The sequence below is a fragment of the Sphingopyxis sp. genome (assembly GCF_035944815.1).
Taxonomy (GTDB): domain Bacteria; phylum Pseudomonadota; class Alphaproteobacteria; order Sphingomonadales; family Sphingomonadaceae; genus Sphingopyxis.
The window spans coordinates 501305-556590 of the sequence record NZ_DASZAU010000002.1 but is presented as its reverse complement, the minus strand read 5'-3'; the positions used below and the strand labels follow the sequence as shown (position 1 = coordinate 556590).

At 66.5% G+C, this 55286-nt stretch carries 55 protein-coding genes, 1 tRNA gene and 1 riboswitch (2 of these 57 running past the window's edge); of the genes, 24 read left to right on the top strand and 32 right to left on the bottom strand.

Annotation, left to right across the window (positions count from 1 at the left end; genetic code table 11):
- Positions 1-469, top strand: partial view of a nicotinamide riboside transporter PnuC gene (gene pnuC / locus VGU00_RS03690; RefSeq protein WP_327465598.1) — the 3' portion only. It extends 101 nt beyond the left edge of the window; the window shows 469 of its 570 coding nt (coding positions 102-570); the start codon falls outside the window, past its left edge; the stop codon is at positions 467-469.
- Complete coding sequence (locus VGU00_RS03685) at positions 466-984, top strand: ATP-binding protein (protein ID WP_327465596.1); 519 nt, start codon at positions 466-468, stop codon at positions 982-984. The genes pnuC and VGU00_RS03685 overlap by 4 nt, the downstream gene beginning before the upstream one ends.
- Positions 985-1030: 46 nt before the next feature.
- On the opposite strand, the gene VGU00_RS03680 is transcribed toward VGU00_RS03685, so the two are convergent.
- Both VGU00_RS03680 and VGU00_RS03675 read right to left on the bottom strand, forming a co-directional pair.
- On the bottom strand, positions 1031-1324 hold the full coding sequence (locus VGU00_RS03680; protein ID WP_327465594.1) for a hypothetical protein: 294 nt from the start codon (positions 1322-1324) through the stop codon (positions 1031-1033).
- An 85-nt stretch (positions 1325-1409) separates the two neighbouring features.
- Positions 1410-2942, bottom strand: coding sequence for a class I adenylate-forming enzyme family protein (locus tag VGU00_RS03675; protein WP_327465592.1), 1533 nt, complete (start codon positions 2940-2942; stop codon positions 1410-1412).
- Positions 2943-3184: 242 nt separating this feature from the next.
- Between VGU00_RS03675 and VGU00_RS03670 the strand changes: the two genes are divergently transcribed.
- The 4 genes from VGU00_RS03670 (at position 3185) to VGU00_RS03655 (ending at position 6848) form a co-directional block, all read left to right on the top strand.
- The gene (locus VGU00_RS03670) at positions 3185-3742 is read left to right on the top strand and encodes a winged helix-turn-helix domain-containing protein (protein ID WP_327465590.1); all 558 of its coding nucleotides are present in this window, start codon (positions 3185-3187) and stop codon (positions 3740-3742) included.
- 143 nt (positions 3743-3885) lie between these two features.
- Entirely contained in the window at positions 3886-5418 is a 1533-nt protein-coding gene (locus VGU00_RS03665; RefSeq protein ID WP_327465588.1) for an acyl-CoA synthetase, read from the top strand.
- A 4-nt stretch (positions 5419-5422) separates the two neighbouring features.
- A complete protein-coding gene (locus tag VGU00_RS03660; protein ID WP_327465586.1) occupies positions 5423-6031 on the top strand; it encodes a 2-hydroxychromene-2-carboxylate isomerase in 609 nt (202 codons plus the stop codon).
- A 13-nt stretch (positions 6032-6044) separates the two neighbouring features.
- Positions 6045-6848, top strand: coding sequence for a crotonase/enoyl-CoA hydratase family protein (locus tag VGU00_RS03655; protein WP_327465584.1), 804 nt, complete (start codon positions 6045-6047; stop codon positions 6846-6848).
- Here the strand turns inward: VGU00_RS03655 and VGU00_RS03650 are convergent.
- From VGU00_RS03650 to VGU00_RS03625, 6 genes are read right to left on the bottom strand one after another with little or no spacing between them, the layout of a single operon-like run.
- Positions 6845-7534 (bottom strand): ATP12 family chaperone protein, encoded by a 690-nt coding sequence (locus tag VGU00_RS03650; protein ID WP_327465582.1) that lies wholly within the window; start codon positions 7532-7534, stop codon positions 6845-6847. The two genes, VGU00_RS03655 and VGU00_RS03650, sit on opposite strands and share 4 nt — an antisense overlap.
- Positions 7531-7767, bottom strand: coding sequence for a hypothetical protein (locus VGU00_RS03645; protein ID WP_327465580.1), 237 nt, complete (start codon positions 7765-7767; stop codon positions 7531-7533). The genes VGU00_RS03650 and VGU00_RS03645 overlap by 4 nt, the downstream gene beginning before the upstream one ends.
- Positions 7764-8384 carry an FMN-binding negative transcriptional regulator gene (locus tag VGU00_RS03640; protein ID WP_327465578.1) on the bottom strand — a complete coding sequence of 207 codons (621 nt, stop codon included), beginning with the start codon at positions 8382-8384 and terminating at the stop codon, positions 7764-7766. The genes VGU00_RS03645 and VGU00_RS03640 overlap by 4 nt, the downstream gene beginning before the upstream one ends.
- Positions 8384-9586: an RluA family pseudouridine synthase gene (locus VGU00_RS03635; RefSeq protein ID WP_327465576.1), complete on the bottom strand. Its 1203-nt coding sequence runs from the start codon at positions 9584-9586 to the stop codon at positions 8384-8386. Before VGU00_RS03635 ends, VGU00_RS03640 begins: the two co-directional genes overlap by 1 nt.
- Positions 9583-9960 carry a fluoride efflux transporter CrcB gene (gene crcB / locus VGU00_RS03630; protein WP_327465574.1) on the bottom strand — a complete coding sequence of 126 codons (378 nt, stop codon included), beginning with the start codon at positions 9958-9960 and terminating at the stop codon, positions 9583-9585. Before crcB ends, VGU00_RS03635 begins: the two co-directional genes overlap by 4 nt.
- Before the next feature lie 47 nt (positions 9961-10007).
- Positions 10008-10586: a thermonuclease family protein gene (locus tag VGU00_RS03625; protein ID WP_327465572.1), complete on the bottom strand. Its 579-nt coding sequence runs from the start codon at positions 10584-10586 to the stop codon at positions 10008-10010.
- Between the two features lie 234 nt (positions 10587-10820).
- Between VGU00_RS03625 and VGU00_RS03620 the strand changes: the two genes are divergently transcribed.
- Entirely contained in the window at positions 10821-11864 is a 1044-nt protein-coding gene (locus tag VGU00_RS03620; protein ID WP_327465570.1) for a MarR family winged helix-turn-helix transcriptional regulator, read from the top strand.
- 54 nt (positions 11865-11918) lie between these two features.
- Positions 11919-11994: transfer RNA gene (locus VGU00_RS03615), tRNA-Val, on the top strand.
- Here the strand turns inward: VGU00_RS03615 and VGU00_RS03610 are convergent.
- Positions 11995-12708, bottom strand: a complete 714-nt coding sequence (locus VGU00_RS03610) for a helix-turn-helix domain-containing protein (RefSeq protein ID WP_327465568.1) — start codon at positions 12706-12708, stop codon at positions 11995-11997.
- A gap of 149 nt (positions 12709-12857) precedes the next feature.
- Between VGU00_RS03610 and VGU00_RS03605 the strand changes: the two genes are divergently transcribed.
- Together VGU00_RS03605 and VGU00_RS03600 are read left to right on the top strand one after the other, a co-directional pair.
- Entirely contained in the window at positions 12858-13994 is a 1137-nt protein-coding gene (locus tag VGU00_RS03605; RefSeq protein WP_327465565.1) for an acyl-CoA dehydrogenase family protein, read from the top strand.
- Between the two features lie 173 nt (positions 13995-14167).
- Positions 14168-15625 (top strand): amidohydrolase family protein, encoded by a 1458-nt coding sequence (locus VGU00_RS03600; protein WP_327465563.1) that lies wholly within the window; start codon positions 14168-14170, stop codon positions 15623-15625.
- Here the strand turns inward: VGU00_RS03600 and VGU00_RS03595 are convergent.
- The 6 genes from VGU00_RS03595 to VGU00_RS03570 form a co-directional block, all read right to left on the bottom strand.
- Positions 15622-15897 carry a CBU_0592 family membrane protein gene (locus VGU00_RS03595; RefSeq protein ID WP_327465561.1) on the bottom strand — a complete coding sequence of 92 codons (276 nt, stop codon included), beginning with the start codon at positions 15895-15897 and terminating at the stop codon, positions 15622-15624. The two genes, VGU00_RS03600 and VGU00_RS03595, sit on opposite strands and share 4 nt — an antisense overlap.
- Before the next feature lie 37 nt (positions 15898-15934).
- Positions 15935-16252 carry a hypothetical protein gene (locus VGU00_RS03590; RefSeq protein ID WP_327465559.1) on the bottom strand — a complete coding sequence of 106 codons (318 nt, stop codon included), beginning with the start codon at positions 16250-16252 and terminating at the stop codon, positions 15935-15937.
- Between the two features lie 14 nt (positions 16253-16266).
- Entirely contained in the window at positions 16267-18939 is a 2673-nt protein-coding gene (gene acnA / locus VGU00_RS03585; protein ID WP_327465558.1) for an aconitate hydratase AcnA, read from the bottom strand.
- Between the two features lie 179 nt (positions 18940-19118).
- On the bottom strand, positions 19119-19496 hold the full coding sequence (locus VGU00_RS03580) for an acyl-CoA thioesterase (protein WP_327465556.1): 378 nt from the start codon (positions 19494-19496) through the stop codon (positions 19119-19121).
- A 4-nt stretch (positions 19497-19500) separates the two neighbouring features.
- Positions 19501-21819: a 5-methyltetrahydropteroyltriglutamate--homocysteine S-methyltransferase gene (metE, locus tag VGU00_RS03575; protein ID WP_327465554.1), complete on the bottom strand. Its 2319-nt coding sequence runs from the start codon at positions 21817-21819 to the stop codon at positions 19501-19503.
- Positions 21820-21934: 115 nt separating this feature from the next.
- Positions 21935-22138: riboswitch (cobalamin riboswitch) on the bottom strand.
- Between the two features lie 61 nt (positions 22139-22199).
- Positions 22200-22358: a Flp family type IVb pilin gene (locus tag VGU00_RS03570; protein ID WP_327465552.1), complete on the bottom strand. Its 159-nt coding sequence runs from the start codon at positions 22356-22358 to the stop codon at positions 22200-22202.
- 189 nt (positions 22359-22547) lie between these two features.
- Here VGU00_RS03570 and VGU00_RS03565 point away from each other — a divergent pair, with 189 nt between their 5' ends.
- Together VGU00_RS03565 and VGU00_RS03560 are read left to right on the top strand one after the other, a co-directional pair.
- A complete protein-coding gene (locus VGU00_RS03565) occupies positions 22548-23108 on the top strand; it encodes a 2OG-Fe(II) oxygenase (protein ID WP_327465550.1) in 561 nt (186 codons plus the stop codon).
- A 91-nt stretch (positions 23109-23199) separates the two neighbouring features.
- Entirely contained in the window at positions 23200-23670 is a 471-nt protein-coding gene (locus VGU00_RS03560; protein WP_327465548.1) for a RidA family protein, read from the top strand.
- Positions 23671-23682: 12 nt separating this feature from the next.
- Here VGU00_RS03560 and VGU00_RS03555 read toward each other — a convergent pair whose 3' ends face one another.
- From VGU00_RS03555 to VGU00_RS03515, 9 genes are all read right to left on the bottom strand, one after another.
- The gene (locus VGU00_RS03555) at positions 23683-24171 is read right to left on the bottom strand and encodes a hypothetical protein (protein ID WP_327465546.1); all 489 of its coding nucleotides are present in this window, start codon (positions 24169-24171) and stop codon (positions 23683-23685) included.
- A gap of 83 nt (positions 24172-24254) precedes the next feature.
- Positions 24255-25436 carry a GGDEF domain-containing protein gene (locus tag VGU00_RS03550; protein ID WP_327465544.1) on the bottom strand — a complete coding sequence of 394 codons (1182 nt, stop codon included), beginning with the start codon at positions 25434-25436 and terminating at the stop codon, positions 24255-24257.
- Positions 25437-25537: 101 nt separating this feature from the next.
- Complete coding sequence (locus VGU00_RS03545) at positions 25538-26554, bottom strand: LacI family DNA-binding transcriptional regulator (RefSeq protein WP_327465542.1); 1017 nt, start codon at positions 26552-26554, stop codon at positions 25538-25540.
- Positions 26555-26629: 75 nt separating this feature from the next.
- A complete protein-coding gene (locus VGU00_RS03540; protein ID WP_327465540.1) occupies positions 26630-27619 on the bottom strand; it encodes a DUF2891 domain-containing protein in 990 nt (329 codons plus the stop codon).
- A gap of 7 nt (positions 27620-27626) precedes the next feature.
- Positions 27627-28565: a DUF979 domain-containing protein gene (locus tag VGU00_RS03535; protein WP_327465538.1), complete on the bottom strand. Its 939-nt coding sequence runs from the start codon at positions 28563-28565 to the stop codon at positions 27627-27629.
- Positions 28562-29233 (bottom strand): DUF969 domain-containing protein, encoded by a 672-nt coding sequence (locus VGU00_RS03530; RefSeq protein WP_327465536.1) that lies wholly within the window; start codon positions 29231-29233, stop codon positions 28562-28564. The genes VGU00_RS03535 and VGU00_RS03530 overlap by 4 nt, the downstream gene beginning before the upstream one ends.
- Before the next feature lie 57 nt (positions 29234-29290).
- Positions 29291-32881 carry a hydantoinase B/oxoprolinase family protein gene (locus VGU00_RS03525; RefSeq protein WP_327465534.1) on the bottom strand — a complete coding sequence of 1197 codons (3591 nt, stop codon included), beginning with the start codon at positions 32879-32881 and terminating at the stop codon, positions 29291-29293.
- Entirely contained in the window at positions 32862-34487 is a 1626-nt protein-coding gene (locus VGU00_RS03520) for a CHASE domain-containing protein (RefSeq protein WP_327465532.1), read from the bottom strand. The genes VGU00_RS03525 and VGU00_RS03520 overlap by 20 nt, the downstream gene beginning before the upstream one ends.
- Positions 34488-34648: 161 nt before the next feature.
- Positions 34649-35317 (bottom strand): helix-turn-helix domain-containing protein, encoded by a 669-nt coding sequence (locus VGU00_RS03515; protein WP_327465530.1) that lies wholly within the window; start codon positions 35315-35317, stop codon positions 34649-34651.
- Between the two features lie 143 nt (positions 35318-35460).
- Here VGU00_RS03515 and VGU00_RS03510 point away from each other — a divergent pair, with 143 nt between their 5' ends.
- The 3 genes from VGU00_RS03510 (at position 35461) to VGU00_RS03500 (ending at position 39004) form a co-directional block, all read left to right on the top strand.
- Positions 35461-36108, top strand: a complete 648-nt coding sequence (locus VGU00_RS03510) for a glutathione S-transferase family protein (protein WP_327465528.1) — start codon at positions 35461-35463, stop codon at positions 36106-36108.
- Complete coding sequence (locus VGU00_RS03505; protein WP_327465526.1) at positions 36108-36689, top strand: SRPBCC domain-containing protein; 582 nt, start codon at positions 36108-36110, stop codon at positions 36687-36689. The genes VGU00_RS03510 and VGU00_RS03505 overlap by 1 nt, the downstream gene beginning before the upstream one ends.
- A gap of 473 nt (positions 36690-37162) precedes the next feature.
- The gene (locus VGU00_RS03500; protein WP_327465524.1) at positions 37163-39004 is read left to right on the top strand and encodes a gamma-glutamyltransferase family protein; all 1842 of its coding nucleotides are present in this window, start codon (positions 37163-37165) and stop codon (positions 39002-39004) included.
- On the opposite strand, the gene VGU00_RS03495 is transcribed toward VGU00_RS03500, so the two are convergent.
- The 3 genes from VGU00_RS03495 to VGU00_RS03485 form a co-directional block, all read right to left on the bottom strand.
- Positions 38998-40584: an ABC-F family ATP-binding cassette domain-containing protein gene (locus VGU00_RS03495; RefSeq protein WP_327465522.1), complete on the bottom strand. Its 1587-nt coding sequence runs from the start codon at positions 40582-40584 to the stop codon at positions 38998-39000. The genes VGU00_RS03500 and VGU00_RS03495 overlap by 7 nt on opposite strands.
- Positions 40585-40704: 120 nt before the next feature.
- Positions 40705-41676, bottom strand: coding sequence for a magnesium and cobalt transport protein CorA (locus tag VGU00_RS03490; protein WP_327465520.1), 972 nt, complete (start codon positions 41674-41676; stop codon positions 40705-40707).
- Positions 41677-41753: 77 nt separating this feature from the next.
- Positions 41754-42263, bottom strand: a complete 510-nt coding sequence (locus VGU00_RS03485; RefSeq protein ID WP_327465517.1) for a hypothetical protein — start codon at positions 42261-42263, stop codon at positions 41754-41756.
- A gap of 68 nt (positions 42264-42331) precedes the next feature.
- Between VGU00_RS03485 and VGU00_RS03480 the strand changes: the two genes are divergently transcribed.
- The 8 genes from VGU00_RS03480 (at position 42332) to VGU00_RS03445 (ending at position 50217) form a co-directional block, all read left to right on the top strand.
- Positions 42332-42790, top strand: coding sequence for a hypothetical protein (locus VGU00_RS03480; RefSeq protein ID WP_327465515.1), 459 nt, complete (start codon positions 42332-42334; stop codon positions 42788-42790).
- A 151-nt stretch (positions 42791-42941) separates the two neighbouring features.
- On the top strand, positions 42942-43319 hold the full coding sequence (locus VGU00_RS03475) for a BlaI/MecI/CopY family transcriptional regulator (protein WP_327465513.1): 378 nt from the start codon (positions 42942-42944) through the stop codon (positions 43317-43319).
- Complete coding sequence (locus VGU00_RS03470) at positions 43319-45031, top strand: M56 family metallopeptidase (protein WP_327465511.1); 1713 nt, start codon at positions 43319-43321, stop codon at positions 45029-45031. The genes VGU00_RS03475 and VGU00_RS03470 overlap by 1 nt, the downstream gene beginning before the upstream one ends.
- A 112-nt stretch (positions 45032-45143) precedes the next feature.
- The gene (locus VGU00_RS03465) at positions 45144-45914 is read left to right on the top strand and encodes a hypothetical protein (protein WP_327465509.1); all 771 of its coding nucleotides are present in this window, start codon (positions 45144-45146) and stop codon (positions 45912-45914) included.
- Positions 45914-48019 carry a TonB-dependent receptor plug domain-containing protein gene (locus tag VGU00_RS03460; RefSeq protein WP_327465507.1) on the top strand — a complete coding sequence of 702 codons (2106 nt, stop codon included), beginning with the start codon at positions 45914-45916 and terminating at the stop codon, positions 48017-48019. The genes VGU00_RS03465 and VGU00_RS03460 overlap by 1 nt, the downstream gene beginning before the upstream one ends.
- Positions 48020-48036: 17 nt before the next feature.
- Positions 48037-48426 carry a reverse transcriptase-like protein gene (locus tag VGU00_RS03455; RefSeq protein WP_327465506.1) on the top strand — a complete coding sequence of 130 codons (390 nt, stop codon included), beginning with the start codon at positions 48037-48039 and terminating at the stop codon, positions 48424-48426.
- 83 nt (positions 48427-48509) lie between these two features.
- Complete coding sequence (locus VGU00_RS03450; protein ID WP_414713492.1) at positions 48510-48971, top strand: hypothetical protein; 462 nt, start codon at positions 48510-48512, stop codon at positions 48969-48971.
- Between the two features lie 205 nt (positions 48972-49176).
- Positions 49177-50217 carry a rod shape-determining protein gene (locus VGU00_RS03445; protein ID WP_327465504.1) on the top strand — a complete coding sequence of 347 codons (1041 nt, stop codon included), beginning with the start codon at positions 49177-49179 and terminating at the stop codon, positions 50215-50217.
- A gap of 9 nt (positions 50218-50226) precedes the next feature.
- Here VGU00_RS03445 and VGU00_RS03440 read toward each other — a convergent pair whose 3' ends face one another.
- The 3 genes from VGU00_RS03440 to VGU00_RS03430 are packed head-to-tail and all read right to left on the bottom strand — an operon-like array spanning position 50227 to position 52495.
- Positions 50227-51252, bottom strand: a complete 1026-nt coding sequence (locus tag VGU00_RS03440) for an adenosine deaminase (RefSeq protein ID WP_327465503.1) — start codon at positions 51250-51252, stop codon at positions 50227-50229.
- On the bottom strand, positions 51245-51820 hold the full coding sequence (locus tag VGU00_RS03435; protein WP_327465502.1) for a phosphoribosyltransferase: 576 nt from the start codon (positions 51818-51820) through the stop codon (positions 51245-51247). The genes VGU00_RS03440 and VGU00_RS03435 overlap by 8 nt, the downstream gene beginning before the upstream one ends.
- 9 nt (positions 51821-51829) lie before the next feature.
- Complete coding sequence (locus tag VGU00_RS03430; RefSeq protein WP_327465501.1) at positions 51830-52495, bottom strand: TetR/AcrR family transcriptional regulator; 666 nt, start codon at positions 52493-52495, stop codon at positions 51830-51832.
- A gap of 80 nt (positions 52496-52575) precedes the next feature.
- On the opposite strand from VGU00_RS03430, the gene VGU00_RS03425 reads away from it, so the two are divergent.
- Positions 52576-53316 carry an SDR family oxidoreductase gene (locus VGU00_RS03425; protein WP_327465499.1) on the top strand — a complete coding sequence of 247 codons (741 nt, stop codon included), beginning with the start codon at positions 52576-52578 and terminating at the stop codon, positions 53314-53316.
- A 38-nt stretch (positions 53317-53354) separates the two neighbouring features.
- On the opposite strand, the gene VGU00_RS03420 is transcribed toward VGU00_RS03425, so the two are convergent.
- Entirely contained in the window at positions 53355-55043 is a 1689-nt protein-coding gene (locus tag VGU00_RS03420) for a M20/M25/M40 family metallo-hydrolase (RefSeq protein WP_327465497.1), read from the bottom strand.
- Positions 55044-55060: 17 nt separating this feature from the next.
- Positions 55061-55286: the final stretch of a hypothetical protein gene (locus VGU00_RS03415; RefSeq protein WP_327465495.1), read on the bottom strand. Its footprint extends 260 nt past the window's final position; the window shows 226 of its 486 coding nt (coding positions 261-486); its start codon lies off the right edge, out of view; the stop codon is at positions 55061-55063.

The window sequence follows — 55286 nt, the reverse complement described above, 5'->3', positions numbered from 1 at the left end:
GACGCTCTACGCCTTCGTCTTCTTGGAGGCGAAGCTGTACAGCGACATGCTGCTCCAGGGCTTTTTCTTCGTGCTCAACCTTTATGGCTGGGCGGCGTGGATGCGCGCGCGCGACGACAGCGGCGTGCCCGTCGGCTGGATGACCTCGCGCGCGCGCCGGATCTGGGCGCTCGCCACGATCGCCGCGTGGGGCGGATGGAGCTTTGCGATGGATCGCTATACCGACGCGGTCGCGCCGTGGGTCGATGGCGCGATCGCGATGCTCAGCATCACCGCGCAATGGCTGCTCGCACGGCGCCGCGTCGAAAGCTGGTGGCTGTGGATTGCGGTCGATCTGATCGCGGTGCCGCTGTTTGCGTGGCGCGGGCTCTACGCAACCAGCGCGGTCTATGTCGTACTGCTCGGCCTGTCGATCGACGGCCTGCTCCAGTGGCGCCGCGCGGCGGCGACGGGCAGGGTGGCGACATGACCCGCCATATCTGCCTCCACGGCGCCGAAAGCACCGGCAAATCGACGCTCGCCCCCCGCCTCGCACTCCAGCTCGGCGGGCTCGTCGTTCCCGAATATGGCCGCACCTATGCCGAGGCGAACGGGACCGATCTCGACGAGGTCGACCTGCTCGCCATCTTCGACGGGCATCGCGCCGCGACGCACGAGGCGCTCGCGCAGCGACCCGACTGGCTGATTTCGGACACCGATCCGCTGATGACACAGGCGTGGGCGATCATGCTGCTTGGCCGCCGTTTGCCCGAAATCGACGCGTGGGACGATGTCGCCGACCTTTACCTCGTCCCCGCGATGGACCTGCCGTGGGAGGAGGATGGCACGCGCCTGTTCGGCAGCGAGCTGGCGCGGATACAGTTCATGGAAGTCGCGATCGCCGAACTCGACCGGCGACGGCTGAAATGGGCATGGGTCGAGGGCGAAGGCGATGCGCGCCTCCGGAGCGCGCTGGCCGCCATCGCGGCGGCGGAGCTGCTCTAGCTCATCGCGGAATGTCGGTTTTGGGGTGGGGAGCTGCCAAAAGAATTTAGTCGCGCGGCAGTTTCTCAGCAATGCGTCTAAACTCTTCAGCGGAGAAGCCAGTCAACGTCGGCATCTCCCAGTCAAAAAACTTCTTATCGGAAACAGCGTGCAGGATCAGACTTCTCACACCTAGCAGTTCGATCTGAGACAGGCCGGTATTAGGCACGATTTCTAGCACCTTGCTCGCAATGCGATCGGCGAGGGGTTCTACGCTCGGACACGTGACAACAATTTCACCCTCGCCTTCTAAGCGAGATAGCTCCATTGCTATCGATAGGCTAAGTTTCTCGTCGTCCATGTCCGCTCCGCTACCTACGCTGGCTTTTCGATCGTCTGACCGAATTAACGAACGTCCGCAATCGGTCGAAACCGGCCAGCCGAAGCTACCCCGCATGCGCATCGCGCAATTCGCGTTTCAGCACCTTGCCGATCGGGCTGCGCGGCAACTCGTCGACAACCCTAATCGCGCTCAGCCGCTGCGTCTTGCCGACCTTCGTGTTGCAATCGGCGCGCACGCTTTCCGCATCGGTGCCGGGTTTCAGCACCACGAACGCCACCGGCGTCTCGCCCCATTCCTCGCTCGGCATCCCGACGACCGCGGCTTCGACGACGCGCTCGTCGGCGATGAGGATGGCTTCGAGGTCGCTCGGGAAGATGTTGAAGCCGCCCGAGATGATCATGTCCTTCGCGCGGTCCATCAGCGTCAGGAATCCGTCCTCGTCGATCCGGCCGATGTCGCCGTGCTTGTAGAAGAGATTTCCTTCGGCATCGTACCAGTGCATCGCCTTCGTCGCGTCGGGGCGGTTGTTGTACCCCGTCATCATCGCGGGGCTGCGGCCGACGACCTCGCCGACCGACCCCTGCGGCAGCTCGTTGCCGTCCTCGTCGATCACCTTTGCGATATGTCCCGGCGCGGGCCGGCCGACGGTGTGGAGCTTGTCGGGGAATTGATGCGCCTCGAGGATGAACGCCGCGCCGCCCTCGGTCATGCCGTAAATCTCGACGAGCCCGCCGGGCCAGCGTTGCAGCACGTCGGCCTTCAGCGCCGCGGGGAAGGGCGCCGAGGTGCAATATTTGACGATGAAGCTGGAGAGGTCGAAGTCTCCGAAATCGTCGAGCGCCATGATCCGGCGATATTGCACCGGCACGAGCATCGTATTGGTCGCGCGTTCGCGTGCCGCGAGTTCGAGGAAGCCGCGCGCGTCGAATTTCTTCATCAGCACGACCTGCCCGCCCGATCCGACCGTCGGCATGAAGCTGGCCATCGTCGTGTTCGAATAGAGCGGCGTCGACAGGATCGTCACCGCATTGGGGCCATAGGCGGGGGCCCCGCGCAGGATATGCTGCCAGCGCATCGCATGGCTGTGGATGATGCCCTTGGGCGTGCCGGTGGTGCCCGACGAATAGATGATGTTGAACCCGTCCCCGGGCAGGATCTCGACCGGCACCGGCGTGGCGCCCGCGAGCGACAGCCAGGCGTCGAGCGGGGTGCCCGCGTCGCTGCCGTCCATCGCGATCAGGTCGCTCGCGGTGATGACATGGCCTTCGAGGCTCGTCTTTGCCGCGCTGTCGAGAAACAGGTGGCGCGCGCCGGTGTCGGCAATCATCGCCGCCATCTGTTCGCCCGTCGCGCTGTTGGTCACGAGTCCCGCGACCCCGCCGGCGCGCAGCGTGCCGAGGATCACCGCCATCTGCTCGACGCTGTTGAGCCCGGCGATCGCGGTGCGGTCGCCCTTCGCAAATCCGTCCTGCTGCAGCCGCGCGGCGATTCGGTCGGTCAATTGATCCAGTTCGGACCAGCTCAGCCGCCGCGCGGGGTCGGCAGCCGCTACGGCATCGGGACGTTCCGCAGCATGGGCACGGACAAGGTCGGGCAGGGTGGCGAAGTCGCCGTCAAGCATTTCGATACTGGTCATGCCCATGGACTAGCACAGCCGAAAGGCGGTGCAATGCCGGTGGGGCGGCGGGGCGACAAGATGTTGCGTCGACGACGGGGGCAGGGGATGGCATCATCGGATATCGCGGGAGCCAGCGACAGGAAGTTGCTTGTTGCGCTCCACCATCCCCGACCGGAACGGGCCGGCGCACTCCGGGTCGCGATCGAGGCGGCAGGCCTTGCGGTGCGATTGCTGCCGCAGCATGTGGACGGACTTCGCACATGGGTGGACGATTGTTTCGATATCCTGCTGATCAATCCATTTCTGGGCTGGCAGGAGCCGTTCGAATTCGTCCGGCTGGCGCGGTCGATCGCGGGGCGGCGGCCGCTGCTCATCCTGTCCGACCGCGACAGCCTCGACGAGCGCATGGTGGCGCTCGATGCCGGTGCCGACGATGCGGTCGGCTGGACCGGCAACCTGCCCGAGGTGCTCGCACGGATTGCCAGCCTGCTGCGCCGGAGCCGCATCGCCGCCGGACAGCTCGGCGAGGGCGAATTGCGCATCGATCTGATCGACCGGCGCGTCGAGCGCGCGGGCCGGATCATCCGCCTGCCGCTTCGGGATTCGACCTGCTCGCCAATCTTGCGCGCGTGCCCGACCGGCCGCTGTCGCGCGACGCGCTGCTCCGTGCCGTGTGGCGGCTCGATTTCGATCCCGGCACCAACCGGGTCGAGGTGCATATGTCGCGGCTGCGCGCCAAGGTCGATCGAGACTTCGACTGGCCGATGCTGCTGACGGTGAAGGGCATGGGCTATACGCTGCGGTCGCGCCCGGATTAGGGGCGCATCGCCCGAACTTGCGCTGCAATTTGCCGCTTCTTGATCGGAATCCTGTCACGGGTCCCAGCTTGCTTGACCAAAAGTTTCAGGTTGCTACTCATCTTCGACATAAAGAAACCAACGATTCCCGGAGACGATGCCCGATGCACCCCTCAGTCCATGCCCGTGCCAATCCCGATAAAGCCGCGATCATCGTCGCCGAAACGGGGGAGGCGATCAGCTATGGCGAACTCGACGCCGCCTCGAACCGCGCGGCGCAGCTCTTTCGCTCGCATGGCCTCGGGCATGAGGATGTCGTCGCCTTCATGCTCGACAACACACCGCATTATTATGGGCTGACCTGGGGCGCGCAGCGTGCGGGCCTGCGTTATGTCTGCATTTCGTCGCGGCTGACGCAGGACGAAACCGACTATATTCTCGAAAATTCGGGCGCGCAGATCCTCGTCGTGTCGGCAAGCCTCGCGGACGCCGCGCAGCAGCTCACGACCGGGATCAAGCGTTTCGCGATGGGCGGCACGATCCCCGGCTATGCAAGCTGGGAGGATGCGGTTGCCGCGATGCCCGCGACCCCCGTCGCCGACGAGCGCGGCGGCGTCGACATGCTCTATTCGTCGGGCACCACCGGCCGGCCGAAGGGCGTGCGCGTGCCGCTGCCCGAGGATCCCGCGATCGACGCGACCAACAGCCTCGTCATGCTGGCCTCGGCGGTGTTCCAGATCAATTCGGACAGCGTCTATCTGTCGCCCGCGCCGCTCTATCACGCCGCGCCGCTGCGCTGGTCGATGACGATCCACCGCCTCGGCGGAACGGTCGTGCTGATGAAGAAATTCGATCCCGAGGCGGCGCTCGCGCATATCGAGACATATCGCGTCAATGCCAGCCAGTGGGTGCCGACGCATTTCGTCCGGATGCTGAAGCTGCCCGACGACGTGCGTAGCCGCTACGATGTCTCGTCGCTGAAGGTCGCGATCCATGCGGCGGCGCCATGCCCCGTGCCGGTCAAGCAGGCGATGATCGACTGGTGGGGGCCGGTGCTCTTCGAATATTATGCCGGGTCCGAGGGCAATGGCATGACCTTCATCTCCAGCGCCGACTGGCTGACCCACCGGGGCAGCGTCGGCCGCCCGATCCTTGGCGCGGTCCACATCATGGGCGAGGATAACGAGACCGAACTCGGTACGAACGAAGAGGGTGCGGTCTTCTTTGAAAGCGAAAATGTCTTTGAATATCACGGTGATAACGAGAAGACCGCATCCAGCCGCAATTCGAAGGGCTGGTCGACCCTCGGCGATGTGGGCAAGGTCGACGAAGAGGGCTTTCTCTATCTGACCGACCGCAAGAGCTTCATGATCATCTCGGGCGGCGTGAATATCTATCCGCAGGAAATCGAGAATCATCTCGTCACGCATCCGAAGGTCGCCGATGTCGCGGTGGTCGGCGGACCGCATGAGGAGATGGGCGAGGAAGTGATCGCGGTCATCCAGCCCGCCGACATGGGCGACGCGACCGACGCGTTCCGCGCCGAGTTGCTGGCCTATGCGCGCGAGAAGCTGTCGGGCGTGAAGATTCCGCGCCGCATCGACTTCCTCGAAGCCTTGCCGCGCCACGACACGGGCAAGCTCTACAAGCGCCTGCTGCGCGACCAATATTGGGAAAAGGCGAAGGCGGAGGCCTGATCCCGTGACCGCGCGCGTCGAATTCTTCTTCGATCTGTCGAGCCCGTGGACCTGCCTTGCGTTCCACAATCTGCCGGGCGTGCTCGAACGCACCGGCGCGACGGCGGTGTATCGCCCGATCCTCGTCGGCGGGGTGTTCAATGCGGTGAACCCGGCGGTCTATGCGGCGCGCGAACAGGCGGACAACCGGCGACTGACGCATAGCTGGAAGATATTGCAGGACTGGGCGCGGCTCGCGGACGTACCGATGAACTTTCCGTCAGAGTGGCACCCGGCAAAGAGCATCGCCGCAATGCGTTTCTGCTGCGCGCTCGAGGACGATCAGGCGGCGCTCGTGCGTTTCGCGCGCGGCGCTTTTGCGAGCTATTTCGACCGGCAGGAGAATCTCGACGATCCGGCGGTTCTCGCGGCGGTTGCCGATGCCGGGGGGCTCGACGGTACCGCGCTCGCGGCCGCGGCCGGCAGCGATGCGGTGAAGGCGCGGCTGCGCACGAACACCGATGAAGTCATCGCGCGCGGCGGTTATGGATCGCCGACGATCTTCGTCGACAAGGATGACATGTATTTCGGCAACGACCAGCTTCCGCTCGTCGAAGCCGCGCTCAAACGATGAAAAGGACTCTCCCGTGAAAGACCGTATTTCGATCACCATGCTCGAGGGCGGAATCGCCGACGTCCGGCTGATCCGCACCGACAAGATGAACGCGCTCGACCCCGCAATGTGGGAGGCGCTGGCCGAGGCGATCGACCAGTTGAAGGCGGCCGCGGGCCTGCGTGTCGTCGTGCTGTCGGGCGAGGGCCGCGCCTTCTGCGCCGGGCTCGACCTGTCGAGCCTCAGCAACGATCGCGATCCGGGCGCGAGCAGCGCGGGAGGCAGCCTGTCCGACCGCACGCGCGGAATTTCGAACAACGCCCAATATGCCGCATGGGGCTGGCGCGAGATCCCGGTGCCGGTGATCGCGGCGGTGCACGGCGTCGCCTTTGGCGCGGGCAGCCAGATCATGGCCGCCGCGGATATCCGCATCGTCCACCCCGACACACGCATTGCGATCATGGAAATGCGCTGGGGCCTTGTTCCCGATGTCGCGGGCATGGCGCTGTGGCGCACGCAGGTCGCCGACGATGTGCTGCGCGAGATGATCTATACCAACCGCGAGTTCAACGGGTCCGAAGCCAAGCTGCTCGGCTTTGCCACGCATGTCTCGGACGACCCGCTGGCGAAGGCGATGGAACTGGCCGAGGTGATCGCCGACAAGAATCCGCACGCGATCCGCGGCGCGAAGCGGCTGTGCAACATGCTCGCCGATGCGAGCGACGCTGAAATCCTGCAGGCCGAAAGCGACGAGCAGGTGAAGGTGATCCGCACCCCGAACCAGATGGAAGCGGTGATGGCGGGGATGCAGAAGCGGAAGCCGAACTTTGCCGATTAAAGCAGCGTCAGGAACCGCGCCGCATTGTCCCAGTCGCGCTTGTGCGCGGCGCGTGCCTTTTGCGCTTCGCTATCGGCGCCCCAGCGGCGTTCCTGATACAGATCGTCGAGGCTGACCACGTCCCACAGCGCGTCGGCTTCGATCGCGTTTTCGAGCAGGGCAAGCCCCGCGACAAGCGATCCGCCGATCGTCACCAGCGGCGTCAGCGCGGTGATCCGCCAGGCGTCCTGCGCGAAAACCGCATCCTGCAGCGTCGCGATCGTCGCTTCGGGCTGGTCGACCGGCAGCACGCCCTGCGTCAGGATGAATTCGATGCCATAGCGCGCCTCGGCCCAGGCAAGCAACGGGTTCCACGCCGCCGCCTGTTCGGCCTGCAGCGCCGCGTCGCGCGCGTCGCGATAGCAGAACAGGTCGCTTTCGGCATAAGCCGCGACCGGCGCGGCGAAGGCGGCAAGGTCGGGGGCCGCCAGATCGATCGCGGCGTTGGTCAGACCCGTCATCGGCATCGCTGCGGGATCGATTGTCTCGCCGACGTCGCGCCATTCGGCGGCGATCGCTTCGGCGAGCGCAGGGCTTGCAACCGCCAGCGGCGCGCGCTGCGGCGTGCGTACGGGGCGCCCGTCGAGCGCGATGCCCCGGCCGTCGCCCTCGGCGACGACGGCGACGTCTTTCCAGAACCGCTTCACAGCTCTTTGGGCGAACGCCAGCGGCGCGCGAGGATCAGCGGCATGACGGCGAAGTCGAACGCGCCGACGAGCACGATCGCCGCGCCGATCCAGCGGTCGGTGGGCTGGCCCGCGAGGGAGAAGCCCCCGCTGATCAGGATGAACCCGATCATCGCGAAGGCGACGCCCATCAGGCGCATGATCGAGAGGGCGAAGAAACGTTTCTTCGCGAGGGCGTCGTCGGCTTGGCTCATGCGCCCTCCCTATCGCCGCCGAGGTGGCGCATCAACTGCGCGAGCGCGCCATGGCCGGTCGCCTCGACCCCCGCGATCACCCGCCCGCGTTCCTCGGCGGACTTGTTCTGCGACAGCTTGACCGTCGGGCGCCACGCGGCGATCCGCATTTCGAACCCGGTGATCGCGCCGGTCATCTTGCTGAACAGCGCCGGGTTCATCTTGTCGCGCGTCCATGGCGGGTTGGCGCCGACGCGCGCTTCGTGCTGGGCGGACAAGGTATCGAGTTGTGCGACCAGTTCGGCGTCGTCGAGTTTGCGCGCCACGCCTTCCATCTCGATCGCGACATAATTCCACGTCGGTACCTGGTCGGCGTCGGCGTACCAGCTTGCACTGACATAGGCGTCGGGGCCCTGCACGATGGCGAGCGCATTCGCGCCGGCCAGATGGCGCGTGAGCGCATTGCCGCGCGCGAGGTGGAATTGCAGCGTCGTCCGGTCGTCGCTCAGCACCACCGGCGCGTGCGCGACGCGCGGCCCGTCGGGGGTGCTCGCGAAGATCGCGGCGAAACCGATCTCGCGCACCAGCAGTTCGGCCAGATCGTCCTGCTTCGGCCGGAAAGCGCTGTTGGGGTGCATCAGCGCGGCCGTGCCGGACGCGGCGGCGGCTTCTTCGTTCCGGGCTTCCGTGCAGCGGGCTTGCCGGTCTTTGCCTTGGGTTTCGGCTTGCCGACAAAGTCGGTCGGTTTGCTGTCGGCCGTGCGGCCGCGCCGCTCGCCGCGCCTTGCCTTGCGGATCTGCTTGCTGTGCGCCTTGGCGGCCGCTTTTGCCGCGGCTTTCGGGGGCGGGCCCTTGGCGATGTCGTCGATGCCCACTTCGCCGAGCAGCCGGTCGAAACCGAGCGCGTCGAGGCTCGCGGCAAAATGCTCGGGCACTTCGGCGCTGATATCAATCGCGCCGCCGTCGGGATGATCGATGCGCAGCCGGCGGCTGTGCAGATGCATCTTGCGGCTGATCGTCCCGGTCAGGAAGGCGCCCTTGCCGCCATATTTGCCGTCGCCGACGATCGGATGGCCGATCGCCGCCATATGGACGCGCAGCTGGTGCGTGCGGCCGGTCAGCGGTTGCAGTTCGACCCACGCGGCGCTGTTCCCCGCGCGCTCGATCACGCGATAACGCGTCTTCGATGCGAGGCCGCTATCGTGGACGTGCATCTTTTCGCCGCCCGATCCCGGTTGCTTGGCGAGCGGCAGGTCGATTTCGCCCTGCTGGATGTCGGGCACGCCGACGATGATCGCCCAATAGGTCTTCCTGGCGCTGCGGTTCGAAAAGCTTTTGGCGAAATAGGCGGCGGCGCGCGGCGTGCGCGCGATCAGCAGCGCGCCCGACGTGTCCTTGTCGAGCCGGTGGACAAGCTTCGGTCGAACCGGTCCATCATATTTCAGCGCGTCGAGCAGGCCGTCGACATGCTGCTCGGTCTTGGTGCCGCCCTGCGTCGCCAGGCCGGGCAGCTTGTTGAGCACGATCGCGCTGGCATCGCGGTGGATCACCATCCCTGTCGCCAGTTCGATATCGGCGTCGGTCAGCGGGCGCCCCTTGCGCGCCGGACGCGCTTCGGTCTCGACCGGCGGGGTCGGCATGACGAGCTTCTGCCCCGTCGCGATACGGTCCGACACGTCGGCCTTTTTCCCATCGAGCGTCAGCTGTCCCGATCGTGCCCAGCGCGCCAGCAGCGCGTGCGGCGTGCCTTCGCGGTGGCGTTTGAACCAGCGGTCGAGGCGGATGCCGTCGTCCTCCTCGGCGATCGTCGCGCTGTCGAGCTTGATCTTTGGCTCGTTCATGCCGGCACCTGCCGCATGAGGAACAGGCCGAGCCCGCAGGCGACGATCGCGCCGATCACCGACGCGAGGACATAGGCGGCTGCCTGCGCATTTTGGCCGCGTTCGAAAAGCATCCAATATTCCATGCTGAAAGAGGAGAAGGTGGTGAAGCCGCCGAGAATTCCGACGCCGACGAACAGCCGCGTGGTGTCGCCGCCACCGCTGCGCGCGAGCCAGCCGACGAGCACGCCCATCAACAGGCTGCCGGCGATGTTGATCGACAACGTCCACCACGGGAAGCCGGGGCCGAGCCGCGCGAGCATCGCCTGCCCGACCAGATGGCGGGTGCCGGCGCCGATCGCGCCGCCGATCATGACGGGAAACAGGCTGTTCATATGGCTCGCCCTAGCCCGAAACGACCGCAAGGCATAGCGGGGCATTTCTAGAGGTCGGGCGGCGCCAGCGCAGTGGCCGGGCGTTCGTGCGTCGCGCGCCAGTTTTCGGGGCGCATGAAATCCCCCTGCCAGATGCCGCGCCGCCGCGCCTGCGCCTCGGCTTCCTCGGCCATATAGGCATCGCTCGTCGCGACCGCCCAGCCTTGCCGGACCATTTCGGCGGCAAGGTCGACGCCGTCGGGGTAGGGCGCGGTACGGCACGTAGCGAGCGTGCGGTCGTAACGATCCTTGGCGGCGACCTCGCAATGGAGCGGTCCGCGGCCCGCCAGTTTTTCGAGCGCCGTACGTGCTTCGCGCCCGCACAGCCAACGGACTGCGCCGCGCGCGCAATTCTGCCGATATTCGACCGCGTCGATACCGGTCAGGCGGATCGTCAGCACCTTATCTTGCTGTCGGACGGTCAGGCTGTCGCCGTCGATGACATGAACGAGGGGGACCATCGCGACCGGGGCCGGTTGCCACAGCCAAGCGAACAGCGCGAGGCCTGCGAGCAACAGGAGTGCGGCCAGCGACCGGAAACGCCGTCGCCAGCGCAAACGGGTAAGCGGGGAAAGGCTTTCCACCATGCTGTACCGACTGACCGGGGCGCTGACACTTGGCAAGTATGAAGTAAGGGTTGACGATGAGAACAAAACATGTCCAAAATGGACCAAATCTATTCCGGCCAAGGCACAGCGAACCGGTGCGGCATAATCGACCTGGGTCCGGATTGGCGGCAAACAGGAACGAACAAAAGGTGAATATAGCCGGTATGACGACATAATCACGCCGGGTTGGGGTGATGAAACGGGGATGGTGGCATGATGGACCATATTTTTGTCGGGCTCGACGCGGCGGTACTTCCGCCGAACGGTTTCGGTGCGGGAGATGTCGGGCCGCCCGAGAGGATCGGCGGCATCGGTACCGGAGAGGTGGCGTCGCCCTTGTTGTTCGTCGGGCCGCAGGGCGGTTTTGCCGATCGGGCTTCGCTGGCCGAGGTGCGGCTGGCCAAAACGATCGCGGCATCAGAAGCGGCGGACTGGATACGAAACAGCGCCACGCTCGATATCGTCTGGCTCGCGGACGCGGGCTTGCTGAAGGGCGGCGTGCTGGCGGATATTTGCGCGGCGGCGGTGATGCGCGACTGCAATCTGGTTTGCGAGACCTCGCTGTCGACGCTCGATCGGGTTGCGGCGGCGGTTCCCGCGTCGCTCGATGTCCAGTTTCTTGTCGATGCCGATCCGGCCGAAAGGCTCGTCGCTTTGGCCGCCGCGCGCCGTACCCGCCATGACCGGGTCCATGATGTCGCGCGTGACGATGCGATGGAGCGGATCGACCGATTGCAGGAGGAAGTGGCGCGGATATCGCGTATGCTCGGCGATCTGGCGGGGCAAGCCGGCGGGCTGCCGGGTACGCCGATCGGTTTCGTGCCGCGCGGCGATGATTTCTCGGATTATTCGGGGCCGTTGCGTTCGCCGCCGCGTGACTATGCCGCAATCCCGCGCAGCTTTGTTCCCGAGGAACGGGCGGTCGATCGCCACCGTGCCAAGGCGGTACGACGGATGCTGCGCCAACGACGGATGCGCGAACAATATTTTCCTGCCGACCTTTTCGCCGATCCGGCGTGGGATATGTTGCTCGACCTCTATGCCGCGCGGCTTGAGCGCCAACCGGTGTCGGTATCGAGCCTGTGCATCGCTGCTGCGGTGCCCGCTACGACGGCGCTGCGCTGGATCAAGACGATGACCGACGCCGGCCTGTTCGTGCGCGAAGCCGACCCGCATGACGGACGGCGCATCTTTATCGCGCTGGCCGAAGGGGCGTTCGATGCGCTGGCCCGTTATTTCGAAGCGCTCGAGGAATAGTGTGACGCTTGCCAGCAGCGGCGGCTTATGGCAGGGGCGCGCTTCCCCGAACGGGGGCGCTTAGCTCAGTTGGTAGAGCATCTCGTTTACACCGAGAGGGTCGGCGGTTCGAGCCCGTCAGCGCCCACCATCATTCGGCCGCTTCGGCGGTCAGCGCGGGCCGGGTCCGGGCGAAGGGGCTGAGGCCAAGCCAGGATTCAATGCTTTTGGCGAGCGCGTCGTCGCCGGTCAGAAGCAGCCGCCCATCGCCAAGCGCGTCGGCGAGCGTGTCATAACCCATCCAGATCGCGGTCATCGTCTTGAGGTCGGCCGAGACATAGAGATCGACGTCGGCTCCGGGATCGACCGAGCAGAGCTGGGTTTCCTGTTCGGGTTCGACGACCAGCCACCACGATCGCCGATCGGCGGGGAGTTCGGCGTAGCGGAACTGCACGATCACCTTGCGGTCGGGCATCGGGTCGACGACCAGCCCGCGGCGCATGTCCCACATCAACAGCTGCACATCGAGCTGTTCGAGCGACAGGTCGCCGTCGATCCAGCGCTTGCCCCAGACGCCGAACGCCTCGACCACCGGCGCCAGTTCGAGCCCCGCGCGGGTCAACCGATAGTCGAACACGCCCGATTCGCGCGCGACGGGCGCGCGAGAGACGATGCCCGCCGCCTCCAGGTCCTTCAACCGCTGCGAAAGGAGTGCAGGCGACATGCGCGGCACGCCGCGACGCAAGTCATTGAAACGGGTCGATCCCGCCGCGAGCTCGCGGACGAGGACGATCGTCCAGCGCGTGCACAATATCTCCGCCGCCATCGCGACGGGGCAGAATTGACCGTAACTGGCATTCGCCATGATACATTCCTCTCGGCGCCGATATACCGCATGAGTCGCGGGGGAGGCGAGTTCAGTTTCTGTATCGGGTCGATTCAGTTCCTGAACTATCCGCCGATTTGCCAAGCCGTCATGACCATCGCCAGCAAGGGAATGCTTAGGAGATGAACATGTTGATTGCAGCACAAACGAAGACCCAGGATTATTGGTACGAGATCGCCGACCGGATTGCCGAGCGGATTGGCGCTTCGGCCGCCGCGCATGACCGCGACAAGAGCTTCGTCGCCGAAAATTACGACCTGCTCCGCGAAGCCGGGCTGATCGGCGCGGCGGTGCCCGTCGAACTTGGCGGCGACGGCCTCGACTATGCGACGCTGTGCGGCATCGTCCGCCGGCTTGGGACACGCTGCGGATCGACCGCGCTCGCTTTCTCGATGCACTGCCATCAGGTGGCGGTGGCCGCGTGGCGCTGGCAGCGTATGCAGGCACCGACCGACGGCCTGCTCCGCCGCGTAGCCGCCGAAAATCTGCTGCTCGTGTCGAGCGGCGGGTCGGACTGGTTGCAGGGCGGCGGGACCGCGACGAAGGTCGAGGGCGGTTTCCTGATCAATGCGCGCAAGGTGTTTTCGAGCGGTTGCCAGGCGGGCGACCTGTTGATGACCAGCGCGGTTTATGATGACCCCGAAGCGGGGCCGAGTGTCCTGCATTTCGGTTTGCCCTTCAAGGCGGAGGGCGTGTCGATCCTCGACACATGGGACACGATGGGGATGTGCGGCACCGGATCGCACGATGTCGAGATCAAGGACGTGTTCCTTGCCGACGCCGCCGTGTCGGGCCGCCGGCCGCAGGGCAAATGGCATCCGCTGTTCCACATCATCAGCATGATCGCTTTCCCGCTGATCTATTCGGCCTATCTCGGCGTCGCCGAGGGCGCGCGCGATGCGGCGATCGAGGCCGCACGGCGCAAGCCGGCGAACCCCGGACTCGTCGCGCTGACGGGCGAGATGCAGAATGCGTTCTGGACCGCCGAAACCGCGCTCGCCGCGATGATTGCGACGGCGCAAAGCGCCACGCCCGGACCGGAAACGACGAGCGCGGTGATGACCGGGCGGACGGTCGCGGGCCGCGCCGCGATCCGGACCGCCGAACTCGCGATGGAAGTCGCCGGCGGCGGCGCCTTCTATAAGGGCTCGATCGTCGAGCGCGCGTTCCGTGATGTGCAGGGCGCGCGTTTCCACCCGCTGCAGGAACCCGCGCAGCGCGAATTGAGCGGGCGGTTGGCGCTGGGGCTCGATATCGACGGGTAGTTCGCGAACCCGACTTTCTGGCGGTTAACGATCATTGCAGGGCGAATGTTCACGCGACATCCGCCCTGCAATCTCGTGCGGGACGGGGCGGGGGACCGGCCGGTATTTCGAGCCTTGTTGGATGGGGCGTCGCGGCGTTAAGGCGCAGTCCTCTTTGGAAAGGTTCCCCCGCGATGAAATGCCTGCTTGCCGTCCTTGCCTCCACGCTGCTCACCCTGGGGCAACCTGCCTTCGCGGCGCAGAAGCAGGGCGATGTCATCATCCGTCACGTCACGCTGATCGATGTTGAGGCCGCCAAGGCGCTGGCGGATCAGGCGGTCGTGCTGCACGGCGACGACATTGTCGCGGTCGGTTCGGACGCCGACATCGCGCGCGGCTGGCGTGCCAAGCAGAAGGTCGACGGCACGGGCCGCTTCCTGATCCCCGGCCTGTGGGACATGCATGTCCATTTCGGCGGCGGCCCCGATCTGATCGAAGAGAATAAGGCGCTGTTGCCGCTCTATGTCGCGAATGGCATCACGACGATCCGCGATGCGTCGGGCGACCTCCCGGATCAGGTGCTTGCCTGGCGCGGCGAGATTGCGGACGGCAGCCTGTTCGGTCCGCGCCTCCTGACCTCGGGCGCAAAGATCGAGGGGATCGCGCCGGTCTGGAAAGGAACGATCGAGGTCGGCAGCGAGAAGGATGTCGACGCGGCGCTCGACCGGCTGAAGAACCGCGACAAGGTCGATTTCGTCAAGATCACCGACAGCACGCTGAAACCCGAATTGTTCCTTTATGCACTGGGACGCGCCAAGGCGCTGGGCATCCGGACGTCGGGACATATCCCGATGGCGCTGACGACCGAGCAGGCGGTCGACGCGGGGATCAGCTCGATTGAGCATCTCGACTATGCCTATAACGCCGGGGCGAAGGACGAGGCGGCGATCGCCGCCGACTTCGCCGCGGGGCGCATCGACCGGGCCGAAGCGAACCGTCGGCTCGATGCGGGCTTCGACCGTGATACCGCGATGGCCGCCTACCGCCGCTTTGCCGCGAAAGGCGTGTCGGTGACCCCGACGCTGAACGGCAGCCGCATCATCGCCTATCTCGACCGCGACGATCATTCGAAGGACGAAGGTCTCGCCTATATCGGGCCGAAGCTGCGCAAGACCTATGACTGGCGCATCGAACGCGCCGCCAAGGCCGATGCCGCCGCGATCGCGGCGCGGCACAAGCAGATCGACGATGTGGCGACGATCCTGCCGATGCTGGCGGAGGCGGGCGTGCCGATCATCGCAGGCACCGATGCGGGCTTCCTCAACAGCTTCAACTATCCCGGTTTCGGCCTGCACGACGAGATCGAGCTTTATACGCACAAAGGGCTGACGCCCGCGCAGGCGCTTGTTTCGGCAACGCGCGCCGGACCGGCTTGGTTCGGCTGGCTCGATCGCTATGGCGCGATCAGGCCGGGCATGGCGGCCGACCTTGTGCTGCTGACGCAGAATCCGCTGGAGAATATCGCCGCGACGCGCGCGATCGATACGGTGGTCATGCGCGGCAAGGTACACGACCGCGCCGCACTCGACGCCATGCTGGCCGCGGCGCGCGAACAGGTTGCAACGTGGAATGCGGAGGCTGCGGCGCGTTAGGGAAGCGCCGCCCGGGCGGCCTGGCGGCTTCGCCAGACCGCCCAGAGGGTGAAAATGCCCATGCCCGCCCAGATGACGTTGAGCACGGCCGACGGCAAGGCGCCATTATAGCCCGAATTGATGACGAAGCCGCCCGCGCCGATCACATTCATCCATTGGTACAGATAGCTGCGCCCGTCGAGCTTTCCGAGCGAGAGCAGGACATAGGCGGCCAGAATGATGACCGCGGCGGCCCAGCCGATGACTTCGATCGCAATGCGCAGCGCATCCATGGCTTTTCCTTTTGGGTAAAACGCGATGGCCGGGCGGCTAGCGCAGCGTGCGTTCGATCGCCTCGACGGCGTCTTTCGATGCGGCAAGCCCCATGCCGGTCAGCTCGCGCATCCGCTTGACCGCCTCGATCTTGCGGCCGCGGCGGATCAGGTCGAGAATTTCGGCGTCTTCATGCGCGTTGGCGCGCGCCGCGTCCGTCGCCGGGGCGACAGGGGCGGATATCGTTCGGGGCGGGGAGGAAGGCGTTCGCGGCGGCGGACCCGTCAGGTCGCGCGCGCCGCTGTCACGCCGGAGCGCCAGCACAAGGCCGGCGCCGCAGAAAAAACCGAGGGCGAAGAGAAGAAGTCCGCTCATCGCCCTCGTTTACATCAGGCCGCGAGCTTGCGCAGCACGTAATGCAGGATACCGCCGTTCATATAATATTCGACCTCGTTCGCGGTATCGATGCGGCAGAGCGTGTCGAAGCTGAAGGTCGAACCGTCGGCGCGGGTGACGTTCACGGTGACCGTCTGGCGCGGCTTCAGATCCGCGACGCCGGTGATGGTGAACTGGTCGTCGCCGGTCAGGCCCAGCGTCTCGCGGCTCTGGCCGTCGAGGAACTGGAGCGGCAGTACGCCCATGCCGACGAGGTTCGAGCGGTGGATACGCTCGAAGCTCTCGACGATCACCGCGCGCACGCCGAGCAGGTTGGTGCCCTTTGCCGCCCAGTCGCGCGACGAGCCGGTGCCATATTCCTTGCCCGCGATGACGACCAGCGGCGTGCCGTCGGCCTTGTGGCGCATCGCGGCGTCATAGATCGGCATGACTTCGGCGCCGTAGCGCGACATGCCGCCCTCGATGCCGGGGACCATTTCGTTCTTGATGCGGATGTTGGCGAAGGTGCCGCGCATCATGACGTCGTGGTGGCCGCGGCGGGCGCCGTAGCTGTTGAAGTCGGCCTTGCTAACCTGATGTTCCATAAGCCATTTTCCGGCCGGCGAGTCCGCCTTGATGCTGCCCGCCGGAGAGATGTGGTCGGTCGTGATGCTGTCGCCGAGGATCGCAAGCGGCTTGGCGTTCACGATATCGCTGACCGGCGCCGGGGTCATCGACATGCCCTCGAAGTACGGCGGGTTCGCGACATAGGTCGATCCGGCGCGCCACTGATAGGTGTCCGAACCCTCGACCGAAATCTTCTGCCAATGCTCGTCGCCCTTGTAGACATGCGCGTAGCGCGCCTCGAACATGTCGCGGTCGACCGCGCCCTGCACCGTCTCGGCGACTTCCTGGTTCGTCGGCCAGATGTCCTTGAGGAACACGTCGTTGCCCGACTGGTCCTGTCCGATCGGGGTGGTGGTGAAATCCTCGATCACCGTGCCCTTCAGCGCATAGGCGACGACGAGCGGCGGCGAGGCCAGGAAGTTCGCGCGCACGTCGGGCGACACGCGGCCTTCGAAGTTGCGGTTGCCCGAGATCACCGCCGCGGCGACGAGGCCATTCTCGTTGATCGCCTTCGAAATCGGCTCGGCGAGCGGTCCCGAGTTGCCGATGCAGGTCGTGCAGCCATAGCCGACGAGGTTGAAGCCGATATTGTCGAGATGCTTCTGCAAGCCCGCCTTTTCCAGATAGTCGGTGACGACCTGCGATCCCGGCGCGAGCGAGGTCTTGACCCACGGCTTGGGCTTGAGGCCCAGCGCGTCGGCCTTTTTCGCGACGAGGCCCGCGGCGACGAGCACGCCGGGGTTCGACGTGTTGGTGCAGCTGGTGATCGCGGCGATGGTGACGTCGCCGTCGCCGATGTCGAAATCCTCGCCCGCGACCGGAACGCGCGTCTGCGCCTTTTTATAGGTGTTCGCCATGTCGGCGTTGAACACATCGTCGACTTCGGGAAGCGAGACGCGGTCCTGCGGACGCTTCGGCCCCGCGAGCGACGGAACGACGCTGCCGAGGTCGAGTTCGAGCGTGTCGGTGAATATGGGGTCCGCGGCGCCATCGACGATCCACAGCCCCTGCGCCTTGGCATAGGCTTCGACCAGCGCGATATTGTCCTCGGTGCGGCCGGTCAGGCGCATATAATCGAGCGTCTTGTCGTCGACGCCGAAGAAGCCGCAGGTCGCGCCATATTCGGGCGCCATGTTCGCGAGCGTCGCACGATCCGCGAGGCTCAGCGAGGCGAGGCCGGGGCCGAAATATTCGACGAAGCGGCCGACGACGCCCTTGGCGCGCAGCATCTGCGTCGCGGTGAGCACGAGGTCGGTCGCGGTGACGCCTTCCTTCAGCGCGCCGGTGAATTTGAAGCCGACGACTTCGGGGATGAGCATCGACACGGGCTGGCCGAGCATCGCGGCCTCGGCCTCGATCCCGCCGACGCCCCAGCCGAGCACGCCAAGCCCGTTGATCATCGTCGTGTGGCTGTCGGTGCCGACGCAGGTGTCGGGGTAAGCGACCGTCGCGCCGTCGGCATCCTCGCTCGACCACACCGCCTGCGCGATATGTTCGAGGTTGACCTGGTGGCAGATGCCGGTGCCCGGGGGGACCGCCTTGAAGTTCGACAGCGACTTCGATCCCCATTTCAGGAAGTCATAACGCTCGCCGTTGCGATAATATTCGATTTCGACATTCTGCTCGAACGCCTTGGGGTGGCCGAATTCGTCGACCATGACCGAGTGGTCGATGACGAGGTGGACGGGGACGAGCGGGTTGATCTTCGTCGTGTCGCCGCCGAGCTTCGCGATCGCATCGCGCATCGCCGCCAAGTCGACGACGCAGGGAACGCCGGTAAAATCCTGCAGCAGCACGCGCGCGGGGCGATACTGGATCTCGCGGTTCGAATGCGGGTCCTTCTGCCAGTCGACCAGCGCCTGCACATCATCCTTCGACACGGTGAAGCCGCCATCCTCGAAGCGGAGGAGGTTTTCGAGCAGCACCTTCATCGAGAAGGGCAGGCGCGAAACGTCGCCGAGCTGGGCCGCGGCCTTGTCGAGCGAATAATAGGCATAGCTTTTGCCGCCGACGTCGAGCGTCGAGCGGGTTCCCAGCGTGTCGTGGCCGGTGGTGGTCATAGGATTGCAGTCCCCATGTTGGCGCGGCGGGGAAATGACGCCGATGCCCGTCCGGGAGAGCGGGGCAAAGCGGAGTCGCACGCGCAGGTTTATGTCCGCGCCGCCTTACGCCCAGACCAAGGAAATGCAAGGGGGTGGGGAGACGATGTTCCCTCACCCCCTTTGCAAGTGTCCAGTAATCAGTCCGGCAAAGACCGTACCGCGCGTGGTCTTCGGTCCGGCCCCACCGCCACGAAGATGAAGACCGCCTGCGTGACCTTGTGCGCCTCCTCGGCATGACGGTCGCGTGCCCAGGTTTCGACCTCGACGTGCATCGAGGTGCGGCCGACCTTGACGAGGCGGCCGAAGACCGAGACCTCGTCGCCGACGAAGACGGGGCGGTGGAAGGACATGCCCTCCACCGAGATCGTCACCGCGCGGCCGCGCGCGTGGAGCGACGCGACCGACGAGGCGGCAAGGTCCATCTGGGCCATCAGCCAGCCACCGAAAATGTCGCCATAGACATTGGCGTTGGCGGGCATGGCGGTGACGCGGACCGCGGGTTGCCCTTCCGGCATCACCTCATTTTGCAAGATACGCCTCCTTCACAAGTGCGCGGGCGCGCATCGATTTCGCCGCGGCGACCATCGCGATCAGCGCGGGGCGGACCTCGTCCCATTTGCGCGTCTTGAGCCCGCAGTCGGGGTTCACCCATAGCTGCGCGGGCGGGACATGTTTGGCGGCGAGCGTGAGGAGGTCGGTCATCTCGCGCTCGGCGGGGATGCGCGGCGAGTGGATGTCATAGACGCCGGGGCCGACCTCGTTCGGATAGGCGTAGCTTTCGAAGGCGCCCAGCAGTTCCATCTGCGAGCGCGCGGTCTCGATCGAGATGACGTCGGCGTCCATCGCGCCGATCGCGCGGATGATGTCGTTGAATTCCGAATAGCACATATGCGTGTGAATCTGCGTGTCGTCGCGGACGCCCGACGATGCGATGCGGAAGCTTTCGACCGCCCAGTCGAGGTAGGCCTGCCATTCGGAGCGGCGGAGCGGGAGGCCTTCGCGCAGCGCCGCCTCGTCGATTTGGACGATCGCGGCGCCGGCGGCTTCGAGGTCCGCCACCTCGTCGCGGATCGCGAGCGCGATCTGGCGGCAGCTTGCCGCGCGCGGCTGGTCGTCGCGGACGAAGGACCAGTTGAGGATAGTGACGGGGCCGGTGAGCATCGCCTTCATCGGGCGGTCGGTCTGGTCCTGCGCAAACCGCCACCAGTCGACGGTCATCGGTGCGGGGCGCGAGACGTCGCCATAGAGGATCGGCGGGCGGACGCAGCGCGAGCCATAGCTTTGCACCCAGCCGGCGCGGGTGAAGGCGAAGCCCGAAAGCTGCTCGCCGAAATATTGCACCATGTCGTTGCGCTCGAACTCGCCGTGGACGAGGACGTCGAGGCCGATCTCCTCCTGCCATTTGACCGCGGCGCGCGTTTCGACGCGCAGATATTGCGCATAGGCCGCGGCGTCGATCTCGCCCTTGATATGCGCGGCGCGCGCCTTGCGGACCTCTGCGGTCTGCGGGAAGCTGCCGATCGTGGTGGTGGGGAAGGCGGGGAGGTTCAGGCGCGCCCGCTGCGCTTCGCGGCGCGTGGCGAAGGGGGCGGTGCGGTTCGTTGCGCCAGCGTCGAGTGCGGCGAGGCGGGCGGCGACCGCGGCGTCGTGGACCTTCGGCGAGGTCGCCCGCGCGACCGCGGCGATGCGCGAGGCGGAGAAGGCGGCGAAGCTCGCGTCCTCGCCTGCGTTGAGCGCCTTGGCGAGCGCGGCGAGTTCCTCGACCTTTTGCGCGGCGAAGGCGAGCCACTGCGCGATTTCGGGGTCGAGCGATGTTTCGAGCGCGAGGTCGACGGGGACGTGAAGGAGCGAGCAGCTGGGCGCGAGGATGAGGTCGCGTTTGCCGGCCAGCTCCTTGAGGCGCCAGTAGAGGTCGGGCAGGTTGGCGCGCCAGATGTTCCGGCCGTCGATCACGCCGAGCGAGAGCAGGACGTGCGGCTGGAGCTTCGCGAGCGCGGGTTCGAGCTGATCGGGCGCGCGGACGAGGTCGAGGTGGAGGCCGTGGACGGGGAGCTCGGCGGCGAGATCGAGATTGTCGCCGAGGCCGCCGAAGTAGGTGGTGAGCATCAGCTTCGGCCCGCGCGTGGCGAGCGATGCGTAGGCGCGCTCGAAGGCCGTGCGTTGGTCGCATGTCAGGTCGAGGACAAGGCAGGGCTCGTCGATCTGCACCCATTCGGCGCCGAGCGCGGCGAGGCGGGCGAGGATTTCGGCGTAGGTTTCGAGGAGCTGCGGCAGGAGCGCGAGCGGTTCGACCGCCTTGCCCTTGGCGAGCATCAGATAGGAGACGGGGCCGAGGAGAACGGGGCGGGTCGCGTAGCCGAGCGCCCGGGCTTCCTCGAATTCGTTGAAAATCTTGGTCGACGCGATGCGGAAACGCTGGCCGGCGGAGAGTTCGGGGACGAGGAAATGATAGTTGGTGTCGAACCATTTGGTCATTTCCATCGCGGTCGTGTCGCCGCCATGGGCATGGCCGCAGGCGGCGGGTTGCTGCGCGCCGCGCGCCATCGCGAAATAGAGGTCGGGATCGACGCTCTCGCCCGCCCAGTCGTAGCGCGGGGGGACGGCGCCGATCAGCGCGCTGGTGTCGAGCACATGGTCGTAGAGCGAGAAGTCGTTCGAGGGCAGGATGTCGGCGCCGAGCGCTTTCTGGCGCGTCCAGTTCAGCGCGCGGAGGCCCGCGGCGGCGGCTTGCAGTTCGGCAAGGGGCGACTTGCCCGCCCAATAGTTTTCGAGCGCAAATTTGAGTTCGCGGCGAAGGCCGATGCGGGGGAAGCCGAGGGTGGCGACGCTGACAGTCATTTGAGGCACCTTGTTTGGGGCAAGGGCGCTGGACGGACGCGACGGCACGGTGATCCGCACCCCAAAGGCAAGACGGGGCGCAGCCATGCAAGCGGCCAGCCCGGACACCCCGCCGGAGGACGTATCTGACGAGGCAGGTCTCCTGGCTCGCGGGTCCATGCTGCGGTCGGGCCTTCCCGGTTCCTTGCCGAACCAGTGACACATGATGACCGCCGCTCGCCGCTTACAGTTGCGGGGGCAGCGCCGGACTTGCACCGGCTTCCCGTCTTAGCTTCCCGCCGCCGGAGCGACGCGAAGAACCTCGACAGCTTTCAGGATAGGGTGCGCGAACGGATTGTCAATACAGATATAAAGAATTCTTTATATCTGTATTCGGCGTATCAGTTCAGCGCCGCGTCGATGGTGTTGAAGATGTTCGCGAGGCTGAGCCCGAGCATCTGGAAAGCGATGAGGCTCGCCACAGCGATCAGCGCCGCGATCAGGCCATATTCGATCGCGGTCGCGCCGCGCTGGTCGGCGATGAGCCGGTTGGTCCGCATATGATGTTCCCCCGCTTTGGTCGTTCCCGGTCCCCGGCAGCGCGGTAAGTGCCTATGCGACAACATTATATTGGGGGACGGGGTTAATGCGCGGATAGGAAAGGGTCGGCGGGGTGACGCGGCGGGGCGATATGCGCTATTATCCGGGCGGGGAATGACCGATCCTGACATCGCGTGGGGCACCGGATCATGAAGAATATCTGCGAAATCCGGACCGCCGCGCTGAGCCCGGCCGAATGCGACGATATCGTCGCCAAGGCGGCGACCTATCCCGCGAAGGAGGCGACGGTCGGCGTCGACCGGCCGAACCGCGTCGAACAGTCGCTGCGTGAATCGACGATCCGCTGGATCCCGCCGGCGGGCGAGCCGCGGCTCGTCCAGCGGATCATGGGCTTTGTCACCGCGGTGAACCGGATGAATTTCGGTTTCGACATCGCCGGCCTGTTCGACATCCAGTTTACCGAATATCATGGCAGCCGGCAGGACAAATATGACTGGCACCACGACGTCCGGCTGAAAGGCACGATGCCATATGACCGCAAGCTGTCGGTCGTGATCCAATTGTCCGATCCCGCGAGCTATGAAGGCGGGGCGTTCGAATTTTCGACCGTCGAGCATCCGGGGGCGGCGTTCGAACCGCGCGGCAGCGTGCTGATCTTTCCCTCTTTCCTCCAACACCGCGTGCGGCCGGTCACGGCTGGCGTCCGGCACAGCCTGGTGACATGGGTCGAGGGGCCGCGCTGGCGTTGATCGCCGGCGGCCGGCGGCCGATCGGGATCGCGCTTGCGCTGCGGTCCGGCGCCTGACATTTCTCTCATCGGCCGGGAAGATGGAGGGACATATGCGGATCAGGCAGGTTGCAGCGATCGGTGGGGCCTTGGCGGTCGTGACGACGGGGACGCCCGCGGCCGCGCGCGAGGCGAGCGCGGTCCTGATGTCCGAAAGCCCCGAGGGGCGCGCCTTCCAGGAGGCGGTGGGCTATGCCGATGCGGTGATCGCGGGCGACACGATCTACCTGTCCGGCGTCGTCGCGGGGCCGGCGAAGGGCGAGAGCGACCTTGCCGCCGGATATGACCGCGCGTTCAAACATATCGCCGCGACGCTGGCGCGCGCGGGGGCAAGCTGGGACGATGTCGTCGACATCACGACCTTTCACACCGACCTGGCCGCGCATATCGACGGTTTTGCCGCGGTGAAGAATCGCTATGTGAAGGCGCCCTTTCCGGCGTGGACCGCGATCGGCGTGTCGCGCCTCTATGAGCCGAGCGCGGTGGTCGAGATCAAGGTGGTGGCGCGGCGCCCGGCGAAATAGGCGCCGCGCCCTTTATCCCGCCGCGATATCGGCGGCGGGATAATCCTCGGCCGCCGAGGGGCAGGTGCCTTGCTTCATGATGCCGGGCTTGCCGGGTTCGAACCACTGGGCCGACTGGAAATCCTCGCCATAACCGACGCCGTCGTAGATGCAGACCTCGGGCTTCGAGCCGTCGGGGGCGATGACGACCGACCAGTTGTAGCGATCCTCGGCGCGGCGGTCGCCGCCCCAGATGAGGATGCGGCCGCCCGCGACCTTGACGATTGGCAGGCCGAGGCCGTCGTCAGGAAAGACGACGCTCGCGCGCGTCTTTGCATCGGGGACGGCGGCGGCGATCGCAGCCTTGACGACGGGATGATCGAGGAAGCGGTGGCCGTTCACGGCATCGAACGGATATTTGCCGACATAGGCGTTAAGGTCGGCAGCGGCTTCCTTTGCCTGAAGCTGCGGTGCCGTTGCTGCCGCCATCATCATCACGCTCGCAAAAATCGCTGTCCGCACCGCGGGCTTCCTTTCTTTCCCGTTGGAATCGCAATCAAAACAGCAGAGGTGCCTTTTGGTTGCAGTGTCCGCGATCACAGCGGTCAGCCGCAGGCGGCGGCGCTGCGGACCGGTTTCGGGGTGAAGGTGCGGACGCGGTTGCGGCCGGTACGCTTCGCTTCGTAGAGCGCCTGATCGGCCTCGTGCATCAGCGCCGAGAGCCCGGTGCGGGGCGCGCCGATCGTCAGGCCGATGCTGGTCGTCGGGCAGAGCTTTGCCTGAACCCGGCCGGCGCAGGCGGCCTCGAGCCCGGTGCGCACCGCCTCGGCGAGCTGGCGCCCCGCCTCGATCGTCGCGCCGGGGATGAGCAGTGCGAATTCCTCGCCGCCGATGCGGCCCGCGACCATGTCGGGCGGACCGATCAGCCGGACATGCGCGCCGAAAGCGGCGATGATCGCATCGCCGACCGCGTGGCCGTGATTGTCGTTGATCGACTTGAAGCGGTCGAGGTCGGCGATCATCAGCGCGACGGGGCGGTCGGCTTCGATACAGCGGCGCAGCGCCGCGTCCGCCTGGGCCTCGAAACCGCGGCGGTTGAGCAGGCCCGACAGATCGTCGTTGCCGACCTGTCGGCGCAGTTCGGCGATCTGGTCGATCGCGACGGCGACCATCAGGCTGATCGCGGCGGCGATCGACACCATTGCCTGGCTGAACTGGACCGTGGTCCAGTAGACCGATTGCTGGAAGCCGACATAATCGTCGAAACCGCCGCCGAGCGAGAGCAGTACGACCGGGCGGACGATGAGGTTGAGCGCCGACAGCGCCGCGACCCAGAAAAGGACGCGGTCGATCAGGTGGCGCTTCTCGATCGGCCAGAGCGCGCGAACGACCATCGCGGCGATGATCCCGGCGCCGGTGCTGATCGTCAGGATCCGCGCCGCGATGCTCGGCTGGACGAGCAGGAACCAGATGAAGACGGCGGTCGAAACGCCCGCGGTCAGGGTCATCGCGCGCCAGGGGACCGGCAGGTCGTAGCGTTTGACGATTGCGGCGGCGAAGAACATGCCGGTCGCAAGGAAGCCCATGTTGGCGGGCAGGCGCTGGAGTTCCATCGGCAGCACCGGGCCGACATCCTGGATCAGGAAGGCGATCGCCGACGCCGTATAGGCGCACGCCGCATAGGCGACATATCGTTCACGGCGGTTCAGCCACAGCAGGAAAAAGGCGGTGGCGAACAGCAGGCCGATGCCCGGATTGAGCAGCGAGATGAAAAATTGTCCGTTCAAACTACCGCTTTCTGCCTCCTGAAGCGCAGGATAGTCGGACGTGGATAACGAGCGGTTACTTTTCCGGGAGTTAAGTCACGGTTACCCCGCGGCGGCGGCGGTCAGGCGGTGCCGCGCACGACGAGATGGACGGGGATCCGCGTGCCGCTGCGCGTGCGTTCGTCGTCCTCGAGCGCCATCGCGACGAGCGCTTCGCCCGCGGCGTCGAGATCGGGCTCGAGCGTGGTGAGCGCGGGGTCGGCGAGGGTGCCGGCGCGGATGCCGTCGAAACCGATGAGGGCGACATCTTCGGGGACGCGGCGCCCGGCATCCTTGAGCCCCTGCAATACGCCGAGTGCGAGCATGTCCGACGCCGCAAAAATCGCGTCGGTTTCGGGATGCGCTTCGAGCAGCGCATGCACCGCGGCGACGCCCTGCGCGTGGCGGTCAGCGGCGGCGGGCGGCTCGGCGACGACGGGCGTGAGGCCGTGGAGGCCAAGCGCGGCGGTGAAGCCGTCGCGGCGTTCGTCGAACTGGCGCTGCGGCGATTGCTGCGGCCCGACGAAGGCGATGTGGCGGCGGCCGGTTTGCACGAGATGTTCGGCGGCGAGCTGGCCGCCGATATCATTTTCGCTGCGCATCCAGTGGAACGGGCTGCCCGGGCTGCCCCAGCAGACGAAGTCGAGCCCCGACGCCTGCGCATCGGCGAAATATTGCCAGGCTTCGCGGTTGCTGGTCGTGCCGATGACGATCATCGCGTCGGCGAGGCCCGAGGCGACGAAATCGGCGCGGAAATTGTCGGGGTTTTCCTGGAACGAGACGAGAAGGTTGAAGCCGCGCGCCGAGGTCGCGGCGGCGATGCTGCCGAGCAGCGCGAAATAGAAGGGGTTGATCGCACTGCGATCCTCGCCGGGACGGCAGATGGTGACGAGCGCGATCGTTTCGCTGCTCTTGAGGCGCAGCGACGAGGCGTGGCGGTCGACGACATAGCCGAGCTCGCGCGCGGCAGCCGAGACGCGCGCGCGCGTTTCGGCGTTGACGCCGGGGCTATTGCGGAGCGCGCGCGAGACGGTCGATTGCGATACGCCCGCGCGCTCGGCGACGTCGAACGATGTCGGGCGCAGCATCTTTCCGTTCACCTTCGGTCTCTCCCCTCGCGCCGTCTCTCGCCGCGCGGGCGGGGCTTGTCAATCCGGCGTCGGGACAGGCGGGTGCTACAGGCCGTCGAGCGCGAGCAACGCGAAGCTCGCAAGCCAATGTTCGCCCATATAGTCGCCGGTGACGTGCGGGAGCGCGGCGGCGAGATGACGCTGCGCGGCGGCTTCGGCGACCGGGCTGACGGCGTGCGCCGGCCCCAGTGCCGCTGCGACCGCGCGCCAGTTCCACGCCCGGCTGAGATTGAGGCCGTCGAGATGCGCGATCTTGCCGTCGCTGCGGTCGGAAACGGTGGCGGGGGTGAAGAGCGTCGCGGGCGCTTCGTGCGCGGCGCGCGGCAGGAAGGCGTCGAACCAGCCGGTGAAGTCCGCGCCGAGGATGACGGCCATCAGATGCGCTTCGGTGAGGGCGGAGGAGAGAAATTCGTCGCCGCCGGGTTCCCACGCCTGACAATCGCGGTCTTCGGCGAACCAGCCCCGCGCGCGCGCGTCGATCAGCGTCACCAGTTCGGGGTCGCGCGCGGTGGCCCAGTCGCGCGCGAGGAGCAGGGCGAAGCCGATGTTGAAATGGGTGCCGACGCGCAGCGGATAGGTCATCTTCGGCAGGAAGGCATGGAAGCGCTGCGCGAACGCTGCGGCGAGCGGTTCGAGCGCGGCGGCCCAGGGCGCGTCGTGCCGTTCGGCCTCGGCGTGGAGCGCGAGGAGCCACGCCCAGCCATAGGGGCGCTCGAAGCCCGCGGCATAAGGGCGTTCGAGATAGGCGAGTTCGCCCGCGACCTTTTCGGGGACGAGCATTTCGTCGGCGCGGGCGCGGATGTCGGCGGCGACGGGCAGATCGGGGAAGCGGCGCGCGAGGCGGAGGACCTGCCACCAGCCATGGACGCAGCTGTGCCAGTCGAAGCTGCCGTGGAAGATCGGGTGATGTTCGCGCGGCGGCTTCGCATCCTCGGGCCCGTTCAGCACGAGGTCCATCTTGTACGGATATTCGCGGCCGAGATGCGAGAGGGTCGCGGCCGCGAAGCGTGTGGCGTGGTCGGGGGTGAGGTGCATAGGGAGCCTAGAAAGCAAAGAGCCAGATGAAGACGATGTTCACCGCGAGCAAGGGCAGCGCGGTACCGATCTGCGCCTTGATCACGCCATAGGGGTTTTTGAGTTCGAGCAGCGCCGCGGGGACGAGGTTGAAGTTCGCCGCCATCGGGGTCATCAGCGTGCCGCAGAAGCCCGCGAGCATGCCGATCGCTGCAACGACCGCAGGATCGCCGCCATATTGCTTGATGAGCAAGGGCAGGCCGACGGCGGCCATCATCACCGGGAAGGCGGCGAAGGCATTGCCCATCACCATGGTGAAGAGCGCCATGCCGAGCCCGAAGGCGAGCGTCGCGCCGAACAGGCTGCCCTCGGGGATCGCGGTGCCGATGAGATCGCCGACGACTTCGCCGACGCCGGCGAGCGCGAACACGGCGCCGAGGCTGGCTAGCATCTGCGGCAGGATCGCCGCCCAGCCGACCGAGTCGAGCAGGCGGCGGCCCTGTTGCAGCGGGAGCAGCGCGGGTGGTCTGAGGCGCGCCATGCCGACGGCGAGCGCGATCAGCACGCCGAGCGCGAGCGAGATCAGCGTTGCCTGCTTCGGATCGGCGAGGCCGGGGACCCATTTAAAAAGGAAGGTGCCCGCGAGCGCTGCCGCGGGGATGATCAGTGCGACGAGGAGAAGAAAATTGCCGTGCTTGGCGGCGCGTTCTGCCTGCACCCCGGCGGCGATATCGCCGCCGGGGGCGCGGCCGATCTGGCCGGTGCCGGCGATTGCGACGAGCGCAAGGACGAGCAGACCGTTGCCGAAGTCGCCGAGATAATCGCCCGCCAGCATCGAGAGCGCGAGCAGCCCCCAGAAAGCGGCGTTGCCGAAACGTTTGGGGTTGCTGCGATCCGCGAGCCCGAGCGCGGCGAAGGCGGCGAAGGTCAGCCCCGCGAGGACATAGACGAAGCCGAGCGTGATCATGCGCCCGCCTCCTGTTTCGTCATCCGCTTTTCGAGGCGGCGGAGGCGGAGGCCGTGGATGACGAAGGCGGCGATCGCGGTCGGGATTGCCCAGAGCGAGAAGTGCAAAGGCTCGATCTGATAGCCATAGCCGTCGAGCAGGCCCTTCATCAGCAGGATCGAGCCGATTGCGAGGAAAATATCCTCGCCGAAGAAGAGGCCGATATTGTCGGTCGCGGCCGAAAAGGCTTTCACTTCCTCGCGCTGGTCGTCGGTGAGCGCGTTGTTCTTCGCCTCGGCGGCGGCTTCGGCCATCGGCGCGACGAGCGGGCGGACGGTCTGCGCATGGCCCGCGACCGAGGTGAGGCCGACGGCGGCCATTGCCTGCCGGAGCAGGAGGTAGCCGGTGAGGAGGCGGCCGAGCGTCGCGCCCTTCATCCGGTCGATCAGGCTGCGCGCATGTTGTTGCAGCCCATAGGCTTCGAGCAGGCCGATGACGGGGAGGACGATCCAGATGATCGAGACGTAGCGGGTGTCGTTGAACGCCTTGCCGAACGCGGCAATGATCGCAGCGATGTCGAGCCCGGCGGCGAGGCCCGTCGCGAGCGCCGAAGCCATGATGACGAGGAGCGGATTGAAGCGGAGCAGGAAGCCCGCGATGATGATGAGGATGCCGATCAGGACGAGCATGACCGGTATCCCTTCATTCCGTCATCCCCGCGTGGGGTAGACCGCGCTGCCGTCAAATTATCTCTCCCCTGATTTCCCGTAACCGCCGCCGCCCGGCGTTTCGATCACGAAGGCATCGCCCGCCGCTAGATCCGCGCTGCCGGTGGCGGCGAGCATTTCAACGGAGCCGTCGGCGCGCTCGACCCAGTTGCGGCCGGGCGCGGCGTCGGCGCCGCCCGCGAGGCCCGCGGGCGCGATCTGGCGCCGGTTGGCGAGGATGTTCGCCGCCATCGGCTCGCGGAAGCGGATGCGGCGGGTCGCGCCGTCGCCGCCGTGCCAGCGGCCCGCGCCGCCCGAGCCTTTGCGGATCGCAAACGCCTCGACGATCACCGGGAAGCGCGTTTCCATCACTTCGGGGTCGGTCATGCGGCTGTTGGTCATGTGCGTCTGGATCACGCTGGTGCCGTCGAAGCCCGGACCGGCGCCTGAGCCGCCCGCGATCGTTTCATAATATTGGTAGGCGTCGTTGCCGAAGGTGAAATTGTTCATCGTCCCCTGCGCGCCCGCCATCGCGCCGAAGGCGACGAACAGCGCGTCGGTGATGACCTGGCTCGTTTCGACATTGCCCGCGACGACGGCGGCGGGAAAGGTCGGCGAGAGCATCGAATTTTCGGGGACGATCAGCGTGACGGGGGCGAGGCAGCCTTCGTTCATCGGGATCGGGTCGTCGAGCATCGTGCGTAGCACGTAAAGCACGGCGGCGCGGACGACGGGCGTCGGCGCGTTGAAATTGTCGGGGAGTGTCGCCGACGAGCCGGTGAAGTCGATGGTGACGTGGCGCGCTTCGCGGTCGACCGTCACCGCGACCGCAACCTCGGCGCCATTGTCCATCGCGTAGCGGAAAGCACCGTCTTCGAGGCGCGCGACAAGTTGGCGGACCGCGGCTTCGGCCTGTGCCTGGCCGTGCGCCATATAGGCGGCGACGGTGGCGGCGCCGTGCGCGGCGCTGAGGTCGGCGAGCGCGCTGGCGCCGCGCTGGCAGGCGGCGACCTGCGCCTTCAGATCGGCGATGTTGAGCGCCGGGTTGCGCGCGGGCCAGTCGCTTGTCGTGAGATGCGCATGGACGTCGGCGTCGAGGAAGTTTTCGTCGTCGACGATCAGGACATTGTCGAAGAGGATGCCTTCGTCGGCGATGCTGCGGCTGTCGGGGGGCATCGAACCCGGCGCGATGCCGCCAAGGTCGGCGTGATGCCCGCGCGCGGCGACGAAAAAGCTGGGCGTGTCGCCGTCCACAAACACGGGCATGATGACGGTGATGTCGGGCAGGTGGGTGCCACCGTCATAGGGGGCGTTGAGCGCATAAGCGTCGCCGCGCCGGATCCCGCGACCGTCGCCCGCGCGCTGACGGAGGATGGTGCGCACGCTTTCGCCCATCGAACCGAGGTGGACGGGCATGTGCGGCGCATTGGCGACGAGGCGACCTTCGCCGTCGAAGATCGCGCAGGAGAAGTCGAGGCGCTCGCGGATGTTGATCGACGAAGCGCTGTGCTGGAGCGCACCGCCCATTTCCTCGGCGATCGCCATGAACAGGCTGTTGAAGATTTCGAGGCGGATCGGGTCCGGTGTGGCGAGGTCTTCGGCCGCGGTGGTACGCGTTTCGGTGGTACGGGTGCGGGCGAGGAGCAAGGTGCCTTCGCTTCGGACTTCGGCCTGCCAGCCGGGTTCGACGATGGTCGTCGAAAGCGCATCGATGACGATCGCGGGTCCCGCGACGCTGTGGCCGGGGGCGAGCGTGCCGCGCTGGTGGAGCGGGACGTTGTGCGCCGCGCCGGAAAGCCAGGCGGTGACGGTTTCGGGGGCGGCCCCGGCCGACGGGGCGGGGGGAGCGAGCGCGGCAGGGGTGTCGCCCGCCTCGGTCAGCTCGACGCGGATGCGGTCGACGATCAGGCTATTGTGCGGGGCGTAGCCGAAGCGCTGGCGGAAGGCGGCGGCGAAGCCCCGCGCGACGTCGGCGGGCGGCGCGAGTGCGAGTTCGATCGCATTGTCGCTGTCGGCGAGGCGGACGAAGAGCAGGGTTTCGCGGGTCGTTTGCGCGTCGGGAGCGAGGTCGGCGCGCGCTTGCTGCGACAGCTCGTCTTCAAGGCTGGCGAGCGTCGCGGCGCAACCTTCGTCGAGCTTGAGCCCGAGCGTGCGTTCGCGGATCGCCGACGGGCGGGCGAGGCCCATGCCATAGGCCGAAAGCACCCCGGCAAGCGGATGGAGCAGGATCTCGTCGACGCCGAGCGCATCGGCGACGAGGCAGACGTGCTGGCCAGCGGCGCCGCCGAAGCCGACGAGGCTGTAACCTTGGGTGAGGTCGTGGCCGCGCGCGATGGTGATGCGCTTGATCGCGTTCGCCATCTGCTGGACCGCGATCGCGAGCAGGCCCTCGGCGAGCGCTTCGGGGGTGATGTTCCCGACCTCGGCCGCCATCGCGGCGAACTTCTTGACGACGACATCGCGGTCGAGCGGCTGGTCGCCGTTCGGGCCGAAAAGTTTGGGAAAATGATCGGGCTGGATCTTGCCGAGCAGGACGTTGCAGTCGGTGACGGTAAGCGGGCCGCCGCGGCCATAGGCGGCGGGGCCGGGATTGGCGCCCGCGCTTTCGGGGCCGACCGAGAGGCGCGCGCCGTCCCAGCGGCAGATCGAGCCGCCGCCCGCCGCCACCGTATGGATGCGCAGCATCGGGGCGCGGATGCGCGTGCCCGCGACGATGGTTTCATTGTCGCGCTCGAGGCGGCCGGCATAATGGCTGACGTCGGTCGAGGTGCCGCCCATGTCGAAGCCGATCAGGCGGTCCTTGCCCAAGGGTGCGGCGCTGCCGACCATGCCGACGATGCCGCCGGCGGGTCCGGAAAGGATCGCGTCGCGGCCGTGGAAGGCGTTGGCGGCGGCGAGGCCGCCCGAACTTTTCATGAATTGCGGCTCGACGCCGTCGCCGAGTTGGCCGACGAACTGGCGGACATAATGGTGGAGGACGGGCGAGAGATAGGCGTCGGCGAGCGTCGTGTCGCCGCGCCCGACGAGCTTGATCAATGCGCTGACGTCATGGCTGGTCGAGATTTGCGCGAAGCCGAGGTCGGCGGCGATTTCGGCGAGGCGCTGCTCGTGCGCCGGATAGCGATAGCCGTGCATGAGCACGATCGCGATGCTGGCAAGGCCGTCGGCGCGCGCAGCTTGTAACGCGATGCGCGCGGCATCTTCGTCGAGCGGCGTCAATATCGTGCCGTCGGGGGCAATACGCTCGGCGATTTCGGCGACCGCGGCGTGCGGTGGCGGTGTCCGCTCGAGTTTGCGGGCGAAGAGGTCGGGGCGGTCCTGATAGCCGATCGTCAGCGCGTCGCCGAAGCCTGCCGTGATCGCAAGCAAGGTTGGCTCGCCCTTGCGTTCGAGGAGCGCGTTGGTCGCGACAGTGCTGCCCATGCGGATCGCGAGCGGGGGCAGGGCACCGGCGCCTGCGCCGGTCAGGTCGCGAATGGCATTGACCGCTGCGTCGCCGGGGCGCGCGGGGTCTTCGGAGAGATATTTGGTGGTGACGACGGCGCCGTCGGGGCTGCGTGCGACGACATCGGTGAAGGTGCCGCCGCGGTCGATCCAGATATGCCAGCGGTCATGAGGTTGAAGTGTCATCGTCCGGCCAGCGAATGACGATGGCGAGGCTGTTGTCAACCGCGCTGCGCTGCCATGTGCCCTTCAATTGCCGTTCGATCAGCGTGCGGATGAAGCGGGTGCCGAAACTTTCGCTTTCGATATGCGGCGTTTCGACAAGATCGCTTTCGGTCCAGTTCAGCTCGATGTCGCTCGCGTCGCGGTGCCAGCCGACCGCGAGGCGCCCTTTGCCGGCGAGCGCGCCATATTTGATGCTGTTCGTCACAAATTCATGGATCGCGAGCGAGATCGCCTGCGCGCCCTCGTCATCGAGGCGAACTTCGGGGCCCGCGATGGCGGCGAGCTGTGCCTCCGAAACGCCCGCGAGCTCGAGCTCGCGGTGGACGATGCGGCCGAGTTCGACGCTGTCGACGGCGCCGGTCACGAGCATCTGTTTGGCGTCCGACAGCGCGCGCATCCGGCCGTCGAACTTGCCCTCGAATTCTTCGAGACTGGTCGATTCGCGGAGCGTGATCCGCGCGAGCGCGCCGATGCGCGCAAAGGCGTTTTTCATCCGGTGCGCCATCTCGCCGATCATCAGCTCGCGGTCCTCGGCGTGGCGCGCCTTTTCCTCGGCCAGCGCCTGCGCTTCGCCGACGCGGCGTTGCTGGACGCGGTGGAGCTGCGTCGCGAGCGCCGCGAGCGCGAGGCCGAAGAGGAAGATGCCGAGCGGACGGCCGAGCCGTTCGAGCAGCCGGCCGTAGGATATGCGCATCGTCCATTGCCGGTCGGCGATGCGCAACACCTGTTGGTGCGCATCCCAGCCCATCTTGCCATGCCGGAAGATGACCGGCGCCGACGGACCGTCGCCCGCACGAATTTCCAGCCCGTCGATCCGGTCGAGCTGCGGGCCGAGGATCGCCGCCATCATGTCGTTGATGCGGAAGGGCGCATAGATGAAGGCTTCGATCGGTCGGGCTCCAGGAGCGGTCGCGAGCGTGCCTTGCCCGGCATCGGCCGGTTCGCGCGCATAGACGGGAAGGTAGATCAGGAATCCCTGCTGCTTGACCTTCGCGGCCTTTTCCTGCGCGAGGTGGACGATACCGCTCGCGGCGGGGCGGCCGGTCTGCCAGGCGCGGCGCATCGCTTCGCGGCGGACGGCCTCGCTATACATATCGAAGCCCAGTGCGACGTGGCGGCGCGGCGTATAGGGTTCGACGAGCACCACCGCGAAGCCGACGGGCTGGTCGGTGGTTGCCGGCCAGACCTTGATGTCCTCGCCATAATTTTCGCGCAGCCTGTCCTCCAGCGCGGCGGGGGTTCCCGCGCGCATCGCGGCGGCGATGCCGATCCCCTCCATGCCCGGCGAATGGACCTGCGGCTGGAGCGCGGCGAGATAGGCACGGATGCCGGGGCCGCTGGCGGCGGCGTCGGACTGGTAGAGCGCCCGGACCCCCTCGAGAATCGCGACATGGTCGCGCAGGCGCATATTGAACTGCGTCGCGACGCGCGCCGCGCGATCCTCTTCGTCGGATTGATTGTAGAGGAAGCTGGCGGTCGCGGCGGCCAATGTCGCGAGCAGGATCACCAGCCCGACGAACCGGACGAGCAGCGCCAACAGCCGATCAGCCCAAGTGGAAGGGCGCATTGAAGATATCCTGACCGATGGCTGCCGCAGCAGCGCCCCCCTCCATCGCGAGATGTTTCATGCGCAGGCCATGATAGCAAGCTAATTCCATGCCGTTTCGGCCGCATTGCACATCGCGGTCCCCATGCGCGTCGGCGTGGCGTGGACCGCCGTTTGCGCGGTCAATATTCGACGAAGATCCGGACCCTGTCCGGGCTGAGCCCGACGGCCTGTGCGATTTGTTCGCGGCAGCGATCGATTAGGTCCTGCACCTGTTCGGGCGGGGCATCTTCGAGCAGGTCGGCGGTCTCGACGCCGAGGATGGCGGCGAGCTTTGCCATGCGGTCGTGCTTGGGGCGCGCCCGGCCGTTTTCCCAGCTGGAGACCGACGGGGCGCTGACGCCCATGCGTTTGGCGATATCCGCCTGGTTGAGCCCGGCGTCGGTGCGGAAGCGCTGCAGGCGCGCGCCGAAGGCTTCGTCGATCTCCGCCTCCACCGGATCGTCTGGGAGTGCGGGGACGGCGTCGACGGCGCTCTTCAGCTCGACGGCGCTGAGCGTCGCTGGCGATACGGGGCCCTCGAACTGGCAGCCGAAAAGTCGCCCGCTGGCCCAGATGACTTTCGCCATAATGTCGCCGGCGTGCGGCAGCTCGATTTCGATCCGGTCGCCGGCGGTCAGCTTGATGTCGCTTTCGAACAACAGGCCGGTTCCGGAGATATTGTGGATCTGGACGTCGATTCCGGTGCCGCCATGCTGCGAACCGCGCGCAAGCAGGCTGAGTTTCCGGCGCGTGTCGAAGCGCCGGTCGGCGTCGGGCGCCGATGGAAGGAAATATCCGGAAATGGCCATATGCCGTTGATGTCGCTGGCTGGTTAAAAGAGGGTTAGCAGGGGCACCGAAAGGCGGCATTCGGGAATATATCGGGTGCTTCGGACAGGTTGCAGGTCAAAACCTTTGGCCTATGATGCGGACCACAGGACAGGAGAAGCGGGATGATCATTTACGGGTCGGTGGTGTCGCCATTCGTGCGCAAATTGCTGGGGTTCCTTGGCGAAAAGGGGATTGCTTTCGAATTGAAGGGCGTCGGGATCGGCGATCCCGATCCGGGTTTCCGGGCCGCGTCGCCGCTCGGCAAGATGCCGGCGATGGACGACGACGGTTTCCTGCTGGCCGATTCGAGCGCGATCATCCAATATATCGAGGCCAAATATCCCGAACCCGCGCTGATCCCTGCCGACCCGCAGGAGCGCGGCCGGGTGATCTGGTGGGAGGAGTTCGGCGACACGGTGTTCGCCGCGTGCAGCGGCAAGATGTTCTTCAACCGGATCGTCGCGCCGAAATTCCTTGGCCGCGAAGGCGATCTTGCCGCGGCGGCGCTGGCCGAGAGCGAGGAATTGCCCAAGTTGCTCGCCTATCTGGAAAGCGCGATCCCGGCGTCGGGTTTCCTCGTCGGCGACCGGCTGACGCTCGCCGACCTTGCCGTCGCATCACCGCTGATGAATTTCCGCCACTGCGGTGCGTGCATCGATCCCGCGACGCACCCCAAAATCGCTGCGTGGAGCGAGGCGATCCTGTCGCGGCCGAGCATGGCGCCGTGGATCGAGAAGGAAGAGCGGATGATGGCGAAGGTGCTCGGCTGATGGCGTCGCCGCTGGCGTCCGGGCTCGCGGCGGCATTGCTGCTCGCGGCGCCGGGCGCGGCGCTCGCCGAGGATGTGCGGGTGACGAAGCAGGTCGAAGCCGACCGCACGACGACGATGGTGCATATGATAACGGTCGATGCGGCCCCCGCCGAGGTGTGGACCGCGATCTCGACCGCCGAAGGATGGATGACGTGGGCGGTGCCGGTCGCGTGGGTTGCAAAGGACGATCCCGACCTGATCGAGACGGCCTATGATCCGGCGTCGCATCCCGGTGCGGCCGACACGATCCAGCAGCGCTTTACCGAGCGGGTGCCGGGCCGGTCGCTGGCGTTCCGCACGGTAAAGGCGCCTGCGGGTTTTCCGCATTGGGAGACATATCGGAACGTCACGAGCCTGTTCGAAATTGAGCCGGCGGGCAAGCGGACGCGCGTGCGGCTGACGTCGCGGGGCTATCCCGACACCGCCGACGGTCGCGCGCTGCTCGGCTTTTTCGAGGGCGGCAACAGGATGACACTGGAAAATCTGCGCGCGCGCTTTGCGACGGGGCCGGTCGACTGGGCGGCCCGGCTGCGCCGCTGACGCGATGCGCACGCGGCAGCGGATTTGCGAGCAAAAGGCACGCTATGCGTCGGCCGACGACGCGTTGCAGTCGGCGCGCGCGAGCGGACTGGACCTGCGCCCCTATCGATGCGAGCGCTGCCGGCGTTTTCACCTCACGAGCCGGACGAAGGGCAAGTGGGTGCCGAAGGCGGCGGATCGATAGCGGGTGAGGTCCGAATGCGACCGGTTGCTGCCGCTCATTCTCCCCTCCCGCTTGCGGGAGGGGTCGGGGGTGGGCAGCAACGCCGCGATCAGCCCACCCCGCTGCGGCTAGCGAGCAAGCTCGCAAGCCTCGCTGCCCCTCCCGCAAGCGGGAGGGGCAATCAGTTCACAATCTCAACGGCAGCTCCCCACCCCTAACCCGACTTCCTGTCGATCGTATATAAAATCCGACCTTGCCCTGATCGCCCCACGCCGCGACAACGGCTTCCTTTTTACGGGGATATGAATCGATGGATCGTCGCACACTCCTGACCGCCGTGCCGGCCGCCGCGCTGTTGCCCTCGGTGGGGCGGGCGCAGGACAGCAAACCGAAAGCCGCGCCCAAGGCTGATGGTTCGGTACCGCCGGTGTGGGAGGCGGGCGCGGATCGGTTCGTGCGGCCCGATGTGCAGGGCGGGGATCGGCCGGTCGGCGCGAGCTTTGCCTCGCGCACCGCGGCCTATGGCCTCCACGGTGCAGCGGGGACCGCGCACCCGCTCGCGACGCAGGCAGGGATCGACATCTTGAAGCGCGGCGGCTCGGCGGTCGACGCGGCGATCGCGATCAATGCGTGCCTCGGGCTGCTCGAACCGACCGCGAACGGCATCGGCGGCGATGTCTATGCGATGATTTGGGACCCGAAGACGAAGAAGCTGGCGGGGCTCGCCGGATCGGGGAAGAGCCCGCGCGGGCTCGACCTTGCGACGGTTCGGTCGCGCGCGAAGGGCGGGACGCTGCCCGCCTATGGCGCGATCAGCGTATCGGTGCCGGGCGCGGTCGACGGCTGGTGGACGATGCACCAGCGTTACGGGAAATTGCCGTGGAAGGAATTGTTCGAGCCGGTGATCGCGCATGCCGAGGCAGGCGCGCCGGTCCCCGACATGATCGCTTATTATATCCGCCGCAGCCTTGCCGGCTTCCGCCAGCCGGGGCGCGGGATCGAGGAAATCGACAATGCGATGCGGACCTATGGCGTCAATGACGGCAAGGGGCCGGCGGCGGGGCAGGTGTTCCGCAATCCCGACCTTGCGCGCACCTTTCGCCTGATCGCCGAGGGCGGGCGCGATGCCTTTTACGAGGGCGAGATCGCGCGGACGATCGACGCCTATTTCAAGCGGATCGGCGGCTGGCTGCGCTATGAGGATATGGCGGCGCACCGGAGCGAATGGATCGAGCCGCACAGGACGGGCTATCGCCGCACCGACGTCTATGCGCTTGGCGCCAACACGCAGGGCATTGCGACGCTGCAGATGCTCAACATCCTCGAAAATTTCGACCTGAAGGGCGCGGGCTTCCAGTCGGCGCTGTCGATCCACCTGCAGGCCGAGGCCAAGCGCCTCGCCTATGAGGATCGTGCGCGCTATTATGCCGATCCGCATTTCGCCAAGGTGCCGGTCGAGTGGCTCGTGTCGAAGGACTATGCCGCCGAGCGCGCCAAGCTGATCCGTCCCGACCGGCTGCTCACCCCGGTCCATCCGGGGCAGGCGCCGAGCCGCGGCGACACCACCTATTTCAGCTGCGCCGACAAGGACGGGATGATGGTGTCGATGATCCAGTCGAACTTCCGCGGCATGGGGTCGGGACTGGTCGCCGACGGCCTCGGCTTCATGTTTCAGGATCGCGGGCAGCTGTTCAGCTTGGCTGACGGGCATCCCAATATCTATGCACCGGGCAAAAGGCCGTTCCAGACGATCATCCCGGGCTTTGCGGCGCGGGGCGATGTCCCGTGGATGAGCTTTGGCGTGATGGGCGGCGACATGCAGCCGCAGGGGCAGGCGCAGATCATGATCAATCGTATCGATTACGGGCTGGAGATCCAGGCCGCGGGCGATTCGCCGCGCTGGCACCATGAGGGATCGTCCGAAACGATGGGCGAGGATTCGCCCGATCTGGGGACCAATGGCGTGCTGCGGCTCGAAACCGGCGTGCCCGATGCCACCAAGCGTCAGCTGGCCGATATCGGCTGGACGCTGGGCGAATCCGACGGCGGGTTCGGACGCTATCAATGCGTCGAACATCGCATGGACGGCGACCGCCGCGTCTATGCCGCGGCGAGCGAGATGCGCGCCGACGGCTGTGCGCTTGCTTATTGAGGGTCGCCGAGCACAATCTCGCGCGTGATCCCGATCGCCTCCAGAAAGGCCGTGTCGTGGCTGACGACGAGCAGCGCACCGTCATAGGCGGCGAGGCCGGTTTCAACCGCGGTCAGCGAGTCGATGTCGAGATGGTTGCCAGGCTCGTCGAGGATCAGCAGCTGTGGCGGTACGGGTGCGCCGAGGACGCACGCGAGCCCGGCGCGCAGCATCTGCCCGCCGCTCAATGTCCCGACGATGCGGTCGGCGGCGTCGGCGCGAAAGCGGAAGCGAGCCAGCGCGGCGCGGCACTGGTTGTTCGTCGTCCCGGGATTGCGTGCGAGGAAATTGTCGGCGATCGATAGCGCGGGATCGAGCAGGCCGACGCGCTGGTCGAAGAGCGCGAAGGCGACGGGCGCGCGCACCTGGCCCTCCCAGGGGAGGAGCGTTCCGGCGACAAGCGCGAGCAGGGTCGATTTGCCCGACCCATTGGGGCCGGTGATCGCGACGCGCTCGGGACCCGTGATGGTGAACGACAGGTCGCGGATGACCGGCTGGTCGGGGGTATAGCCGGTCGTGACATGATCGAGCGCGACGACGGTGCGCGACGCGGGCAGGCCCGTCGAGGCGAGGCCGACCGAAAGCGGATCGACGACCTCGATCCTGGCGCGTGCGGTCGAGAGCTGGTCTTCGGCCGCGCCGCGCTGGCGTTCGGCGAGGCGGCTGCCTGCGGCGCGCGTTTCCTCGGCGCGGCGCTTGAGCCCGCCGATCAGGATCCGGGGCATGTCGCCGCGCGCGGCCTTCGCGCGTCCACGCGAATCGCGGCGGTCCTGCTTCTCGGTCGCGACCTGCGCCTGCCTTTGCGCTGCGTCGGCGCGTTTTTCGGCACCGGCGAGTTCGGCTTGGGCAGCGGCCTGCTCGACCGCCTTGCGCTCGCGATAGGCGCTCCAGCCGCCGCCGTAGCGCGCGGCGCCGAGGCCGGTGAGTTCGACGATCGCGTCCATCTCCTCGAGCAACTCGCGGTCGTGGCTGACGATAATCGCGCCGCCGCGCCAGCGTGCGAGCAGGTCGCGAACCGCCTGCCGTCCTTCGCGGTCGAGATTGTTGGTCGGTTCGTCGAGCAGCAGGAAATCAGGCGCCGCAAACATCGCGCCGGCGAGTGCGGCGCGGGTGCGCTGCCCGCCCGACAATTCAGCAAGCGGCGCGTCGGAGGGCACGGACAGGCCGACGTTCGCGAGCGCTTCGTCGATCCGCGCTTCGAGCGTCCAGTCGGCGTCGGCGATTTCATCGACCGTTGCCTCCCCGGCTTCGGCTCTGCGTAGCAGCGCGAGCGCGGCGCGGGCATCGAACAGGTCCGCGACGCTCTCGTCGGTGCCGACCTGCACCGTCTGGCGCAGCATCGCGATGCTGCCGTCGATCGCGATATGGCCCGACGCGGGCGCGAGCTCGCCGGTCAGCAGGCGCAGCAGCGTCGATTTGCCGACGCCGTTGCGGCCGACGATGCCGGTGCGTTCGGGCTGGAACTGGAGGTCGAGGCCGGAAAGGACGGCGCGGCCGTCGGGCGTGGACCAGTGAAGGTCGGAAACGGTAATGGCGGGCATGGACAAGGCTTTCCTGAAGGCAAGGCGGTTAGGCTGCGTTCAGTTGCGATCCATGATCCTGCATACTCCGTTCGAGGGTGTGGCGCCCTATTTAGGGCTTATGCGCCGCCGCGGCAAGGGTCAGAGCCAGCCGATATGCTTGAAGCGCCAGAAAACGAGACCCGATCCGCCGAAGATCAGCGCCAGCGCGAACGGATAGCCGAGCCGCCAGTCGAGCTCGGGCATGAATTCGAAATTCATGCCGTAAATCCCCGCGATCGCGGTGGGGACCGCGAGGATCGCGGCCCAGGCGGCAAGCTGGCGCGTGATCACGCCTTGCCGTTGCTGTTCGAGCATGCCGTTGGTTTCGATCACCGACGCGGCGATGTCGCGAAGCCCCGACAGGCGGAATTCGGCGCGCTGCACATGGTCCCAGATATCGCGAAAGAAGGGGCGCACCGCAGGGTCGATATTGGGCAGGTCGTCGTCGGTCGCGAGCCGCCCCGCGACCTCCTTCATCATGCCGACGAGGCGCTGGAAGCGGATGATTTCGTGCCGCTGTTTGTAGAGGTGACGGATCTCCCCGGCGTCGAGCGGGGTGTCCATCACGCTGTCCTCGACGATCAGCATCCGGTCCTCGATCGCATCGACGACGGGGAAATAGCCGTCGACGATGAAATCGAGCACGGCATAGAGGACATAGTCGGGTCCATGCGCGAGCTTGGCCGGCAGGGATTCGAGCCGCGCCCTGATGTCGGTGTGCGTGCGCGCCGAGCCGTGGCGGACGCTGACGAAAAAATGCGGGCCGAGGAAGAAGGCGGTTTCGCCCGGGTTGATCGTGTCGCCGTCGAGATTGGCGGTGCGCGTGATGACGAACAGCTGGTCGCCATAGGCCTCCACCTTCGGCAGCTGGTTCGCTTTCAGCGCATCTTCGACCGCGAGCGGGTGGAGGCCGAAGCGCTTGGCAATGCCCGCGAGTTCGCCCGGGGTCGGTTCGTAGAGGCCGAGCCAGAAAAAGTCGCCATCGTCGCAATCTTCGGGGATCGCCTCGTCTGGCCCCAGGTCGCGGACGAGCTTGCCGTCGTGATAGACGCGGGCGGCCATGATCGGCATGCGGCGGAAACTCCCTTGCTGTGCCGCGCCCATATAATGCGCCGGGCAAGGAAGGGAAATCTTCGCTGCGGCCGGGGTCAGATATCGCGGCTGTCATAGGCCCATTGCAGCAGCGCCTGCCGCTGCCGGGGCCGGCAGAAGGGATCGCCGGGCTCGCAATGCTTGCGTATCTGGGCGGCGTGGCGCCGGAAGGCGCGCCACCGCGCGACCTGGCGGCGATCCTCGTCGGGCATCCGCCGCCCTGAATAATAGCGGCAATACCATTGGAACCAGCCGCGCGGATCGTCGGGATGAATCCAGCCCTTCGCGACCCAGACGCGCAAGGGCACGCTCGCCCGCACGCCGAAATAGTTGAGGTCGCAGTCGGGGCCGCCCGGGGCGAGCCGCGCGTGTTCGAACCAGCTTGCCGGAAATTCGTCGGTACAGTCGGTCATATATTTGCCGCAGAAGACGCCGAGGCGGAGCATGTCGGCCGGGGTCAGTTCGGGCGCGAAGTCGGGATCGAACGCCTTTCCCACGGGCGCGGTGCGCGTGTAGCGATAATTGCGCTGCATGCGGTCGTTCACGATGACGGTGACATTGTCCATGCGCCGAGCCTAGCGGCGGGCCGCGCGGCTGCAATGGGGGATCGGTCGTTTCGGCCGGTTACGACCGGTTGCGGACGTTCGCTGAAGGCACCTATACGCCTAACGACTGGCGGCAAAGCGGCCTTGATTTGGATGGGAGAGAAGGTGTGTTGGAGCGGCTAAAATGGTCTGCAATGGCCCTTTCGCAGGACGCAGAAACGCAGAATGGCCTCTTTCCCGATTTCGTTGTGGTGGCGGATGAATTGGCACTTAATTGGGATGAAGCTCTCAATGAGTTGAACGATCCCGATTTGCGGATAAATGATGATCAAAAATCAAAAATTGAGAAGCTGGACGCAATGATCCTCGCGATAAGCGGGCTAGAAAATATAAAATTCTGGGACGATGATGCGCTAGAGGTTTTTCAAGAGTGGGAAGATATAAGATTGGCTGCTTCCGAGGTTTTGAAGTCTTTTGGCTGGCCCATCGCGGCACCGCCGCCATCTTTCGACATATATATATCGGGCCACAAGGGCATGGTTGATTGAGTTGAATAGCGGCGGCTCGCCAAAGCGAATAGGGACCGCTTCCCACCCCAAAGCCGACCCTTCCACGCCCCTGTATTAGCCGAATAAAACCCCTTGCCAAGCATGCGCTACAAATGTAGCACGCTACAAATGTAGCGCATGAGGTTATTCGATGCTGTCCAGTTTGCCGCCGCGGGAACGCGAAATCGTCGACATTCTATACGAGCGCGGCGCCTCGACGGTGACCGAGATTGCCGAGGCGCTGTCCGACGAACTGTCGGGGTCGGCGATCCGTGCAATGTTGAAGCGGCTCGAGGCGAAGGGCTTTGTCGCCCGCGAAGCGTCCGAGCGCGGTTTCGTCTATGCGCCGAGCGTGTCGGACAAGACCGCGCGCAAGTCGGCGCTGAGCCAGGTCGTGCGCGTCTTTTTCAACGGATCGGCGACGAGCGCCGCCGCGGCGCTGCTCGGGATGCAGGACGAGATGAGCAATAGCGAACTCGACGAGCTGGAAAAGCTGATCGAACAGGCGCGCGAGGGGAGGAACCAGTGATGAGCGGGACGATGATCACGACGGCAGCCCTGATCGGGCTGGCCTGGAAATCGGCGCTGATCGCCGGATTGACGCTGGCGCTGTTGCGGCTCGTGCGGAAGCGGTCGGCGGGCGAGCGCTCGCTCGTCGCGCATATCGGCCTGCTCGCGCTGCTGGCGCTGCCCGTCGCCAGCCTTGCCCTGCCGCAGTGGCAACCGCTGCCCGCGAGCTGGGCGGCCGAGGCCGCGCCGGCGACGCGTGCGATCGCGATTGCCGACAAGGCGGCGCCGGTGCTTTCGACGCGGGCGACCCCGGCCGATGCGGCCGGAACCGAAACGACGGAGGTTGCGGGGTCGGCCCCGGCCATGTTTCCCGCCGTTTCCGACATCGCCCTCCTTGTTTACGCATTCCCCCTTGCGCTGCTGTTTGGAGTGATGTTGCTCGCCGTCGTGCGCCTGTTCGCGATGCGTGGCCGCGCCGAGGTGCTCGTCGAAGGGTCGTGGCTGTCGGCGCTGGCCGAGGCGCAGCGCCGCATGGGTTTCAAACATGGCACCGCGCTGCTGGTCAGCAACGAATTGCGCTCGCCGATCAGCTGGGGCGTGCTGCGCCCGACGATCGTGCTGAGCCCGAAGGCGGTCGAGGCGGTCGGCGAGGCCGAGGCGATCATCGCGCACGAATTGGCGCATGTCGCGCGGCTCGACTGGGCGAAGCTGCTCGCGTCGCGCGTCGCCTGCGCGCTGTTCTGGTTCAACCCGCTGGTGTGGATGCTGGCGCGCGAGAGCCACCAGCTACGCGAGGAAGCCGCCGACGATGCAGTACTGATGGCCGACATCGACGGTCCCGATTATGCGACGCTGCTCGTCGGAGCGGCGCGGCATGACAATCAGGCCGTGCTGCTGGCGGCGCACGGCGTCGCCCCGGGCAAGAGCAGCCTGAAGCGCCGCATCACCCGCGTCCTCGACGGTAGCCTGAAGCGCGGCCCCGCGAGTGCGAGCTGGATCCTGATGAGCCTGGTGATCGTCGCGGGCATCACCGCGCCGCTGGCGGCCTTTTCGGCGACGGCGAAGCCGCTCCCCAAGGCGGAGGCGCGCGCGGTAGCCGCGCCGGCCGGCCGGATCGCGGTCGCGGTTTCGCAAGCTGCGTCGGCGGCGACCGCCGAAAGCACGGCAGCGGCAGCCACCCCCGCGAAGCCGCTGAGCGCCGAAGACCTGGTGAGCATGCGCGCGGTCGGCGTAACCCCCGAATATGTTGCGCAGATGCGCGAACATGGCGGTGTGTCGATGACCGCCGACGAAATCATCGGCGCCAAGGCGGCGGGGGTCGATCCCGCCTATATCAGGACGATGCGCGGTATCTTTCCGGGGGTCGACGTCGACGAGCTGGTCGGTGCATCGGCGCTCCATATCGAGCCCGCCTTCGCCCGCGACATGAAAACCCATTTCCCTGACATCGACATCGACGATGTGATCGCGCTGCGGGCGATGGGGGTCGACTGCGACTTCGTCACCGACATGCAGAAGGCCGGGGTGAAGATGCGCAGCGCCGACGACGCGATCGAGCTGCGCGCCACGGGCGGCTGGATGGCGACCAAGGGCGGCAAGGGCGGCAAAGGTCCGAAAAGCGCGACCGTCCGTGTCGGTCCCGGCGTGATCGAGGCGCGCAGCGCCGACGGCCGGGTCGCGCGGGTCGAATTGCCCGAGCCGCCGGCCCCGCCGGCGCCGCCCGGGACCTGACGCCGGGCCACTGGCCCAAAGCCGAGGTCCGTTAATCGAATAATCATTGGGAATTGCCGCGGTCGCGGCGAGCGATGGCGCTCGCCCGGCGCGCGGAGGGAGGAGTGTCGCCATGAAAATCATCATCGCCGCGTCGAGTCTGGCCCTTTTGTCCACGCTGGCCGGCGCCGCGCCCGGGCAGCCGCCGTCGGCGCCCAACCTCGGTGACGCCGGGGATATACGGGACATTCGCTGGGAGGTGACGCCCGCCGGCGGGAACAAGGGCCAGCCGAGACTGGAGCTGCGCCACAAATCGTCGAACAGCGACATGTCGCTCGACGCCGGCCTTGGCGCACGGCGGCCGGAGTTCGCCATGGTTCGCGATGCGCTGGGCGCGGCGGGACCGGTGCGTTTTACCGTCCGGCACGCATCGGGAACGCTCGATTGCAGCGGCGAAGCGACACGTACTTTCGAGGGCAAAGGGCGGTGCAGCTTTGTGCCCGATGCAGGCTTTGCCCGCGCGTTGACCGAGCGCGGGCTGGCGCCCGAATCCGAGGCCGAGCAGCTGAGCATGTTGATGGTCGACGCGACGGTCGCGCTTGCCGACGGGCTGATCGACGAGGGTGTCCGCCCCGACGACGCGGGTGACCTGATCGCCGCGGCGGCGCTGGGCGTGACGGGCGAATATGTGCGCGACATCAAGTCCGAGGCGATCGCGCTCACCGATTTCGACGACGCGATCGCGTGCAAGGCGCTGGGTGTCGACGGGGCCTATGTGCGCGGACTGGCCGCGGCGGGATACCGGAAGCTGAGCGCCGACGATGTCGTCGGCATGAAGGCGATGGGGGTCACGGGGGAATATGCGCAGGCGATGAACCGCGCGGTGGGGGGAAATGTGAATTGATGCGTCCGGTCAGTCTTGCGGCGCTGTCGGCGGCGCTTTCCTTTTCCGTCGCGCCGGTCGCGGCGCAGGAGGCGCCCGTGTCGGGCGACACCCCGCCGCCGACGGCGACCGAAGCGCCCGCGGGCGGGCCGAGCAGCGCCACGCGGCAGGTTTATGCGCCCGCCGACTTCGCGCGCTACGTCCCGCGCAACGCCTATGACATGCTGATCCAGGTTCCCGGTTTCCAGATCCGCGACAATGAACAATTGCGCGGACTGGGGCAGGCGACGGGCAATGTGCTGTTCAACGGCGAACGACCGTCGAACAAGGCCGACGACATGTATACGCAGTTGTCGCGCATTCCCGCGGGCAATATCGAGCGGATCGAGATCGTCGACGGGGCAACGCTCGATATTCCTGGGCTGTCGGGGCAGGTCGCCAATATCGTCTATCGCGCCGACGCCTTTTCGGGCCAATTTTCGTGGAAGCCCGAATTTCGGCCGCATTATACCGACCCGCTGCTGACCCGTGCCGATGTGTCGGTGCGTGGCCGGAGCGGCGACGTCGAATATGAGGCGGCGCTGAGCAACGACGATTCGGCGCGCAGCGGCGCGGGCGGCCCGACGCTGATCTATGACGGCGCAGGCAATGTCATCGAGCGGCGCCGCGATATCTGGAACACGCATTATGACACGCCGAAGCTGTCGGGGCGGATCACCTGGGATCCAGCGGGCGACACGGTGGCGAACCTTGGCGGCCATTATCAGCGCAAATACGACCGCTATTACGAGGACGGCACGCGGATCGGCCCGGGGCTTCCCGACCGGCTGCGCACGGTGCGCGAAAATGCCGACAGCTGGAATTATGAAGTCAGCGGCGACTACCAGTTCGCGCTGGGGCCGGGGAAGCTGAAGCTGATCGGGCTGCGCCGTTTCAGCCACGAACCTTATGCACAGGAAATCGTCACGACGCCCGACGACGGGACGCCGGCGACGGGAGACCGTTTCGCGCAAACCGGCGACATCGGCGAGACGATCGCGCGCGGCGAATATCAGTGGAAGATGTTCGGCGGCGACTGGCAGTTGTCGGGGGAGGGCGCGTTCAACACGCTCGACAATGTCGCGTCGATCGCGGTGCTGGGCCCCGACGGACATTTCGTCGACCAGCCGTTCGACGGCGGCACGGGCGGCGTCAGCGAGGACCGGTACGAGGGGCTGTTGAGTTTCGGCCGCAAGCTCACCGACAAGCTCAATTTCCAGATCATCGCGGGCGCCGAACATTCGACGATCACGCAGACCGGCGTCAACGGCCTGACGCGGACCTTTTTCCGCCCCAAGGGGTCGATCTCGCTCGCCTGGACGCCGTCGGCCGATTTCGACGTGTCGGTGAAGCTGCGGCGCCGCGTGCTCCAGCTCAGCTTCTATGATTTCCTGGCGCGCGCCTTCCTCAACGACGGCAACCAGAATGAGAGCAACAACGACCTTCGGCCGCAACAGGACTGGACCTATGAGGCCGAGATCAACAAGAAGTTCGGTGCGTGGGGGTCGACCAAGATCATCCTGATCTATCGCGATGTCGAGGACCGCGTCGACGTCATCCCGATCGGGGCCAATGGCGAGGCGGTCGGCAATATCGCGAAAGCCAAGGCCGGCGCGATCGACTGGACCGCGACGATCAATCTCGACCCGGCGGGGATCAAGGGCATGCGGCTCGAACCCCGGATGCTCCTCCAGAAGAGTTCGCTGCGCGACCCCTTCACCGGCGAGAAAAGGCAGTGGAACGGCTTTACCGACACGGTGATCAGCCTGGGCCTGCGCCACGATATCCCGGGCAGCGACTGGGCGTGGGGGGGCGATGCCGAATATTCGCACTACCAGCCCAATTATCGCCGCAACCAGGTCGACAAGGTGTGGGAAGGGCCGGTGTGGGCATCGGTTTTCGTCGAGCACAAGAATGTGATGGGGATGACCGTCCGCGCGTCGATCCGCAACATCGCCAATGCCCGTTCGAAACGCGACCGTACCGTCTACACCGGCATCCGCGGCGAAAGCCCCGTCAGCTTCGTCGAGGAACGCGACCGGCTGATCGGCCCGATCTTCTCCTTTTCGGTGCGCGGCAAGTTCTGACAAGCTAAGGTAGTCCGATGCGTGGGCACCGGACCAAAATCTATTTCGACGGCGGCTGCCGCCCCAATCCGGGCGCGATGGAAATCGCGGTGGTTGCGGGCGGGGTCGTCGAGATCGATCGCGACATTGGCACGGGAAGCAGCATGGACGCCGAATGGCTGGCGCTGATCGCGGCTTTGCGGCTGGCGCGGAGGCGGGGGATGTCCGACGTCGTGTTGCTGGGCGATGCGGCGGCGGTGGTAGCGCAGGCGAATGGCGCGGTACGCGTGCGCGGGAGCGCGGTGCGGCATCTGGCGATCTTCCGCGAACTGGCCGGCGAGGGGCCAGCGCCCCGCGTCCGTCACATCAAGCGGACGCAAAATCTGGCGGGGATCGCGCTGGCGCGGGCCACTCCTGAAAAGAAATAGCCGCAGCGGGTTGTAAACCGGGATCATCACTTGTTAAGCGCCGCTCGCTTATCCTCTGGATGACACGACGGAAGACCAGCACGTTGAAGCCGACCCATCCCTTGCCCGTCCATCACAGCTGGGCGCTTTACGAGCGCGAGCGCCATTTCGCGCTGGGGCAGGTCCATGGCTATAACAGGCTCGACTGGGTTCCCGGCGCGGCGGCTGTAGCCGAACGGCCGGTGCAGGCGGGCGTTTGGGATTGCGATCTGTCGGATAGCAGCCTGACATGGTCCGACGAGGTCTATGACATCTTCGGTATCCCGAGGGGCGCCGCGGTGACGCGCGACGAGGCGGTCGCGCTCTATGCCGAAGAGTCGCGCGCGGCGATGGAGAAGCTCCGCGCCTATGCGATCCGGCACCGGCGCGGGTTCACGCTCGATGTCGAAATCCGGCCTGCGCTGGCGGCACGGCGATGGATGCGTTTGATCGCGGCGCCGCTCTGCGTCGGGGACCAGGTGATCCGGCTCCAGGGGTTGAAATTCATCGTTCCGGCGCGCGACTGAGCGCGTGGGCAGCCGCGAAGCTGTCGGTGAACCGTGCGGTAACGGCGTCCGTCGGAGCGCGATTTTCGTCCGGGCCTGAGAAACCAACGGTCTGCACCGGTACCGGTTGACGCCCCCGAAGGTTGATCACAAGCGAAGGTTCACGGGCGTTGCGCGGCCAGCCGCATGCGCGCCCGCTTCCCCTGACCGAAAGCTTCTATCCCCTATGAAATTCTTCAATCGGTTCACATCGGCCGCCTATGATATGGCCATCGACCTGGGAACCGTGAACACCGTCGTCTATGTGCGCGACAAGGGCATCGTCCTGAACGAACCCTCGGTGGTCGCCCTCGAAACGCGCGACGGCGTGCGGCGGGTCAAGGTCGTCGGCAACGAAGCCAAGCCGATGATGGGCAAGACGCCGAACAATATCCAGGCGATCCGCCCGCTGCGCGACGGGGTGATCGCGGACATCGATGTCGCCGAGCAGATGATCAAGCATTTCATCGACAAGGCGCTGGGCGGACCGAGCCGGTTGCGCCAGCGCAGCAACGTCGTCGTGTGCGTGCCGTCGGGATCGACGATGGTCGAACGCCGTGCGATCCGCGATGCCGCTTCGAACGCGGGCGCGGTGTCGGTCCAGCTGATCGAGGAATCGCTCGCGGCGGCGATCGGCGCGGGCCTGCAGGTCACGCAGCCGACGGGGGCGATGGTCGTCGATATCGGCGGCGGGACGACCGAGGTCGCGATCCTGTCGCTGGGCGGCATCGCCTATAGCAATTCGGCGCGCGTCGGCGGCGACAAGATGGACGACATGATTTCCTCCTACATCCGCCGCAAGCACAACCTGATGATCGGCGAAATGACCGCCGAGCGCGTCAAGCTGGCGATCGGATGCGCGACGCCGCCCGACGGCGAAGGCATCGTGATGGGCGTGAAGGGGCGCGACCTTGTGAATGGCCGTCCGTCCGAAGTCCGCGTGTCCGAAGCCGAGGTCGCCGACGCGCTGGCCGAACCGGTCGGGCAGATCGTCGCGGCGGTGCGCGCCGCGCTGGAGCAGACGCCCCCCGAATTGTCGGCCGACATCATCGACTATGGCATCACGCTGACCGGCGGCGGCGCGCTGCTCAGGCGGATGGACGTCGCGATCGCCGAGGCGACGGGGCTGCACGTCCAGGTCGCCGAGGACGCGCTGATCTGCGTCGCGATGGGGGCCGGGCTGGCGTTCGAGGATCGCGCTTATCACGGCGTCCTGCTTGCCGCCTGACCGCGGCGGTCAGGCGTAGGCGTCGATCGCCGCGAGGTGCTTCGCCTTGTCGGCGTCGTCCAGGAACGAGCCGGTAAAACTGTTGCGCGCGAGCGTGAGCAATTCGTCCTTCGACAGGTCGAGCGCGTCGGCGACGGCGCGGTAGTTGGCGTTCACATAACCGCCAAAATAGCTGGGATCGTCGCTGTTCACCGTTGCGTGGAGCCCGGCCGCGAGCATCGTGCGCAGCGGATGGTCGGCGATGTCACCGACGACGCAGAGCTTGAGGTTCGAGAGCGGGCAGACGGTGAGCGTCATGCCCTCGGCCGCGAGGCGCGCGACGAGCGCGGAATCTTCGAGGCTGCGGTTGCCATGGTCGATGCGGTCGACCTTCAGGAGGTCGAGCGCTTCATGGACATAGGCGGGCGGGCCTTCCTCGCCCGCATGCGCGACGAGCTTGAGCCCGAGGGTGCGTGCGCGCGCGAAGACGCGTTCGAACTTGGCAGGCGGGTGGCCGACTTCGGACGAATCGAGCCCGACGCCGTCGATGCGATCGAGATATGGCAAGGCCTCGTCGAGGGTCTTTTCGGCATCGGCTTCGCTGAGGTGGCGGAGGAAGCACATGATGAGTTTCGAGGTCATGCCATAGCTGGCTTCCGCATCGTCGAGCGCGCGGGTGATGCCCGCGATGACGGTTCCGAAGGCGACACCGCGTTCGGTATGCCCTTGCGGATCGAAGAAGATTTCGACGTGGCGGACGGCATCGGCGTGCGCGCGCGCCAGATAGGCAGCGGTGAGGTCGTAAAAATCCTGCTCGACCTGGAGGACGCCCATCCCCTGATAATAGATGTCGAGGAAATCCTGTAGGTTCGAGAAGGCGTAAGCGGCGCGCACCTCGTCGACGCTGGCGAAGGGGATGGCGACATCGTTGCGCTGCGCGAGTTCGAACATGAGTTCGGGTTCGAGCGAGCCTTCGATATGCAGGTGCAGTTCGGCCTTGGGCAGGCCGGCGATGAAGGCGGCGCGGTCCTCGGTCGATGCGAATCCGTCAGCCATGGGACACTCCCTCTTCGCGCAGGATGATCGCCGCTTCGGGCTTGTGCTGCCGGATTTCGTCGATCGTCAAGCCGTCGACCTCGTGCGGGAAGATCAGCCACTGGTCGGTTTCATGGACGAAGAAATCGGGGCGGAGGTCGGTGACGTTGCGGCGGGGCTTGAACCACACGGTCGCGATGCGGACGTCGTGCGGCATATTGTGGCGGCAGCGCGCCTTCAGCTCGGCGATGAAGGCGCGAATGCTGCGGCCCGAATCGAAGACGTCGTCGATGATGAGGAGCCGGTCTTCGGGGTTCAGCGTGTCGATCAGATAGCCCAATGCGAAGACTTTGACGTGCGCATCCTGCTTGTCGATACCATGATAGGACGAGGTGCGGATTGCGATGTGGTCGCAGTGGTGGCCGTGGTAGTCGAGCAGTTCCTGCACCGCGATGCCGACCGGCGCGCCGCCGCGCCAGATGCCGACGAGGTGCGTCGGTTTGAAGCCGCTGTCCAGCACCTGCATCCCGAGCCGGAAGGAATCGGCGAGCAGGTCGTTCGCGCTGATGAAGATTTTCGCGTCGCTCATGGACGCGGATTAATCCTGTGCGCCGTCCCCCGCAAGACGCGCGTCCCATCCGGCGATAGCAAGCGCCGCGACCGCTTTGAGCTCTTCGCGGCCGGCGCCGTCGCGGGCGAGGATCGACATGCCCGTCTGGATCGTCTGGACGAAGCGCGCGAGCGCGTGGAGGTCCGCCGACGCCGGGATTTCGCCCGCCGCCACCGCGCGCGCGAAACGGTCTTTCAGCCGGTCGAGCGTGATGGCGCGCGCGCCGCGCACCAGTTCGCGCAGATCGTCATGGCCGTCGCCGCCGACGTTCGACAGCGCGACCATGCACCCGCGCGGCATGTCTGCGACGCAGCCGGTGAGCGCCGCCGCCGAATCCATGAGCAGCGCGCGGACGGCCGCGCGCGCGGTGGGGGCGGCGAAATAGCCGTCCCACACAAAATGCTGGTTGGTGTCGGCATAGTGGCGCAGCGCCTCTTCGTAGAGCGCCTCTTTCGAGCCGAAGGCGGCGTAGAGGCTGGGCGCGCCGACGCCCATCGCGCCGGTCAGGTCGGCGATCGAGGTCGCTTCATAGCCATTTTCCCAGAACAGGCGGGTCGCGCGGTCGAGCGCCTCGGTGCGGTCGAACGCGCGCGGCCGCCCGCGCGCGCGCGGCGGTTTCTGGTCCGGTTTCGAGGCGGAATCCAATTTTTGCATCGATCGCTACATAATATATTGACAGGCGATTGCAAGCTTCCTAGCTAATTATGTATCGAACGTTACATAAAGGAAAGATCATGACCGAACTTGCTGGAAAAAAGGCGCTGGTGACCGGCGCATCGCGCGGCATCGGCGCCGCGATCGCGCTGGCGCTGGCGGAAAAGGGTGCCGACGTCGCCATCACCTATGAACGGTCGGCGGACCTCGCGGTCGAGGTGGTAGCGGGAATCGAGGCGAAGGGCCGTCGCGGCGTCGCCATACAGGCCGACAGCGCCGACCCGGCCGCGATCAGGCGCTCGGTCGACGAGGCGGTCGCGGCGCTCGGCGGGCTCGATATCCTCGTCAACAATGCGGGAATCGCCCGCTACGGCACGATCGCCGATATCAGCGTCGAGGATGTCGACGCGCTGCTCGGCGTCAATATCCGCGGACCGATCCTGACCTCGCAGGCGGCGATCCCGCATCTGGGCGCGGGCGGCCGGATCATCACGATCGGATCGGTCGGCGCCGAACGCATCGTCGGCGACGGCGCGACGGTCTATTTCGCGACCAAATCGGCGCTGCACGCCTTCAACATGGGGCTGGCGCGCGAGGTGGGGCCGCGCGATATCACGGCAAATCTTGTCCAGCCCGGATCGACCGACACCGACATGAACCCCGCGAGCGGCGAATTCGCCGAGTTCCAGCGGTCGCTGATCCCGCTCGGCCGTTTCGGCAAGGCCGAAGATGTCGCCGCGGCGGTGACGTTCCTCGCGAGCCCGGCGGCGCGGCAGATCACCGGTACGACGCTGACCGTCGACGGCGGCGCGAACACCTGAGGTTGGAGGCGGGCGCCCGGCGAGGCGCCCGCTTCTTCCTATTTCCGCGCTGCAGCGCTCGCGTCGCGGATTGCCTTGAACTCGCTGCCGGCTTTCCATTCGGGCCAGCGCGCCGAGCGCGCGAGCTCGTCGCCGAGCTGGTAGAAAAGATCGATGTCCTGCACGGCGCCATCGAGGTTCCAGCTTTCGTCCCACGCGTCGCACGCCTGATGATAGCATTTGCCCGTATAGGCATCGACCCACGCCTGCCCGGCGGGCTTGCCGCCCTCGACGAGGTCGGAGGCGCCCGCGATGCCCATCATAAGGAGGACGGGGACGCCGCGCTTGGCGAGGCTGAAATGGTCGGCGCGGTAGAAGAGGCCGCGTTCGGGCAGGCTTTCGACGCTGACGGTGCGGCCCTGCGCCTTTGCAACGCGTGCGAGATCGTCTTCGAGACTGCCCTGCCCCTTGCCGACGAGGACGACGTCCTTGGCCTTACCGGCGGTCTGGAGGATGTCGAGGCCAAAGTTCGCGACGGTTTTTTCGGCGGGGAAGACCGGGGTTTGCGCATAGGCTTCCGATCCCAGCAGCCCGCGTTCCTCGGCGGTCCAGAAGGCGAAGGCGATCGTGCGGTCGGGCGCGGGCGCCGCCTTGAACAGCCGGGCGATCTCGAACAATCCGGCGACGCCGAGCGCGTCGTCATTGGCGCCGGCGCGGTAGATGCGGCCCTTTTCGTCGGGGGCACCCTCGCCATAGGCATCCCAGTGCGCGCCGTACATCACCACCTCGTCGGAGCGTTTGGCGCCCGAAATCCTGGCGAGGACATTCTGGCTCTGCACGACTTCCTGCGTCACCGGGAGCGCGGCGTTGAAGCCGGTGCCGAGGTCGACGGGTTTGAAATCCTTGCGGCGTGCGATTGTGCGCAGCTTTGCCAGATCCTGCCCGGCGTTCGCGAACAGGCGGGTCGCGGTTTCGCCCGAGATCCAGCCCTGCAGCGCGAGGCTGGTCACCTGTTCGGGCGGTTTGACGAGGCCGTAATTTTCGCCGCCGGGGCTTTTGACGACGTTCCAGCCATAGCCGACGCCGTCGGTGTCATGGACGATCAGCGCGCCGATCGCGCCGCGGCGCGACGCTTCCTCGAACTTGTAGGTCCAGCGGCCATAATAGGTCATGGTGCGGCCGCCGAACTTGCCGAACGCGTCCTCGCCCTTCGCCGCGACGAAATCGGGATCGTTGATCAGGAAGACCGCGACCTTGCCCTTCAGGTCCTGCCCCTTGAAATCGTCCCAGCCGCGTTCGGGGGCGGTGACGCCATAGCCGACGAAGACCATCGGGGCGTTCGCGATCACCGCCTGGTCCTTCGGCTGGAGCGTCGAGAGATAGATGTCGGTGCCGAAATTGAGCGGGGTGGCGCTACCCTTGCGGTCGAAGGCGAGCGTCGTCGGCGTGCCGACGCGCGTGTGGAGCAAAGGCACGGGCTGCGTCCAGCCGCCGTCGGGCCCCGCGGGTTCGAGCCCCAGCGCCTGAAGCCGGCCGATCAGATAGCCGATCGTGCGTTCCTCGCCGATCGTACCCGGCGCGCGGCCCTGGAACTGGTCGGACGCGAGCGTGCGGACTGTCTGGGCGAGGTTCGCGGCGTCGATGCCCGATTGCGCCGCGGCGGGCGCGGCGGTGGTGCCCGATTGCGCCGCAGCGGGCGCGGCGGCGGTGGCAGCGAACAGGAGGGCGGCGGCGATAGTGCGGGACATGGGGGACTTTCCGTGGATCAGCGGTCGAGACAGCGTTTGAGATAGGCGCGTGCGCCGGCAAAGTCGCGCATTTCCATCGTCATCGGCGCGGCCTTTTCGATCGAGAGGGTAAGCGTGAAGTCGGCGGGGAGTTTGTCGAGATTTTCGACATGGCCAAGACCCACATCGTGCCACATGCGCCCCTCATCGATCGGATAGCTCGTAACCTCGACCTCGCCATCGCCGATGCCGGTGATTGCGAGC

Excerpts from the sequence above, each read along its gene's own strand:
- crcB (WP_327465574.1), bottom strand. The coding sequence starts at position 9,960 with ATGAACAGCCTGTTTCCCGTCATGATCGGCGGCGCGATCGGCGCCGGC.
- VGU00_RS03455 (WP_327465506.1), top strand. The coding sequence starts at position 48,037 with ATGCGTGGGCACCGGACCAAAATCTATTTCGACGGCGGCTGCCGCCCC.
- VGU00_RS03495 (WP_327465522.1), bottom strand. The coding sequence starts at position 40,584 with ATGCCCGCCATTACCGTTTCCGACCTTCACTGGTCCACGCCCGACGGC.
- VGU00_RS03670 (WP_327465590.1), top strand. The coding sequence starts at position 3,185 with ATGGGTGGACGATTGTTTCGATATCCTGCTGATCAATCCATTTCTGGG.
- VGU00_RS03580 (WP_327465556.1), bottom strand. The coding sequence starts at position 19,496 with ATGCCGGAAGGGCAACCCGCGGTCCGCGTCACCGCCATGCCCGCCAAC.
- VGU00_RS03470 (WP_327465511.1), top strand. The coding sequence starts at position 43,319 with ATGAGCGGGACGATGATCACGACGGCAGCCCTGATCGGGCTGGCCTGG.
- VGU00_RS03435 (WP_327465502.1), bottom strand. The coding sequence starts at position 51,820 with ATGAGCGACGCGAAAATCTTCATCAGCGCGAACGACCTGCTCGCCGAT.
- metE (WP_327465554.1), bottom strand. The coding sequence starts at position 21,819 with ATGACTGTCAGCGTCGCCACCCTCGGCTTCCCCCGCATCGGCCTTCGC.
- VGU00_RS03685 (WP_327465596.1), top strand. The coding sequence starts at position 466 with ATGACCCGCCATATCTGCCTCCACGGCGCCGAAAGCACCGGCAAATCG.
- VGU00_RS03500 (WP_327465524.1), top strand. The coding sequence starts at position 37,163 with ATGGATCGTCGCACACTCCTGACCGCCGTGCCGGCCGCCGCGCTGTTG.
- VGU00_RS03420 (WP_327465497.1), bottom strand. The coding sequence starts at position 55,043 with ATGTCCCGCACTATCGCCGCCGCCCTCCTGTTCGCTGCCACCGCCGCC.
- VGU00_RS03570 (WP_327465552.1), bottom strand. The coding sequence starts at position 22,358 with ATGCGGACCAACCGGCTCATCGCCGACCAGCGCGGCGCGACCGCGATC.
- VGU00_RS03565 (WP_327465550.1), top strand. The coding sequence starts at position 22,548 with ATGAAGAATATCTGCGAAATCCGGACCGCCGCGCTGAGCCCGGCCGAA.
- VGU00_RS03425 (WP_327465499.1), top strand. The coding sequence starts at position 52,576 with ATGACCGAACTTGCTGGAAAAAAGGCGCTGGTGACCGGCGCATCGCGC.
- VGU00_RS03445 (WP_327465504.1), top strand. The coding sequence starts at position 49,177 with ATGAAATTCTTCAATCGGTTCACATCGGCCGCCTATGATATGGCCATC.
- VGU00_RS03460 (WP_327465507.1), top strand. The coding sequence starts at position 45,914 with ATGCGTCCGGTCAGTCTTGCGGCGCTGTCGGCGGCGCTTTCCTTTTCC.
- VGU00_RS03520 (WP_327465532.1), bottom strand. The coding sequence starts at position 34,487 with ATGCGCCCTTCCACTTGGGCTGATCGGCTGTTGGCGCTGCTCGTCCGG.
- VGU00_RS03475 (WP_327465513.1), top strand. The coding sequence starts at position 42,942 with ATGCTGTCCAGTTTGCCGCCGCGGGAACGCGAAATCGTCGACATTCTA.
- VGU00_RS03440 (WP_327465503.1), bottom strand. The coding sequence starts at position 51,252 with ATGGCTGACGGATTCGCATCGACCGAGGACCGCGCCGCCTTCATCGCC.
- VGU00_RS03600 (WP_327465563.1), top strand. The coding sequence starts at position 14,168 with ATGAAATGCCTGCTTGCCGTCCTTGCCTCCACGCTGCTCACCCTGGGG.
- VGU00_RS03535 (WP_327465538.1), bottom strand. The coding sequence starts at position 28,565 with ATGATCACGCTCGGCTTCGTCTATGTCCTCGCGGGGCTGACCTTCGCC.
- VGU00_RS03515 (WP_327465530.1), bottom strand. The coding sequence starts at position 35,317 with ATGGCCATTTCCGGATATTTCCTTCCATCGGCGCCCGACGCCGACCGG.
- VGU00_RS03665 (WP_327465588.1), top strand. The coding sequence starts at position 3,886 with ATGCACCCCTCAGTCCATGCCCGTGCCAATCCCGATAAAGCCGCGATC.
- VGU00_RS03635 (WP_327465576.1), bottom strand. The coding sequence starts at position 9,586 with ATGAACGAGCCAAAGATCAAGCTCGACAGCGCGACGATCGCCGAGGAG.
- VGU00_RS03560 (WP_327465548.1), top strand. The coding sequence starts at position 23,200 with ATGCGGATCAGGCAGGTTGCAGCGATCGGTGGGGCCTTGGCGGTCGTG.
- VGU00_RS03620 (WP_327465570.1), top strand. The coding sequence starts at position 10,821 with ATGATGGACCATATTTTTGTCGGGCTCGACGCGGCGGTACTTCCGCCG.
- VGU00_RS03675 (WP_327465592.1), bottom strand. The coding sequence starts at position 2,942 with ATGACCAGTATCGAAATGCTTGACGGCGACTTCGCCACCCTGCCCGAC.
- VGU00_RS03490 (WP_327465520.1), bottom strand. The coding sequence starts at position 41,676 with ATGCCGATCATGGCCGCCCGCGTCTATCACGACGGCAAGCTCGTCCGC.
- VGU00_RS03530 (WP_327465536.1), bottom strand. The coding sequence starts at position 29,233 with ATGCTCGTCCTGATCGGCATCCTCATCATCATCGCGGGCTTCCTGCTC.
- VGU00_RS03465 (WP_327465509.1), top strand. The coding sequence starts at position 45,144 with ATGAAAATCATCATCGCCGCGTCGAGTCTGGCCCTTTTGTCCACGCTG.
- VGU00_RS03590 (WP_327465559.1), bottom strand. The coding sequence starts at position 16,252 with ATGAGCGGACTTCTTCTCTTCGCCCTCGGTTTTTTCTGCGGCGCCGGC.
- VGU00_RS03680 (WP_327465594.1), bottom strand. The coding sequence starts at position 1,324 with ATGGACGACGAGAAACTTAGCCTATCGATAGCAATGGAGCTATCTCGC.
- VGU00_RS03505 (WP_327465526.1), top strand. The coding sequence starts at position 36,108 with ATGGCGTCGCCGCTGGCGTCCGGGCTCGCGGCGGCATTGCTGCTCGCG.
- VGU00_RS03625 (WP_327465572.1), bottom strand. The coding sequence starts at position 10,586 with ATGGTGGAAAGCCTTTCCCCGCTTACCCGTTTGCGCTGGCGACGGCGT.
- acnA (WP_327465558.1), bottom strand. The coding sequence starts at position 18,939 with ATGACCACCACCGGCCACGACACGCTGGGAACCCGCTCGACGCTCGAC.
- VGU00_RS03485 (WP_327465517.1), bottom strand. The coding sequence starts at position 42,263 with ATGGACAATGTCACCGTCATCGTGAACGACCGCATGCAGCGCAATTAT.
- VGU00_RS03540 (WP_327465540.1), bottom strand. The coding sequence starts at position 27,619 with ATGCACCTCACCCCCGACCACGCCACACGCTTCGCGGCCGCGACCCTC.
- VGU00_RS03610 (WP_327465568.1), bottom strand. The coding sequence starts at position 12,708 with ATGGCGAATGCCAGTTACGGTCAATTCTGCCCCGTCGCGATGGCGGCG.
- VGU00_RS03510 (WP_327465528.1), top strand. The coding sequence starts at position 35,461 with ATGATCATTTACGGGTCGGTGGTGTCGCCATTCGTGCGCAAATTGCTG.
- VGU00_RS03525 (WP_327465534.1), bottom strand. The coding sequence starts at position 32,881 with ATGACACTTCAACCTCATGACCGCTGGCATATCTGGATCGACCGCGGC.
- VGU00_RS03645 (WP_327465580.1), bottom strand. The coding sequence starts at position 7,767 with ATGAGCCAAGCCGACGACGCCCTCGCGAAGAAACGTTTCTTCGCCCTC.
- VGU00_RS03595 (WP_327465561.1), bottom strand. The coding sequence starts at position 15,897 with ATGGATGCGCTGCGCATTGCGATCGAAGTCATCGGCTGGGCCGCCGCG.
- VGU00_RS03605 (WP_327465565.1), top strand. The coding sequence starts at position 12,858 with ATGTTGATTGCAGCACAAACGAAGACCCAGGATTATTGGTACGAGATC.
- VGU00_RS03430 (WP_327465501.1), bottom strand. The coding sequence starts at position 52,495 with ATGCAAAAATTGGATTCCGCCTCGAAACCGGACCAGAAACCGCCGCGC.
- VGU00_RS03640 (WP_327465578.1), bottom strand. The coding sequence starts at position 8,384 with ATGCACCCCAACAGCGCTTTCCGGCCGAAGCAGGACGATCTGGCCGAA.